58 protein-coding genes, 1 tRNA gene and 1 pseudogene (2 of these 60 cut by a window edge) are annotated in these 55,651 nt (G+C 62.0%); 47 read left to right on the forward strand and 13 right to left on the reverse strand.

Annotation, left to right across the window (positions count from 1 at the left end; translation table 11 throughout):
* Together IEW81_RS11510 and IEW81_RS11515 are read left to right on the forward strand one after the other, a co-directional pair.
* Window positions 1-329 carry the 3' portion of a M16 family metallopeptidase gene (locus IEW81_RS11510; RefSeq protein WP_097061472.1) on the forward strand. Its footprint begins 1,033 nt before the window's first position, so only the last 329 of its 1,362 coding nucleotides appear in the window; its start codon lies beyond the left edge, outside the window; the stop codon is at window positions 327-329.
* Between the two features lie 17 nt (window positions 330-346).
* The gene (locus IEW81_RS11515; protein ID WP_097061203.1) at window positions 347-949 is read left to right on the forward strand and encodes a histidine phosphatase family protein; all 603 of its coding nucleotides are present in this window, start codon (window positions 347-349) and stop codon (window positions 947-949) included.
* On the opposite strand, the gene IEW81_RS11520 is transcribed toward IEW81_RS11515, so the two are convergent.
* Window positions 946-1,407, reverse strand: coding sequence for a GNAT family N-acetyltransferase (locus tag IEW81_RS11520; RefSeq protein ID WP_097061202.1), 462 nt, complete (start codon window positions 1,405-1,407; stop codon window positions 946-948). The two genes, IEW81_RS11515 and IEW81_RS11520, sit on opposite strands and share 4 nt — an antisense overlap.
* A gap of 63 nt (window positions 1,408-1,470) precedes the next feature.
* Between IEW81_RS11520 and dapB the strand changes: the two are divergent.
* Both dapB and IEW81_RS11530 read left to right on the forward strand, forming a co-directional pair.
* Window positions 1,471-2,278: pseudogene (gene dapB / locus IEW81_RS11525) on the forward strand (4-hydroxy-tetrahydrodipicolinate reductase); the annotation flags it as partial.
* The gene (locus tag IEW81_RS11530; RefSeq protein WP_097061200.1) at window positions 2,235-2,681 is read left to right on the forward strand and encodes a hypothetical protein; all 447 of its coding nucleotides are present in this window, start codon (window positions 2,235-2,237) and stop codon (window positions 2,679-2,681) included. The pseudogene dapB and the gene IEW81_RS11530, both read left to right, overlap by 44 nt.
* Window positions 2,682-2,710: 29 nt before the next feature.
* Here IEW81_RS11530 and IEW81_RS11535 read toward each other — a convergent pair whose 3' ends face one another.
* The 4 genes from IEW81_RS11535 to IEW81_RS11550 are packed head-to-tail and all read right to left on the reverse strand — an operon-like array spanning window position 2,711 to window position 5,017.
* Window positions 2,711-3,601, reverse strand: a complete 891-nt coding sequence (locus IEW81_RS11535) for a TIGR01777 family oxidoreductase (protein WP_097061199.1) — start codon at window positions 3,599-3,601, stop codon at window positions 2,711-2,713.
* Between the two features lie 11 nt (window positions 3,602-3,612).
* Window positions 3,613-4,038: an OsmC family peroxiredoxin gene (locus IEW81_RS11540; RefSeq protein ID WP_097061198.1), complete on the reverse strand. Its 426-nt coding sequence runs from the start codon at window positions 4,036-4,038 to the stop codon at window positions 3,613-3,615.
* Between the two features lie 38 nt (window positions 4,039-4,076).
* Window positions 4,077-4,592 carry a DUF4395 domain-containing protein gene (locus tag IEW81_RS11545; protein WP_097061197.1) on the reverse strand — a complete coding sequence of 172 codons (516 nt, stop codon included), beginning with the start codon at window positions 4,590-4,592 and terminating at the stop codon, window positions 4,077-4,079.
* Window positions 4,589-5,017, reverse strand: coding sequence for a TlpA family protein disulfide reductase (locus IEW81_RS11550; protein WP_097061196.1), 429 nt, complete (start codon window positions 5,015-5,017; stop codon window positions 4,589-4,591). Before IEW81_RS11550 ends, IEW81_RS11545 begins: the two co-directional genes overlap by 4 nt.
* A 108-nt stretch (window positions 5,018-5,125) precedes the next feature.
* Here IEW81_RS11550 and IEW81_RS11555 point away from each other — a divergent pair, with 108 nt between their 5' ends.
* The 18 genes from IEW81_RS11555 (at window position 5,126) to dapF (ending at window position 23,751) form a co-directional block, all read left to right on the forward strand.
* Window positions 5,126-5,935, forward strand: a complete 810-nt coding sequence (locus IEW81_RS11555; RefSeq protein WP_097061195.1) for a thymidylate synthase — start codon at window positions 5,126-5,128, stop codon at window positions 5,933-5,935.
* On the forward strand, window positions 5,932-6,462 hold the full coding sequence (locus IEW81_RS11560; protein ID WP_097061194.1) for a dihydrofolate reductase: 531 nt from the start codon (window positions 5,932-5,934) through the stop codon (window positions 6,460-6,462). Before IEW81_RS11555 ends, IEW81_RS11560 begins: the two co-directional genes overlap by 4 nt.
* Before the next feature lie 9 nt (window positions 6,463-6,471).
* Window positions 6,472-7,446 (forward strand): 4-hydroxy-tetrahydrodipicolinate synthase, encoded by a 975-nt coding sequence (gene dapA, locus IEW81_RS11565; RefSeq protein WP_097061193.1) that lies wholly within the window; start codon window positions 6,472-6,474, stop codon window positions 7,444-7,446.
* Between the two features lie 61 nt (window positions 7,447-7,507).
* Window positions 7,508-9,184 (forward strand): ribonuclease J, encoded by a 1,677-nt coding sequence (locus IEW81_RS11570; protein WP_097061192.1) that lies wholly within the window; start codon window positions 7,508-7,510, stop codon window positions 9,182-9,184.
* A 318-nt stretch (window positions 9,185-9,502) separates the two neighbouring features.
* A complete protein-coding gene (locus IEW81_RS11575; protein ID WP_179691876.1) occupies window positions 9,503-10,168 on the forward strand; it encodes a hypothetical protein in 666 nt (221 codons plus the stop codon).
* Window positions 10,169-10,316: 148 nt separating this feature from the next.
* Window positions 10,317-11,294 carry an efflux RND transporter periplasmic adaptor subunit gene (locus IEW81_RS11580; RefSeq protein WP_229671377.1) on the forward strand — a complete coding sequence of 326 codons (978 nt, stop codon included), beginning with the start codon at window positions 10,317-10,319 and terminating at the stop codon, window positions 11,292-11,294.
* Window positions 11,291-12,013 carry an ABC transporter ATP-binding protein gene (locus IEW81_RS11585; RefSeq protein WP_097061190.1) on the forward strand — a complete coding sequence of 241 codons (723 nt, stop codon included), beginning with the start codon at window positions 11,291-11,293 and terminating at the stop codon, window positions 12,011-12,013. The genes IEW81_RS11580 and IEW81_RS11585 overlap by 4 nt, the downstream gene beginning before the upstream one ends.
* Window positions 12,010-13,221 (forward strand): ABC transporter permease, encoded by a 1,212-nt coding sequence (locus IEW81_RS11590; RefSeq protein ID WP_097061189.1) that lies wholly within the window; start codon window positions 12,010-12,012, stop codon window positions 13,219-13,221. The genes IEW81_RS11585 and IEW81_RS11590 overlap by 4 nt, the downstream gene beginning before the upstream one ends.
* Before the next feature lie 77 nt (window positions 13,222-13,298).
* Window positions 13,299-16,061: an FtsK/SpoIIIE family DNA translocase gene (locus tag IEW81_RS11595; RefSeq protein WP_097061188.1), complete on the forward strand. Its 2,763-nt coding sequence runs from the start codon at window positions 13,299-13,301 to the stop codon at window positions 16,059-16,061.
* Between the two features lie 7 nt (window positions 16,062-16,068).
* Window positions 16,069-16,710 (forward strand): CDP-diacylglycerol--glycerol-3-phosphate 3-phosphatidyltransferase, encoded by a 642-nt coding sequence (gene pgsA / locus IEW81_RS11600; RefSeq protein WP_097061187.1) that lies wholly within the window; start codon window positions 16,069-16,071, stop codon window positions 16,708-16,710.
* Window positions 16,707-17,225 carry a CinA family protein gene (locus IEW81_RS11605; protein WP_097061186.1) on the forward strand — a complete coding sequence of 173 codons (519 nt, stop codon included), beginning with the start codon at window positions 16,707-16,709 and terminating at the stop codon, window positions 17,223-17,225. The genes pgsA and IEW81_RS11605 overlap by 4 nt, the downstream gene beginning before the upstream one ends.
* A 110-nt stretch (window positions 17,226-17,335) precedes the next feature.
* On the forward strand, window positions 17,336-17,644 hold the full coding sequence (locus IEW81_RS11610) for a helix-turn-helix domain-containing protein (protein WP_097061185.1): 309 nt from the start codon (window positions 17,336-17,338) through the stop codon (window positions 17,642-17,644).
* 103 nt (window positions 17,645-17,747) lie between these two features.
* Window positions 17,748-17,972, forward strand: a complete 225-nt coding sequence (locus tag IEW81_RS11615; protein WP_097061184.1) for a DUF3046 domain-containing protein — start codon at window positions 17,748-17,750, stop codon at window positions 17,970-17,972.
* A 283-nt stretch (window positions 17,973-18,255) separates the two neighbouring features.
* Complete coding sequence (recA, locus tag IEW81_RS11620; RefSeq protein WP_097061183.1) at window positions 18,256-19,425, forward strand: recombinase RecA; 1,170 nt, start codon at window positions 18,256-18,258, stop codon at window positions 19,423-19,425.
* Between the two features lie 2 nt (window positions 19,426-19,427).
* Window positions 19,428-20,243 (forward strand): regulatory protein RecX, encoded by an 816-nt coding sequence (locus IEW81_RS14540; RefSeq protein WP_229671378.1) that lies wholly within the window; start codon window positions 19,428-19,430, stop codon window positions 20,241-20,243.
* A 166-nt stretch (window positions 20,244-20,409) separates the two neighbouring features.
* Complete coding sequence (gene miaB, locus IEW81_RS11630) at window positions 20,410-21,951, forward strand: tRNA (N6-isopentenyl adenosine(37)-C2)-methylthiotransferase MiaB (protein WP_097061182.1); 1,542 nt, start codon at window positions 20,410-20,412, stop codon at window positions 21,949-21,951.
* A gap of 3 nt (window positions 21,952-21,954) precedes the next feature.
* Window positions 21,955-22,872: a tRNA (adenosine(37)-N6)-dimethylallyltransferase MiaA gene (gene miaA, locus IEW81_RS11635; RefSeq protein WP_097061181.1), complete on the forward strand. Its 918-nt coding sequence runs from the start codon at window positions 21,955-21,957 to the stop codon at window positions 22,870-22,872.
* A 3-nt stretch (window positions 22,873-22,875) separates the two neighbouring features.
* Complete coding sequence (gene dapF, locus IEW81_RS11640; RefSeq protein ID WP_097061180.1) at window positions 22,876-23,751, forward strand: diaminopimelate epimerase; 876 nt, start codon at window positions 22,876-22,878, stop codon at window positions 23,749-23,751.
* A gap of 22 nt (window positions 23,752-23,773) precedes the next feature.
* Here dapF and IEW81_RS11645 read toward each other — a convergent pair whose 3' ends face one another.
* Window positions 23,774-24,382, reverse strand: a complete 609-nt coding sequence (locus IEW81_RS11645) for a class I SAM-dependent methyltransferase (RefSeq protein WP_097061179.1) — start codon at window positions 24,380-24,382, stop codon at window positions 23,774-23,776.
* Window positions 24,383-24,424: 42 nt separating this feature from the next.
* On the opposite strand from IEW81_RS11645, the gene hflX reads away from it, so the two are divergent.
* The 3 genes from hflX (at window position 24,425) to metE (ending at window position 29,315) form a co-directional block, all read left to right on the forward strand.
* A complete protein-coding gene (gene hflX / locus IEW81_RS11650; protein WP_097061178.1) occupies window positions 24,425-25,942 on the forward strand; it encodes a GTPase HflX in 1,518 nt (505 codons plus the stop codon).
* Between the two features lie 134 nt (window positions 25,943-26,076).
* A complete protein-coding gene (locus tag IEW81_RS11655) occupies window positions 26,077-27,003 on the forward strand; it encodes a methylenetetrahydrofolate reductase (RefSeq protein WP_097061177.1) in 927 nt (308 codons plus the stop codon).
* Window positions 27,000-29,315, forward strand: coding sequence for a 5-methyltetrahydropteroyltriglutamate--homocysteine S-methyltransferase (gene metE, locus IEW81_RS11660; protein WP_097061176.1), 2,316 nt, complete (start codon window positions 27,000-27,002; stop codon window positions 29,313-29,315). The genes IEW81_RS11655 and metE overlap by 4 nt, the downstream gene beginning before the upstream one ends.
* 376 nt (window positions 29,316-29,691) lie before the next feature.
* On the opposite strand, the gene lexA is transcribed toward metE, so the two are convergent.
* A complete protein-coding gene (gene lexA / locus IEW81_RS11665; protein ID WP_097061175.1) occupies window positions 29,692-30,384 on the reverse strand; it encodes a transcriptional repressor LexA in 693 nt (230 codons plus the stop codon).
* Window positions 30,385-30,660: 276 nt separating this feature from the next.
* Here lexA and IEW81_RS11670 point away from each other — a divergent pair, with 276 nt between their 5' ends.
* From IEW81_RS11670 to IEW81_RS11705, 8 genes are all read left to right on the forward strand, one after another.
* Window positions 30,661-31,047 carry a LysM peptidoglycan-binding domain-containing protein gene (locus IEW81_RS11670; protein WP_097061174.1) on the forward strand — a complete coding sequence of 129 codons (387 nt, stop codon included), beginning with the start codon at window positions 30,661-30,663 and terminating at the stop codon, window positions 31,045-31,047.
* 48 nt (window positions 31,048-31,095) lie between these two features.
* A complete protein-coding gene (locus IEW81_RS11675) occupies window positions 31,096-32,211 on the forward strand; it encodes a histidinol-phosphate transaminase (protein WP_097061173.1) in 1,116 nt (371 codons plus the stop codon).
* Window positions 32,208-32,813 (forward strand): imidazoleglycerol-phosphate dehydratase HisB, encoded by a 606-nt coding sequence (gene hisB / locus IEW81_RS11680; RefSeq protein ID WP_097061172.1) that lies wholly within the window; start codon window positions 32,208-32,210, stop codon window positions 32,811-32,813. The genes IEW81_RS11675 and hisB overlap by 4 nt, the downstream gene beginning before the upstream one ends.
* Window positions 32,770-33,447: an imidazole glycerol phosphate synthase subunit HisH gene (gene hisH, locus IEW81_RS11685; protein WP_097061171.1), complete on the forward strand. Its 678-nt coding sequence runs from the start codon at window positions 32,770-32,772 to the stop codon at window positions 33,445-33,447. The genes hisB and hisH overlap by 44 nt, the downstream gene beginning before the upstream one ends.
* Window positions 33,444-34,193 carry a bifunctional 1-(5-phosphoribosyl)-5-((5-phosphoribosylamino)methylideneamino)imidazole-4-carboxamide isomerase/phosphoribosylanthranilate isomerase PriA gene (gene priA / locus IEW81_RS11690; protein WP_097061170.1) on the forward strand — a complete coding sequence of 250 codons (750 nt, stop codon included), beginning with the start codon at window positions 33,444-33,446 and terminating at the stop codon, window positions 34,191-34,193. Before hisH ends, priA begins: the two co-directional genes overlap by 4 nt.
* A 4-nt stretch (window positions 34,194-34,197) precedes the next feature.
* Window positions 34,198-34,947 carry an SseB family protein gene (locus tag IEW81_RS11695; RefSeq protein WP_097061169.1) on the forward strand — a complete coding sequence of 250 codons (750 nt, stop codon included), beginning with the start codon at window positions 34,198-34,200 and terminating at the stop codon, window positions 34,945-34,947.
* Between the two features lie 209 nt (window positions 34,948-35,156).
* Window positions 35,157-35,432: a hypothetical protein gene (locus tag IEW81_RS11700; protein ID WP_143544700.1), complete on the forward strand. Its 276-nt coding sequence runs from the start codon at window positions 35,157-35,159 to the stop codon at window positions 35,430-35,432.
* A 43-nt stretch (window positions 35,433-35,475) separates the two neighbouring features.
* Window positions 35,476-35,549 (forward strand) — tRNA-Pro (locus IEW81_RS11705).
* A gap of 337 nt (window positions 35,550-35,886) precedes the next feature.
* Here IEW81_RS11705 and IEW81_RS11710 read toward each other — a convergent pair.
* Together IEW81_RS11710 and IEW81_RS11715 are read right to left on the reverse strand one after the other, a co-directional pair.
* The gene (locus IEW81_RS11710) at window positions 35,887-37,794 is read right to left on the reverse strand and encodes a UvrD-helicase domain-containing protein (RefSeq protein ID WP_097061167.1); all 1,908 of its coding nucleotides are present in this window, start codon (window positions 37,792-37,794) and stop codon (window positions 35,887-35,889) included.
* Window positions 37,791-39,734 carry an ATP-dependent nuclease gene (locus IEW81_RS11715; protein WP_097061166.1) on the reverse strand — a complete coding sequence of 648 codons (1,944 nt, stop codon included), beginning with the start codon at window positions 39,732-39,734 and terminating at the stop codon, window positions 37,791-37,793. The genes IEW81_RS11710 and IEW81_RS11715 overlap by 4 nt, the downstream gene beginning before the upstream one ends.
* Before the next feature lie 211 nt (window positions 39,735-39,945).
* On the opposite strand from IEW81_RS11715, the gene IEW81_RS11720 reads away from it, so the two are divergent.
* Together IEW81_RS11720 and IEW81_RS11725 are read left to right on the forward strand one after the other, a co-directional pair.
* Window positions 39,946-40,251 (forward strand): hypothetical protein, encoded by a 306-nt coding sequence (locus IEW81_RS11720; RefSeq protein ID WP_097061165.1) that lies wholly within the window; start codon window positions 39,946-39,948, stop codon window positions 40,249-40,251.
* Window positions 40,252-40,275: 24 nt separating this feature from the next.
* The gene (locus IEW81_RS11725) at window positions 40,276-41,088 is read left to right on the forward strand and encodes a hypothetical protein (RefSeq protein ID WP_143544699.1); all 813 of its coding nucleotides are present in this window, start codon (window positions 40,276-40,278) and stop codon (window positions 41,086-41,088) included.
* A gap of 467 nt (window positions 41,089-41,555) precedes the next feature.
* Here IEW81_RS11725 and IEW81_RS11730 read toward each other — a convergent pair whose 3' ends face one another.
* Window positions 41,556-42,443: a TIGR02391 family protein gene (locus tag IEW81_RS11730; protein WP_097061163.1), complete on the reverse strand. Its 888-nt coding sequence runs from the start codon at window positions 42,441-42,443 to the stop codon at window positions 41,556-41,558.
* An 18-nt stretch (window positions 42,444-42,461) separates the two neighbouring features.
* Between IEW81_RS11730 and IEW81_RS11735 the strand changes: the two genes are divergently transcribed.
* The 5 genes from IEW81_RS11735 to IEW81_RS11755 all read left to right on the forward strand — a co-directional run bounded on the left by IEW81_RS11735 (window position 42,462) and on the right by IEW81_RS11755 (window position 48,280).
* Complete coding sequence (locus IEW81_RS11735; protein WP_097061162.1) at window positions 42,462-43,805, forward strand: HEPN/Toprim-associated domain-containing protein; 1,344 nt, start codon at window positions 42,462-42,464, stop codon at window positions 43,803-43,805.
* Window positions 43,806-44,158: 353 nt separating this feature from the next.
* Window positions 44,159-45,478 (forward strand): PIN domain-containing protein, encoded by a 1,320-nt coding sequence (locus tag IEW81_RS11740; RefSeq protein WP_097061161.1) that lies wholly within the window; start codon window positions 44,159-44,161, stop codon window positions 45,476-45,478.
* A 408-nt stretch (window positions 45,479-45,886) separates the two neighbouring features.
* On the forward strand, window positions 45,887-46,087 hold the full coding sequence (locus IEW81_RS11745) for a helix-turn-helix transcriptional regulator (protein WP_218840036.1): 201 nt from the start codon (window positions 45,887-45,889) through the stop codon (window positions 46,085-46,087).
* Entirely contained in the window at window positions 46,087-47,289 is a 1,203-nt protein-coding gene (locus tag IEW81_RS11750) for a tyrosine-type recombinase/integrase (protein WP_097061159.1), read from the forward strand. The genes IEW81_RS11745 and IEW81_RS11750 overlap by 1 nt, the downstream gene beginning before the upstream one ends.
* Before the next feature lie 70 nt (window positions 47,290-47,359).
* Window positions 47,360-48,280 carry an HIRAN domain-containing protein gene (locus IEW81_RS11755; RefSeq protein WP_218840035.1) on the forward strand — a complete coding sequence of 307 codons (921 nt, stop codon included), beginning with the start codon at window positions 47,360-47,362 and terminating at the stop codon, window positions 48,278-48,280.
* A 317-nt stretch (window positions 48,281-48,597) separates the two neighbouring features.
* On the opposite strand, the gene IEW81_RS11760 is transcribed toward IEW81_RS11755, so the two are convergent.
* Window positions 48,598-48,792 (reverse strand): hypothetical protein, encoded by a 195-nt coding sequence (locus IEW81_RS11760; RefSeq protein WP_097061469.1) that lies wholly within the window; start codon window positions 48,790-48,792, stop codon window positions 48,598-48,600.
* 873 nt (window positions 48,793-49,665) lie between these two features.
* Between IEW81_RS11760 and IEW81_RS11765 the strand changes: the two genes are divergently transcribed.
* From IEW81_RS11765 to IEW81_RS11775, 3 genes are all read left to right on the forward strand, one after another.
* Window positions 49,666-50,190 (forward strand): hypothetical protein, encoded by a 525-nt coding sequence (locus IEW81_RS11765; protein ID WP_097061156.1) that lies wholly within the window; start codon window positions 49,666-49,668, stop codon window positions 50,188-50,190.
* A gap of 102 nt (window positions 50,191-50,292) precedes the next feature.
* On the forward strand, window positions 50,293-50,676 hold the full coding sequence (locus IEW81_RS11770) for a hypothetical protein (protein ID WP_143544698.1): 384 nt from the start codon (window positions 50,293-50,295) through the stop codon (window positions 50,674-50,676).
* Between the two features lie 37 nt (window positions 50,677-50,713).
* A complete protein-coding gene (locus tag IEW81_RS11775) occupies window positions 50,714-51,031 on the forward strand; it encodes a hypothetical protein (protein WP_097061154.1) in 318 nt (105 codons plus the stop codon).
* A 34-nt stretch (window positions 51,032-51,065) separates the two neighbouring features.
* On the opposite strand, the gene IEW81_RS11780 is transcribed toward IEW81_RS11775, so the two are convergent.
* Window positions 51,066-52,001 (reverse strand): site-specific integrase, encoded by a 936-nt coding sequence (locus IEW81_RS11780; protein ID WP_179691874.1) that lies wholly within the window; start codon window positions 51,999-52,001, stop codon window positions 51,066-51,068.
* A 758-nt stretch (window positions 52,002-52,759) separates the two neighbouring features.
* Between IEW81_RS11780 and IEW81_RS14785 the strand changes: the two genes are divergently transcribed.
* The 4 genes from IEW81_RS14785 to IEW81_RS14820 all read left to right on the forward strand — a co-directional run bounded on the left by IEW81_RS14785 (window position 52,760) and on the right by IEW81_RS14820 (window position 54,699).
* The gene (locus tag IEW81_RS14785; protein WP_143544696.1) at window positions 52,760-53,158 is read left to right on the forward strand and encodes a Helicase associated domain protein; all 399 of its coding nucleotides are present in this window, start codon (window positions 52,760-52,762) and stop codon (window positions 53,156-53,158) included.
* 45 nt (window positions 53,159-53,203) lie between these two features.
* The gene (locus IEW81_RS11790) at window positions 53,204-53,359 is read left to right on the forward strand and encodes a hypothetical protein (RefSeq protein ID WP_179691873.1); all 156 of its coding nucleotides are present in this window, start codon (window positions 53,204-53,206) and stop codon (window positions 53,357-53,359) included.
* A 74-nt stretch (window positions 53,360-53,433) separates the two neighbouring features.
* Complete coding sequence (locus IEW81_RS11795) at window positions 53,434-53,703, forward strand: hypothetical protein (protein WP_218840033.1); 270 nt, start codon at window positions 53,434-53,436, stop codon at window positions 53,701-53,703.
* Window positions 53,704-54,030: 327 nt separating this feature from the next.
* The gene (locus tag IEW81_RS14820) at window positions 54,031-54,699 is read left to right on the forward strand and encodes a Helicase associated domain protein (protein WP_505952475.1); all 669 of its coding nucleotides are present in this window, start codon (window positions 54,031-54,033) and stop codon (window positions 54,697-54,699) included.
* Window positions 54,700-54,821: 122 nt separating this feature from the next.
* Here the strand turns inward: IEW81_RS14820 and IEW81_RS11800 are convergent, their stop codons facing one another.
* A protein-coding gene (locus tag IEW81_RS11800; RefSeq protein ID WP_097061151.1) for a type II toxin-antitoxin system HipA family toxin crosses the window boundary here: on the reverse strand, window positions 54,822-55,651 show its 3' portion. It continues 424 nt past the right edge of the window; only the last 830 of its 1,254 coding nucleotides appear in the window; the start codon falls outside the window, past its right edge — the gene reads right to left on this strand; its stop codon occupies window positions 54,822-54,824.

Genomic DNA, 55,651 nt, shown 5'->3' on the forward strand with positions numbered 1-55,651 from the left:
TGATGGTCACGGAGTTCGAGCGCCTCGCTGAGGATGGGGTCACCAGCGACGAGATGGGCCGCGCTATCGGCCAGTTGAGCGGGGCATCCGCTCTGGCCCTCGAAGATTCAGATACCCGGATGTCGCGACTGGGCCGCAGCGAGCTCACGCTCGGTGAATTCGTCGACCTGGACGAGTCGCTCAGGCGGCTGTCCCTGGTGACCGCTGGCGCCGTGCAGCAGCTCGCGGCAGAGCTGGCGGCGCGGCCCATGTCGGTTGCCGCGGTCGGCACGCTGGATGACGAGGCCCTATCGGGAGTTCGCGCCTTACAGTTCACCGCCAGCACGTAGGAAACCAGGTATCACTCATGGCCCATTACATCTACCTCGTTCGCCACGGCGAGCAGCAGGATGCCGAGCACGGATTGCCGGACGGTCCGCTTTCCGGCAAAGGCACTCGCCAGGCTCGAGCGATCGCCGAGCGACTCGGCGGTGTGCCCTTCACCCGCGCGTGGCACTCGCCTCTGCAACGCGCGGAGGAGACCGCGAAGATCATGACGGAGAGGATGCCGGCCCTCGAGTCCCAGCCGAGCGCACTGCTCATGGATTGCATCCCTTCCGGACCCACCAACGACATGCCGCACTCGTTCGAGTCGTTCTTCCGGTCCGTCACACCGGCAGAGATCGAGGCAGGCGAGGCCCAGATGTCAGACGCGGTTTCCGAGTTCCTGGCCCCGGCCCGCGACGACCAGCACGACCTGCTGATCACTCACAATTTCGTCATTGCCTGGTTCGTGCGTGAGGTCTTCGGTGCCCCAACCTGGCGCTGGCTCGGCATCAACCAGGCCAATTGCGGGCTGACGATCATCCGGGTCCGAAGTGCGAAGCCGCCGGTTCTCGTCACGCACAACGATCTCGGTCACCTTCCGGTGGAACTCCGCACCGGCATGCCCGACCTGCAGTCCTTCTAGGTCGACAACGACTTCGAGTACCAGTTTGTGGCATTGGGATTGTCGTTGTACGGCTCGATATCGGCGAACCCACTCGATCGGTAGAGGCCACCGGCGGCCGCGAGGCTCGAATTCGTGTCGAGCACAAGTTCGGTTGCGCCCAGCCCGATGGCCCGTCGTTCGAGCTCGACCAGCAGTGCCCGCCCGCGACCCTGGCCCTGGGCCAGCGGCTGAAGCCAGAGGTGCTTGACCTCGAATCGCCCCTGGCCCAGCGAGCGGATGCCCCCGCAACCGACCGGCGTGCCATCCCGTTCCACGACCAGGAACGCGCCGTGAGGTGGTGTGAAGTCGTCCGGCGCAGGGAAGGTGGTCACGTAGCCATCGGCCTGTGGGAAGCTGAGCACCCGGTACGCGAAGTATTCGGCGAGCAGGTTGTGTGCGGTGGCATCCGAAACCGCTGTGTCGACGAAGGTGTGCATGGTTTCGAGCGTAGAACCTTCCGTCGTCGATCGCCCTCTGGGCCAGCTTGGTAGATTGTGACGATGACAACCACAGTCGCCGTCGTCGGCGCCACGGGCAAAATGGGCAGGCTCGCCACTCGCATCATCGAAGAGTCCGACGAATTCGAACTGGTAGCGACGATTGGGCGATCGGGTGACCTGAGCGAGATGCTCGGCGCGGATATCGTCATGGATGTGACGATCCCGGCCGTCTCACAGGGGGTCGTCGACTATGCCGTCGCCCATGGGATCAACGTGCTCGTGGGCACGTCCGGTTGGTCGAGCGAGCGTATCGCCGTGCTGGAGCGCACGGTCGCAGCAACGCCGGACCGTGGAGTGATCATCGTCCCGAATTTCTCCATCGGTTCGGTGCTGGCCACTTCTTTTGCGGCCATGGCCTCACGTTTCTTCGACTCGATAGAGATCATCGAGGCCCACCATGCCTCCAAGATCGATTCGCCCTCGGGTACGGCCGTACGAACGGCCGAACTGATGGGAGCGGCTCGGGGGGAACTCGGGCCGGTTGTCGCCCCGCACGTAGACCAGCGTGCACGCGGCCAGCAGGTGTCGAGCATCCCGATCCACAGCCTGAGAATGCAGGGGATCGTCGCAAAGCAGGAGGTGATCTTCGGTGGCAACGGCGAGGTGCTCACCATCAGCCACGACACCCTCGCCCCGAGCGCGTATGAGGCGGGGATACTGCTCGGCCTGCGTGCGGCTCGCGCAGCCCGGGGGGTTGTCGTCGGTCTCGATAAGCTCATCGACCTCGGGCTCGACTCCGGACGCGCCGCGCGCAGCACGAGCGTATGAAGGCCCGCATCGCGACCATCGTGATGGCGGCGCTGCTGGTGCTCTACCTGGTCTTCGTCACCAACTACGCGATCCTGCTGATCACCTCTGTCCAGCCACTCGCGAAGGTGATGGGGTTCGCGTTGATCGTGCTCCCGTTTATCGGGGGATGGGTGTTGGTGGCTGACCTCCTGTTCGTGGTCAGGGGTGAGCGGCTCCTGGCGAAGCTCCGCAGTGAGGGCGGGCTGCCCGTTGACAACCTCCCGCGGCTGCCGAGTGGTCGGGCCGATCCGATTGCGGCAGACGCCGAATTTCCGGTTTACCAGGCCGAAGTCGAGGCAGCTCCCGAATCCTGGCGGGCGTGGCTACGGCTCGGGCTGGCCTATGACGCCAGTGGCGACCGCCGCAGGGCACGCTGGGCGACCAGGCGAGCTATCTCACTCCACCGATCCGCCGACGCCTGAGCCCAGCCCAGCCCAGCCCAGCCTGAGCCTCAGCTGAGCGAATCAACCAGCTCACGCAGCGCAACCTGAACCGTCTCGTGGCGGAACTCGAAACCATCATCGAGCAGCCTCTGCGGAACGACCTTCTCACTGTTCAGGAGCAGGTCGTTACCCGCATCGCCCAGCACGTCGAGGGCGAATTTCGGCACTGCCAACTTGTGCCAGCGGTGCATCGCGTCGGCGAGGCCGTCCGTAATCTCCCGTGATGTCGCCGGGGTCGGTCCGGCGAGGTTGACAACGCCATCGAGATCAGAGGTGAGCAGGTGCCGAATTGCGGCCGCCTCATCGTGCAGCGAGATCCAGGGCCAATTCTGTTCCCCGTTGCCGAAGGTAGTCGCCAGGCCCAGCCTGGTGAGGGGGATGAGCGGGGTGAACGCGCCGCCGTTGCCGACGACCACACCGGTGCGCAACATCACCACCCTGGTCGGCTTGGGGGTGAGCCTGGCCGCCTGCTCCCACGCCTCGACGACGTCACTCAGAAACCCCGCTCCCTTCGGCGATGATTCGGTAAGCGCTACACCCGGCTGGTCACCGAAATATCCGACGGCAGAGCCATTGAGAAAGATGGAGGGCGGGGTGGGTGAGCGCTCGATGGCCTCGGCGATGGTCTGCGTGCCGTTGACGCGCGAGTAAAGGATCTGGCGTTTATAGCTCGCCGTCCAGGGGATCCGGCCCGTTGTCGCCCCGGCGAGGTTGATGACGGCATCGGCCGAGTCGATGGCTCGTGGATCTACTGTCAGCTCCGAGGGCATCCAGAGGTACTCTGTGCTCGATTCAGGAGCCGACCTTACGAGTCTGGTGATGGTGTGACCATCGACCTCGAGCTGTCGTACGAGTTCGGTCCCGATGAATCCGGATGCTCCGGCAATGAGTATTCGCATGTCGGCGCCGCTCAGGCGAGGCTTGCTTCGAGGGTGATGGGGATGCCACTCAGGGCTCGTGACACTGGGCAGTTCTGTTTCACGTCTTCCGCCAGCTTCTGGAAGTCGGCATCGCTGATCCCCGCAACTTTCGCGCTGACCAGGAGGTGGCTGCCCGTGATTCCCTGGGTCGGGTCGAATGTGACAGCCGCGGTGACCTGAAGGCTCTCAGCAGGCGTGCCGTTGCTCGCGAGGCCGTTGGTGAACGCCATCGAGAAGCACGCGGAGTGGGCCGCACCGAGCAGTTCTTCTGGATTGGTTTTACCTGACGCGCCAGCCGAACGGGCTGCCCAGCTGACGGGGAATTCGGCAACGTCGGATGAGTCGAGGGATGTCGTCCCCGTGCCGCTCATGAGGTCGCCAAACCACAGGGTGGTTGCTTCGCTTGTTACGGGCATTGCTGAACCTTTCGTCACATCCAGACTATGCGCGCAGGTCAGGCGGCGGCACCCCTTGCGTTCCTGACCCTGAGAATCAGCACGTAGAACTGGCATCCGAGGCAGAACGCGAAGACGGAGTTCAGGAAGGCGGCGATGAAAGCCGCACTCGCTGCGATGACGAGGGCGAACGGCACTCCTGCCAGGTGCAGGATGATGCCGGCCAGGGTAATCACGAATCCGACGCCCTGCGCGAAGGTGGGCGCGGCGGCGTCTTCGAGTTCTCGAGGCGGGTCGAGCCGGGGCCTCACCAGGACACGGAAGAGAGCGCCGTAGGGGTGGCGTTGAACTCCCGCACCGGCTCCCCAGGCGAATAGGGCACTGATCGCGACGAACAGGATGAAGCCAGGGGTGGCAGCACGCTGCCCCAGGGTGCCCACTGACGGGGCGGCGAGGGACAGCGCGATCACGACCAGCAGAAGCACTGCAGTGATCCCGGCGCCGAATCGCGGGCTTCGCGGGTCGATCGACGTCGAACCTGTCCGGGATCGGAGCGTCGCGGGGCTCGTCGTCATGCTGTCACCAGGATGCCGTCGATCTCAGCTACGACAGCTTCGCGCTTCAGCGCGCCACCGATGCGTGCCCGAACCACCCCGTCCCGGTCCAGGATGAACGTGGTCGGGGTCTGCGCGATATGGAACTGCGACGCGAGCTCCGGTCGCTGGCTGAGGTCGATCTCGACGTGGTCAACTCCGTTCCGTTGACCGGCGATGGAACTGAGCACGACATGGGTCGCCCTGCAGGCAGCGCAGAGCGGGCTGGAGAATTGCAGGAGGGTGACGCCGGACGCCAAGAGATCTGCGCCGAGCACCTGTGCCGAGACGACAGTCTCGCTTGTGGAGTGACGGACCCGTCCCTGGGCCCTGCGCCATACGAGACCTGCAGCTGTGGCGACGGTGACGAGACCGATAAGGATCGCTGCGATCAGGAGAGGATTCATAATGTCAACGCTAAGCCTGCGCTATGTGCTGATCCTGAGTGTTGCCGACTGTTACGCGGTGGCAGCCGGTGCGGTGCACTGCCGGTGCGGCGCAGTACCATCGAGGCGATGAACTCAACGATCGCTACCCCGTACGAAGACCTGCTGCGTGACACCCTCGCCACTGGCGTGCATAAAGGGGATCGCACCGGCACAGGCACCCGAAGCGTGTTCGGCCGCCAGCTTCGCTACAACCTCGCTGACGGGTTCCCACTCATCACCACCAAGCGCGTGCACTTCAAGTCGATCGCCTACGAGCTGTTGTGGTTCCTGCGTGGCGAGAGCAATGTGGGTTGGCTGCGCGAAAACGGGGTGACGATCTGGGACGAGTGGGCGGATGCTGCGGGCGAACTGGGCCCGGTCTATGGCGTGCAGTGGCGCTCCTGGCCCACCCCCAGCGGCGAGCAGATCGATCAGATCTCCGACGTGATCGAGGCGATCCGGTCGAATCCGGATTCCCGCAGGCTCATCGTTTCGGCGTGGAATCCGGCCGACATCCCCGACATGGCCCTGGCGCCCTGTCACGCGCTGTTCCAGTTCTACGTCGCTGACGGCAAGCTGTCGTGCCAGTTGTACCAGCGCAGCGCCGACCTCTTTCTGGGCGTACCGTTCAACATCGCGAGCTACGCGCTGCTCACCCATCTCGTGGCAGCGCAGGTGGGGCTCGAGGTCGGCGATTTCGTGTGGACCGGCGGGGATTGTCACATCTACGACAATCATGTCGACCAGGTGACAGAGCAGCTCAGCCGTGATCCTTTCCCGCTGCCGACGCTGGAGATCACGACCCAGCGCGACAGCATCTTCGACTACGAATTCGGTGATGTCGCCATCGACAACTATCAGCACCACCCGGCGATTCGCGGCGCTGTAGCGGTATGACCGGATCGAACGTGCCGGAACTGGCCATGATCTGGGCGCAGGCGCGCGGCGGAATCATCGGCAGTAACGGCTCCATGCCCTGGCATGTGCCGGAGGATCTCGCGCACTTCAAGGCACTCACCGACGGCAGCCCGGTGCTTATGGGCCGCAAGACCTGGGATTCGCTTCCTCCACGGTTCCGCCCGCTCGAGGGTCGACGCAACATCGTGATCACTCGTGATCATGAATGGCGGGCCGACGGCGCTGAGGTAGTCCACTCGGCACAGGGTGCTGTCGACCTGGCGACGGTGGGAGATCCCCGCACGGTCTGGATCACCGGTGGCGCGACGCTCTACTCCCAGCTGCTGGGGTCAGCCGATCGGCTGGAAGTGACGGAGATCGACGCAGATATCCCGGGCGATACAGTCGCGCCAACCCTCTCCCCGGAGTGGACGGTAGTCGCCGCCGATCCGGTCGATGGCTGGCACCTGTCACGCAAAGGGCTCGACTACCGTTTCCTGACCTACCGACGAACCGACACCCGATAGCCTGTACATGTGGCTATAGACAACCCGTTCGGACAGGTGCTCGTCGCTCTCATCACGCCGTTCACGGCGGAGGGGGAGGTCGACTGGCCCAACGTCGAGCAGCACATCGACGACGTGATCAGGGCCGGTGTTGACGGCATCGTCATCTCGGGAACGACGGGTGAGACATCCACCCTCACCGACGCCGAGAAGCTGAGACTCGTCGAGGTGGCGAAGAGTGTCGCAGCCGGGCGCGCGAAGATCGTCATGGGTGGCGGTTCCAACGAGACGGCCCACGCGATCGAGCTGCACAAGTCGAGCGCGAAGGCCGGGGCTGACGCCGTCATGATCGTGACCCCGTACTACAACAAGCCCACCCAGGCCGGTGTGCTCACTCACTTCAGGATGATCGCCGACGCCACAGACCTGCCGGTCATCCTCTACGACATTCCCGGCCGCTCGGGCATCCCGATCAGGTACGAAACGATCATCCGTGCAGCGAAGCACCCCAACATCCGGGCCGTCAAAGATGCGAAGGGCGACTTCAGCGAGGTCAGCCGTGTGCTCAACAACACAGACCTGCTGTACTTCTCCGGCGACGACGCGAACGTGCTGCCTCATCTGGCGATTGGTGCAACCGGCCTGATCGGTGTCACTGCCAACATCGCCGCGACTCCGTACCGCCAGATCGTGGATGCCGTCAACGCCGGCGATCTCGCGACAGCCACGGCCGCACACAAGCTGCTCGAGCCTCTCGTGCGTGCGGTGATGACTCACGTTCCCGGCACGGTTGCGGCCAAGTACATCCTGCACGGCCTCGGGCGCATTTCAAGCCCTCGCGTGCGACTGCCACTGGTCGGCCCGGAAGACGGTGAGGCCGCCATCATCGAGGACGACCTCAACCTCGTTCGCGACATCCCCGGGCTCGATTTCAACAACTTCCGGCCCGATCGCAATGCTGCAGCCGGTGGGGCGTTACCCAGGGTCGCCGGGGCCACGCGCTAACCCCAGCGCCGAAGAATTACCCAAGGGGCTAGAGGCCCCACCACTCTCACGCAAGGTTCCGATGCCAGTCTCCATCTACACTCCTCCAGCACTTCCCCAGGGCACTCTGCGGGTTACACCCATCGGTGGTCTCGGCGAGATCGGTCGCAACATGACCACCTATGAGTTCGACGGCAAGCTGCTGATCATCGACTGCGGCGTGCTGTTTCCCGAAGAGAACCAGCCGGGCGTCGATCTGATCTTGCCCGATTTCAGCCCGATCAGGGATCGCCTCGACGATGTGCTCGGCATCGTGCTGACCCACGGCCACGAAGACCACATCGGTGCCGTCCCCTACTTACTCAGAATGCGCCAGGACATCCCGCTTATCGGCAGCACCCTGACCCTCGCCCTCATCGAGGCGAAGCTCAAGGAGCACAGGATCAAGCCGTACACGCTTACCGTGCGTGAGGGCCAGCACGAGAAGCTCGGCCCGTTCGAGCTGGAGTTCATCGCGGTCAACCATTCCATCCCCGATGCTCTCGCGGTCGCTGTCACGACGCCGGCCGGTGTCGTGCTGCACACCGGCGACTTCAAGATGGATCAGCTCCCGCTCGATGATCGCATCACCGACCTCCGTGCGTTCGCGCGTCTCGGCGAGGCGGGTGTCGACCTGTTCCTGCCCGATTCGACCAACGCCGACGTGCCCGGATTCACCCCGAACGAGCGCGACATCGGGCCGGTCCTCGAAGCCGTCATCGCGAAAGCCCCGCGCCGCGTCATCGTCGCGAGCTTCTCGAGCCACGTGCACCGCGTGCAGCAGGTCCTGGATGCCGCGGCGGCCAACGATCGCAAGGTCGTGCTGATGGGTCGCTCCATGGTGCGCAACATGGGTATCGCGGCGGACCTCGGCTTCCTGAAGGTGCCGGACGGCGTACTCATGGATGCCAAGAAGGCCGCAGACCTGCCAGACAATCGGCTGGTCTACATGTCCACGGGAAGCCAGGGCGAGCCCATGGCTGTGCTGGCGCGCATGGCCAACATGGAGCACCAGATCGAGGTCGGCAAGGGCGACACGGTCATCCTCGCTTCCTCCCTGATCCCCGGCAATGAGAACGCTGTGTATCGCGTCATCAACGGGCTCACCAAGCTCGGTGCGAACGTCGTGCATAAGGCCAACGCCAAGGTCCACGTATCGGGGCACGCGGCCGCGGGTGAGCTGCTCTACTGCTACAACATCCTCAAGCCGAAGAATGTGCTTCCCGTGCACGGCGAATACCGGCATCTCGTGGCCAACGCCAACCTCGCCATCCAGACCGGGGTACCCGAGAAGAACACGATCATCGCCGAGGACGGCACCGTCATCGACCTGCGTGATGGTGTTGCTTCCGTCGTCGGCCAGCTCGACCTCGGCTATGTGTACGTCGACGGCTCGAGCGTGGGAGAGATCACCGACGCCGACCTCAAGGATCGCCGCATCCTCGCCGAAGAGGGGTTCATTTCCATCTTCGTCGCGATCGACCCCCAGACCGGCAAGGTCATTGTCGGCCCGGAGATCCAGTCCCGGGGGTTCGCCGAAGACGAGAAGGTCTTCAATGCCGTCATCCCGCAGGTACTGAAGGCGCTGACGGATGCCGCGGAGAACGGAACCCGCGACACCCATGCCTTCGCGCAGGTCGTTCGCCGTACTGTCGGCCGCTGGGTAAACACGCAGCACCGCCGTCGCCCGATGATCGTGCCGGTGGTTATCGAGGCGTAGCAGGCCCCCGGGCCGGTCGCGGGGTTGTGTCCTGTGAAGATCGGACCGGATCCCCGCGCACACGGTTCGTCGATCTCTACTATCGCGCCGGAACGGCAGAGGTGCGCCGGCAACATGATCCGCACGGTGCGGAGGGCCAACTCCGCTCGCCGTATCGCGGAATGGGGTTGGTCGGTGATGGGTGTGGCTCCTGGCATCAGCGATGGTTTCTGGAGAGTGCGTGGTGCTGGCGGGAACAGATATTGCCATGCCGTTACGGATCGATAACAACCTGGGGTTTGGGGTTCACGACGAAGCGAAATACGGTGAGATTACGTCGTGAAAAGATTCGGAACGATAACCGTGTTCGGCCTGATCGTTGCACTCAGGGGATGCGGGTCAGTGCCTGAAACCTCCGCGCGTGACACGAGTACGCCGACGCTCGCGCCCGCTGCGACGGCGGCTCCCTCACCTGCCCCGACCTCCGTTGCTGGGATTCGACCAACTCTCGACGACCTGACGCTCTCGTTCGACGGGCTTGGGCCTCTTCGGTTGGGTGACGATCCCAGAACCTACGATCCCGATGTCTCGATAGTCGAGCGAGAAGACGATGCCTGCGGTGTTCCCGGCTTCGTGCGCTGGAATGCGGCATACCCCGACCGGCCTCTCAGCGATACGTCTCCCGGCAATACGATGAGGGCCTTTTCGGTGGGCTGGGCGGAGGATGTGGGGGTACAGGCGATCCAGGCGTTGTCACCGCGAATCAAGACGTCCGCTGGCATCACGGTGGGAAGCTCGTTCGAGTCGCTGGAGCTCGCTTATCCAGGTCTTGAACCGTATTCGACGGGGTCCGGTCGGGATCGTTATTCGGTCGCGGGATCCCCCGGCACGCTGTATTTCGATGTGGGAAACGGGCAGTCTGAACACACCGCCGCTGTGGTGGACTCGATGCTGGTCGTCGAGACGTCGGTGGGAGCCGGAGTTCCTTCCAATGAGGGTTGCTGACCGCAAAGGCAGGGCAGCCATTCAGCCAACCGGGTCCCCGCAAAACGTTGGGTAGCGGTATTCCCCTGACGGATGATTCGCTTGGGTCCGGTAGTGAGTACCGTTATGCCAGGCAAGCTCAGCGGCTGGGGTCGCAGACAGTGGGGTCGTGAACGTGGGCGTTGCACGCAAATGGGTGTTTCCGATCATCCGGATACTGATTTTTCTGGCCATCGCAGGCGCGCTTGTGAAGATCGCCTTCTTCGGTGATAGCCAGCCTGTCAGCGATGCCGCCTCGCCGGCGGGACAGATCGTGGAACCGCAGGTTCCCGTCACGATCGGCACCATCAAGAACGACGTGACTCTGCGGGGCACCGTCGCCGCCGATGACGCCGTCGAGATCAAGGCGACGCTGGCCGGGCAGGTTCGCGCGGTGATGGTCAGCCAGGGTCAATATGTGGATACCGGCACCGAGATTCTGACCCTGCGGGCCGATGTGATGAACCCCGACGGCACCTCCTACGTCGACTACGAAACGGTCGTGTCACCCACAGCCGGTGTGCTCTCGAGCTTCACCGCGCTGGCGGGGCAGACCTTCGCGGTGGGAGATGACGTAGGCAAGGTCGCGCCACCCACCTTTCACGTCAGCGGGCCCATCGCTCCCGAGCAGCAGTATCGCTTGTTGAACCAACCGACCGAAGCGCAGGTCACCATCACCGGTGGGCCGGCGCCGTTCAGTTGCACCGGTCTGACGATCGCGGCTCCCGTCGCCGGAGCCGACCCTGGTGCTGCACCGGGGAGCCCGACAGTGCGGTGCGCCGTCCCGGTCGACATGACGGTCTTTGCCGGGCTCTCGGCCGAGTTGACACTCGCCGGGGGCGTTGCCACTGATGTGCTGACGATTCCGACGACAGCTGTCGAGGGGTCGTCCCAGACCGGCAATGTCTTCTTCGTGCTACCGGATGGCGCGACTGAGTCGCGGCCGATCACGCTGGGGATCAACGACGGGGTGAACGTCGAGGTACTGGGAGGGCTGGCGGAGGGTGACATGATCCTCCAATTCATACCGGGAGCCGCCGCCCCTGTTGACGGCCCGCTGCCCGGGCAGTGCATCGACGACGGCAAGGGCAACACGGTCTGCGGATGAGCCTGCTCAGCCTGAGCGGCGTCACGAGGTCTGTCGACCTCCCCGATGCGCCGCCCCTCCACATCCTGAGAGGCGTCGATCTCGAGGTTTCCGTCGGGGATCACGTCAGCATCGTCGGTCGTTCGGGGTCGGGAAAATCCACCCTGCTGAACCTGCTGGGCCTGCTCGACAACCCCACCGAGGGCGAAATCCGATTCGATGACAAGCGCATCTCTGCGATGTCTGGGAACGAACGCGACAGGTGCCGTGGCCGAAATGTCGGCTTTATCTTCCAACAGTTCAACCTCCTCAGCGGCCGCACGGCTCTCGAGAATGTCATGACGCCGCTGCTGTATGCCTCAGGCCAACAGTTCTGGCGCCGAAAACAGCTTGCGCTCGACATGCTCGGCCGGGTGGGGCTCGACAGCCGCGCGCAGAGCATGCCCGAGAAGTTGTCGGGTGGCGAGCAGCAGCGCGTAGCCATTGCCAGGGCGCTGGTACGCGGGCCGCGGCTCATCCTGGCCGACGAACCGACAGGCGCGCTCGATGTGGAGACCGGCGCGACGGTCATGGCACTCCTCGATGAGGTTGCTGAGGCATCGGGAGCGGCGCTCATCACCATCACTCATGACGTGAATGTCGCGGCCCTCGCGCGACGTCACTACCGTCTCGATCAGGGCGTGCTGGCGCCGGTGGATGTGAAGCGGGTGCTGGCGCTCCAGCCAGGAGCGACACCGTGAGCGGGCTGGTAGGGGCATTTTCCGAGGCCTGGGCTGAGTTGCGCATCCACAAGACCAGGGTGCTGCTGAGCCTCATCGGCGTCGCGGTCGCCGTCACCGCCATCACGAGCGTCGTCGGACTCGGCGCGATAGCCCAGCAGGCGACGACCGAGAGCTACGAGCGCAGTTCGGGTCGCCCCGCGAGCCTCTTCATCAGTGCGTACAACCCGACCTCCGGCGAAGCTCCGGATGCCGACACGATCACCGAGGCATTCGACACCGCGGTGGAACGATACTCGGTCCGCTGGTCGACGCGGTCCGCATACACGCAGGTTTTCGTCCAGTTCATCGATGGCGTCACCCCCGTCGATGCGACGATCGTGGATGCCGACTTCGGCACCATGCATCGCGTAAAGCTCGCCGAGGGCGCGTGGTTCGTCGATTCCGACGCCGATCGCCTCGCTCCTGCTCTGATCGTCAACGAGGTGATCTGGAATCGGATGGGCTCCCCGGACCTGGCAACCCACCCCACGGTCACCCTCGATGGGCCGACTTCCATGACGGCCGTGATCGTCGGGGTCACTCCCTCAGCATCGTTCGAGACCTACCCGCTGATGTTTATGCTCACCGACGCCTATAGCCGGATCTCGACGCCCGAGCAGCGCGCGAACCTGTTCCCGCAATACGAGATGTGGGTACCACCCGAAATCTCAGACCAACTCACGCCGCTCATCAAAAGGGACATCGCGGGAGAACTTGGCGACGGCTGGCAGGTCGACGTGAATCGCCAGGACTACCTTGCCTTCAGCGGCGAAGATCCGCTGCTACCCCTGAAACTCATCGTCGGGGGAGTGGCGGTGCTGGTCTTGCTGCTGGGTGCGCTCGGGCTCGTGAACATCTCACTCGTGACGGTGCGGCAACGGGTTCGCGAGATCGGTATCCGGCGCAGTTTCGGGGCGACAGCGGGTCGGGTCTTCTTCGCCGTCATGATGGAGAGTGTCGTGGCGACGCTTGCCGCTGGGGTGATCGGGGTGTTTCTCGCCGTACTGATCGTCAAGAGCCCGATGGTCACCGACTTCATCGGGCAGGGCGTCACAGACCTGCCCGCCTTCCCGCTCGAGGCGGCGGTGATCGGGCTTGGCGCTGCAACTCTGGTCGGGGCTCTCGCCGGACTGCTGCCGGCGATTGTGGCCGTGCGCGTCAAGGTGATCGACGCAATCCGTTTCTGACCCTCGATGACCGGCACAGGGCGGACACGCTGCCCGCATCCCGCGTCCCGTCGCCCCTCGAAGGTACCGTTGGTTCCATGGCAACGAGCACCAGGTCGACGTCGCGCGCCCGCGCGACCCCGGCGCGTTCCCGCGCCACCCAGGTAACCAAGCGACTCCCGCGGGCGAAGAAGCAGCAGGTCGTAGTCGAACAGGATGGCCCGCTCGTCAAGGCCTGGCTCGGCCTCGCCCACGCGGTGGGCGGCGCGTTCCGCGTGCTCGGCTCAGAGACACTCGCCAAAGATGAACGTCGTGATGGTGTGCCGTTCCTGGTGTTCCTGCTGGCCGTGGCGGGGGCAGTGGTCGAGTGGTTCAATCCGACCGATTCGGTAGCTCTCGCACTGGATGCGTACACATTCGGTGGCATTTTCGGTCGCGTGGCGTTCGCGCTCCCCGTCATCATGCTGCTGTTCTCCGTCTGGCTCTTCCGCCATCCGTCGAGCGTCCACGACAACGGTCGAATAGGCATTGGAGTGACCCTTCTCGTCGTCACTGTCAGCGGGCTCTGCCACATCTACGGAGGCTCGCCGCAGCCGACCGGGGGGATGGAAGCGCTCGCGCAGGCGGGCGGTGTGGTGGGTTGGGTCCTTGCTCAGCCCCTGCTCGGTCTGGGAACCGCGTTTCTCGCGACACCGATCGTCGCGCTGCTCCTGGTGCTCTCGCTCTTCATCATCACCAAGACCCCGCCCAATCGCATCGGGTCACGTGCGCGCGATCTCTACTCCTACCTTTTCGGGGCGCAACTGCCTGACGAGAGCGAACGGGCCGCGTCGAAGGTCGGCAAAAATGACTCGGTCGAGTTCGGCTCCTTGACCGATCTCGGACTGGATGAGGATCCGGCATCCATCCCATGGTGGCGTCGGAACAAGTCGAGCCGGTCAGAAGAACCCGCGGCGTTTGACAGCCCGGTGGTCTCCCGTGACCAGGTCACCGAGGTGGTCGACCGCACGGGCCCTGCCGACGGTGTGGACGTGATGGACGAGTTGCTTCGGGCAGAAGATGCCATCAAACGATTCACCGGCGAGGTCGAGCACGGCTCTATGAGCCTTCGTGATGACGATGGTGCCGCGTCCAACCCCGAGCGGCTGCCAGGCTTCACGACGACAGCGCGTGAAAAGGGTGTGGCCGGGGAGTTCGATGACGAGCGTCCCGCTGCGCCATCGGCTCCGTCAGCCGTGGCGCCGACCCGGCCGATCGCGGCATACAGGTTGCCGGCACCGGCCATGCTCACGCCGGGCACCCCGCCCAAATCCCGATCGGCTGCCAACGATGAGGTCGTCGCCTCGATCACCGAGGTGCTGAACCAGTTTCAGGTCGACGCGAGGGTCACCGGATTCAGCCGCGGCCCATCGGTGACCCGTTACGAGCTCGAACTCGGCCCCGGGGTCAAGGTGGAGCGCGTGACCGCGCTCGCGCGCAACATCAGCTACGCCGTGGCCAGTAACGAGGTCAATATCCTCTCGCCTATCCCCGGCAAGAGCGCCATCGGCGTTGAAATCCCGAATAAGGATCGCGAGATCGTGTCGCTGGGTGATGTGCTGCGCTCCAACGCGAGCACCAAGAGCGTGCACCCGATGACCATCGGGCTCGGCAAGGATGTCGAGGGTGGCTTCGTCGTCGCGAACCTCGCCAAGATGCCCCACCTTCTCGTCGCAGGCTCCACGGGTTCCGGCAAGTCGAGCTTCGTGAACTCGATGATCACGTCGATCCTGATGCGTGCGAAACCGGCCGAGGTCAGGATGGTGCTGATCGACCCGAAGCGCGTGGAACTCTCCATCTACGCGGGCGTACCCCACCTCATCACACCCATCATCACCAACCCGAAGAAGGCCGCCGAAGCTCTCGCGTGGGTCGTCAAGGAGATGGATATGCGCTACGACGACCTCGCGTCGTTCGGGTTCAGGCACATAGACGACTTCAACCGTGCAGTCGTAGCGGGCGAGATCGTGTTGCCTGTGGGCAGTGAGCGCAAGCTGTCGCCGTACCCATACCTTCTCGTCGTCGTCGACGAGCTGGCCGACCTCATGATGGTTGCGCCTCGCGACGTAGAGGACTCCATCGTGCGCATCACCCAACTGGCCCGGGCATCCGGAATCCACCTGGTGCTGGCCACCCAGCGACCCTCTGTCGACGTCGTGACCGGTCTCATCAAGGCGAACGTGCCGTCCCGGCTCGCCTTCGCGGTGTCGAGCATGACCGACAGCCGCGTCATCCTCGACCAGCCAGGCGCAGACAAGCTCATCGGCCAGGGTGACGCACTCTTCCTGCCCATGGGTACCTCCAAGGCGATTCGCGTGCAGGGCGCCTGGGTCACCGAGTCCGAGGTCGCGGCCATCGTCCAGCACGTTATCGCCCAGGCGAGGCCCGAGTACCGCGAAGACGTGGCAGTCTCTGTCGTGAAGAAGAACATTGATGCAGACATCGGTGACGACCTCGAGTTGCTCCTTGCGGCGACCGAGCTCATCGTCAGCACGCAGTTCGGTTCGACGTCGATGCTCCAGCGCAAGCTCAGGGTAGGGTTCGCGAAGGCCGGGCGGCTCATGGACCTGCTCGAATCGCGGGAGATCGTCGGGCCATCCGAGGGGTCCAAAGCCAGGGACGTCCTTGTCACCGCGGAGCAATTGCCGTCAGTTCTCGCGCGGCTTCGTGGCGACGATGTCCCATCAGCCTCACCGGCGCCGCGACCCGACGTCTCACTGTCCGCACTCCAGTCTGACGCAGTCGCCGATTCATTGGCGGGGTACGATGTGGTCAACGGCGAGTCTGACGAGGATGCCTGGAGCCTGACCGATCGAGAGTGATCCACACGTGACTGACCTGCCGCAGAATCCCAGGGAGGGCTTCTTCGCCGGCCGCATCCTGCGCAGCGGTGACGGGCCGGCCAGTGTCGCAAACATCGCGAATATCGTCACGGTCGCGCGCATCCTGCTCGCACCCCTGTTCATCTGGATGTTGCTCGCCGACGGTGGAGATTACGGTGTCGTTCGCTATCTGGCGGCCGCACTCTTCGTGTTCGCCATCGTCACCGACACCGTGGACGGTCGGCTCGCCCGCGGACGCAACCTCATCACCGACCTCGGCATCATCCTCGATCCCATCGCTGACAAGATCCTGATCGGCGGTGCGCTCGTGGCGCTGTCGATTCTCGGCGAATTGCCGTGGTGGGTCACCGTGGCGGTCCTCGTGCGCGAGTTCGGCATCACGATCTTCCGGTTCGCCGTGCTGTCCACAGTCGTCATCCCGGCGTCACGAGGCGGCAAACTGAAGACCGTCGTGCAGGCAGTCGCGATCGCGCTTTTCCTCGTCGCTCCATGGATATTCCTGGGCCCCTGGGCGGGCTGGGTGAGCTGGATCGTCATGGGCGTCGCGATCGCGCTCACCCTCTACACCGGTGTCGAATACCTCTGGCAGGCCTGGCGTCACCGCAATACGGCGGCGGCGCGGTCATGACCTCGACCCAGGCTCAGGATGTTGCAAGCCTCAGTGCGCGGATCATCGGGCTGCTCACCGCACGACACCACACCATTGCTGTGGCGGAATCGCTCACCGGTGGCCTGCTCGTCGCCGAGCTCATCCGCACTCCGGGGGCTTCGGCCGTGGTGTCCGGTGGGGTGGTCGCATACAACACGGAGCTCAAGCACACGGTGCTGGGGGTGAACGCCGAGGTCCTCGCGCTCCATGGCGCAGTCCACCCGGATGTAGCCGCGCAGATGGCTGTCGGTGTGCGTGAGCACCTCGCCGTCGCCGGGCAGCCGGCACACATCGGCATTTCGACGACAGGTGTGGCTGGACCCGACCCCCAGGATGGCCGACCGGTCGGTACGGTCTACCTCGGGTTCGCGATCGGGTCGGACGTACGCACAAGACACCTGCAACTTTCGGGGAGCCGAGAAGCCATCCGCGAGGCGGTCGTCTACGAATCACTCTTAGAACTCGAAGCACTTCTCGCTCACTCGCGGGAATAGCACTCGTTTCGATCTCGTTATAGCAAGAGAATTCACAAGTACCGTACAGATTCGAGTAGCTAGAGTACACGTAAGCTAGCAATCACGATCGGTCAGAAAAGGAGGCTCCAATGATTTTGGTTCGTCAAGAAATCGGTGACGTTCTCCGAGACTTCCGTCTGCAGAAGGGCCGCACCCTTCGTCAGGTCGCAAGCAAAGCGAGTGTCGCACTCGGTTACCTGAGCGAGGTGGAGCGTGGTCAGAAAGAGGCCAGTTCTGAGATCCTCGCGTCGGTTGCCGATGCACTCGATACGCCCATCTCGGTCATCATGCGTGAAGTGGGTGACCGATTGGCCATCATCGAAGGCCTCAACCCGATTCCGGACACTCTTCCGGATGATCTGGTTGCAGAGTTCGATGCCGACCTCGTCTCGCGTTGATCGCCTGATAGCTGTTTAGAGCGGATGCCCTGGCCAATACGGCCGGGGCATTCCAACGTTCGGCGTGGTTTTGTCGCTCCCCGCGTATTCCTGGAGGTATTGGTTGAGGCTCAGTGAGTTCTGGCTTGCCGTCTCTGATGAGTTCGGTGAGGCATACGGACGCATCCTGACCCACGATCTCGTCATGGGCGAGATTGGCGGGCTGACGGCCGATCAGGCGATCAGAGCCGGAACGAATACCCGCGAGATCTGGCTGGCGCTCTGCAGGGCGATGGATGTTCCGCCAGCTCGCTGGCACGGCGTTGGCCAGCGCGAGCCAAAAAAGTAGCCCCAACACGCCGTTCAGAAATATCGAACATGTGTTCGTATCTTGCTAGTCTCCTCCATAACGTCTAATCGAAGACGGTTATTGTGCACAGCAGCTCGGACTTCGACAGTCAATGTCGGTTGGCGAGCGTAACGTGACCGGTAGTTGTTTCGACCTGAGACACCAGCCTTTGTCGGGAGGCTGCAGCCCTTGCTCCATCGGGCTTCAGCAAAACGACAGCCTATGGGCAGCAACCAACTATGCAGTGTCAGCTGTGTAGTTCCACAGATGCAGGGAGACCCTAATGCCATCAGCAGCAGATCGCGAAAAATCACTCGAGACCGCGCTTGCGCAGATCGATCGCCAGTTCGGTAAAGGTTCGGTTATGCGACTGGGCAGTGACGACAGGGCTCCTGTCGAGGTGATCCCCACCGGCTCCATAGCGCTGGATGTCGCTCTCGGCATAGGTGGGCTTCCCCGAGGCCGCATCGTCGAGATTTACGGCCCAGAATCCTCGGGTAAGACCACACTCACTCTTCACGCCATCGCGAATGCCCAGCGCGCGGGTGGTATCGCCGCCTTCATCGATGCCGAGCATGCTCTCGACCCCGAGTATGCGGCCAAGCTCGGCGTCGACATCGATTCCCTTCTCGTCTCTCAGCCCGACACCGGTGAGCAGGCGCTGGAGATCGCAGACATGCTGGTGCGATCGGGTTCCATCGACCTCATCGTGATCGACTCGGTTGCAGCGCTCGTTCCCCGTGCCGAGATCGAGGGCGAGATGGGGGACACCCACGTCGGCCTCCAGGCGCGTCTGATGTCGCAGGCCCTTCGAAAGTTGACAGGTGGACTCAGCCAGACCAACACCACCATGATCTTCATCAACCAGTTGCGCGAAAAGATCGGTGTGTTCTTCGGCAGCCCGGAAACGACAGCCGGTGGTAAGGCTCTCAAGTTCTACGCATCAGTTCGACTCGACATCCGCCGTATCGAGACGCTGAAGGATGGTACGGAGGCGGTCGGTAACCGCACGCGGGTGAAGGTCGTCAAGAACAAAATGGCTCCGCCGTTCAAGCAGGCCGAGTTCGATATTCTCTACGGCATCGGTATCTCGCGAGAAGGCAGTCTCATCGACTTCGGCGTCGAGCACGAGATAGTTCGCAAGTCTGGCGCCTGGTACACCTACGGCGGCGATCAGCTCGGCCAGGGCAAGGAGAACTCGCGTAAGTTCCTGCTCGAAAACCCCAAGATCGCTAAAGAGATCGAACAGCGCATCATGGTCAAGCTTGGCGTCGGTGCCGAGGCCAAGGCCCAGCAGGCCAGGGAAGCGAAGGCCATCATCGACGCGGCAGTTGCCGCAGACGCTGCAGAAACCAAGGCCGGAGCCAATGGTTCCGGTCCCGTGCTGCCGGTGGCTGCGACGGCACCGACCAAGGCTTCTGCTGCCAAGCTCAAGATGGCAGTAGGCCAGTAGCAGTGAGCGCTGCTGACGGCGAGCGAATCGCACCAGTCACCTATCTCTTCGGCGTAAAACCGTCGACTGAGACGGAGGAGTATGCTGCGATTTCTTCGCCGTCGGCGGCCCTGTCCGCACAAGCTCCGACGCCTGAATCAGGGCCACGGTTCGTCGACCTCGGTGAGACCTCTGACGAACTCGCAGAATCGCGCCCGCCGCACAGGGGCTCGAGCGACGCAGGCCCGTCGCTCAGTGCAGGCCCGTCGATCAGTGATGAGAAGCCGGTGAACCGCAGGGCATCTGGTTCGGCCTCGGCAGAACCTGCGCCCAGAGCGGGATCAGGCCGGGATAAATCCAAGGGCTCCTTCGACAGGATCAGCAACGTCAGCATGTATGCGCTCGCTCGGCGTGGCATGTCGTCCCGCGAGATGCGTGACTACCTGCTGGGTCGTGAATTCGAATCCTCAGAAGTGGACATCGAAATCGAGCGGTTGGAAAAGGTCGCCTTACTGGACGACCATGCTCTGGCCGAGACACTCATCCGAACGCTTCAGGCACGGAAAGGGCTCGGGCGGTCGGCTTTGACGGCGGAACTTCGCCGCCGAAACGTCGACCCAATTGCTGTCGAGTCCGCCCTTGCGGTGCTCGATGATGACGACGAGCTGGAGCGGGCTGTGGTGATCGCGATGAAGCGAGCCGGTCAGCTTCGATCCCTCGATGCCACGACGGCGAAGCGGCGGTTGGGCGACTTTCTTATGCGGCGGGGATATTCCGGTTCGGTCGTATCGAAGGCCGTGCAGGCGGCGTTGGCTCCCACCGGTCCGACTTTCCGCTGACGCCGGAGAACCCATACGTCGGAGAACCAACACGTCGGCGAACGTTTACGTTGGCGGACTCCTGCGGCGGTGGGCTCATTTTGTCGGCCCGTGCCGTGGTGTGCGCCCCTCTTATAGAGGGATCAGCCGTCGATGCTCGAGTTGTGTCAGGCTTAAGATTGACTACATGACTGAGCAGGCATTGGCACCCCGCACCTACGAGGTGCGAACATACGGCTGCCAGATGAATGTGCATGACTCCGAACGGCTGAGTGGGTCACTCGATGCGGCCGGCTACGCCCGGGCCACAGACGGCCAGGCCGACGTGGTCGTCATCAACACGTGCGCCGTGAGAGAAAACGCCGATAACAAGCTTTACGGCAACCTCGGCATGCTTGCGAGTGTCAAGCGGCAGCATGAGGGCATGCAGATCGCAGTAGGTGGATGCCTGGCCCAGAAAGACAAATCAACCATCCTCAAAAAAGCCCCGTGGGTCGATGTCGTCTTCGGCACGCACAACATGGGATCGTTGCCAGCGCTGCTGGAGCGTGCGCGACACAACGGAGAAGCGCAACTCGAGATTCTCGAATCGCTGGAGGTCTTCCCGTCGACACTCCCCACCCGGCGAGAATCGACTCACAGCGCCTGGGTGTCCATCTCGGTCGGATGCAACAACACGTGCACCTTTTGCATTGTCCCGGCGCTGCGTGGCAAGGAGAAAGACCGCAGGCCTGGCGACGTGCTGGCCGAGATCCAGGCCATAGTCGACGATGGGGCCATCGAGGTCACGCTGCTTGGCCAGAACGTCAACTCGTACGGCGTCGAGTTCGGTGATCGTGCAGCGTTCGGCAAGCTGCTCCGTGCCGCCGGGCGTATCGACGGTCTCGAGCGCATTCGATTCACCAGCCCCCACCCCGCAGCCTTCACCGACGACGTGATCGATGCCATGGCCGAGACGCCGACGGTCATGCCGCAGCTTCACATGCCGCTGCAATCGGGCTCAGACCGGATTCTCAAAGCAATGCGACGCTCATATCGGTCAGAAAAGTTCCTGGGGATCCTCGACAGGGTGAGGGAGAAGATCCCGCACGCGGCCATCAGTACCGACATCATCGTCGGGTTCCCCGGAGAGACCGAAGAAGATTTCCAGGAGACGATCCGGGTCGTCGAAGAGGCAAGGTTCGCCTCGGCCTACACGTTCCAGTATTCGATCCGTGAAGGAACGCCTGCGGCGACGATGGAGGACCAGGTTCCGAAAGCGATCGTTCAGGAGCGGTTCGAGCGGCTGGCCGCGCTGCAGGATCACATCAGTCGCGAAGAGAACCAGAAGCAGGTCGGGCGTCGGGTCGAGGTGCTTGTGACGGCAACGGAAGGCCGCAAGCAGAGCGAGACCCACAGGCTGTCCGGGCGTGCCGAAGACTCGAGGCTCGTGCACTTCGAGGTGCCATCGGGCAGCATCATCCCCAGGCCGGGTGACGTTGTTTCCGTCGAGATCACGCAGGCCTCCACGTTCCATCTGGTCGCAGACTCGATCGGCGGCGCCCCGTTAGCAGTGCGACGCACGACTGCCGGCGACGCGTGGGATCGAGCCGAGGCCGCATCCTGCGCTGTCCCGGCGACAACGAGCGCTGAGCCTGGCCGAGTGTCGCTGGGGTTACCGTCGCTGAGGGTTGGCCCCTCCGCCCTCGACAGCGGTCGAATCTATGACGACGCAGACGGGCTGCGCTAGAACGTGCCGCAGCTTGTGGTCATCGTCGGAGCGACGGGCACGGGCAAGTCCGAGCTGTCGCTGCGACTCGCATCGGAGCTTGCGAGGGAGGGCCGCACCGCCGAGATCGTCAATGCCGATGCCATGCAGCTATACCGGGGCATGGATATCGGCACGGCGAAATTGGCGCTCTCCGATCGACGCGGCATTGCACACCACATGCTCGACGTGCTCCACGCCACGGAGGAAGCCAGCGTCGCGGACTACCAGGAGAATGCGCGAGCGCATATCGAGGCTATCGAAGCGCGTGGCGCGACGCCGATCCTCGTCGGCGGGTCCGGGTTGTACGTCTCGAGCGTGATCCAGGATTTCCGCTTCCCCGGTACTGACCCCGTGATCAGGGAGCGACTCGAGGCAGAGTTGATCCGGGTAGGCCCCGGGATGCTGCACACTCGACTGAGACAACTCGACGAGGGCGCGGCGACAGCGATCGGTGCCCACAACGGTCGAAGGCTGGTGCGGGCCCTCGAAGTGATCGAGATGACAGGGCAGCCCTTCGGTTCGGGACTTCCCGAAAACGCGGATCCATGGCGGGACGCCACGATCCTCGCCCTGAGAGCTCCCAGGGACGAGCTTGTCGCGCGCCTCGACGCCAGGGTCGACTCGATGTGGGCAGACGGGATCCTCGACGAGGCCGGAGCGCTGCGATCGACCGGGCTGGGTGTCACGGCGGCGCGGGCGATCGGTTATGCGCAGGCCCTGGCCCAGCTCGACGGCCTCCTGACGCGGGCCGAGGCCATCGACCAGACGGCGTCGCTGACCCGGCGTTACGCCCGCCGACAGGTGAGCTGGTTTCGCCGGTACGGCAGTGCGCACTGGCTCGACTATGACGACCCGGCCAGGCACTCGACGGCCCTGTCGCTCGTGATGGGGGAGAATTGACCCATGGCGACACTGCACTTCACCAAAGGCCACGGCACGGGTAACGATTTCGTGTTGTTCGCTGACCCGGAGGGCAACACCAACCTCACCGACGCCCAGGTCGCCGCGATCTGCGATCGCCATTTCGGCGTCGGCGCCGACGGAATCCTTCGGGCTGTGCTTTCTCGCAACCTGCCGGAAGGCGAGTCGGCCCTCGCGGAAGATCCTGATGCCGAGTGGTTCATGGACTACCGCAACGCGGACGGCTCGATTGCTGAGATGTGTGGCAACGGCATCCGGGTGTTCAGTCGCTTCCTGATCGACAATGCCCTCGCCCGGCTCGAGCCCGGTGAGACCCTGCCCATCGGCACCAGAAGTGGCGTACGAGACGTGCAGCGGAACGCCACAGGTTTCCAGGCCGACCTCGGGCGCTGGCGTCTCGACGGAGGTGAGCCACTCGTGCGAGCGAAAGAGTTGTCAGTGGCACGCCCCGGGCTCGGCATCAACGTCGGCAACCCCCATATCGTGGTGGCGCTGGCGAGCATCGATGAGCTGGAATCGGCCGACCTGACCTACATCCCGGTGCTCGATCCGGAACCAGCCGACGGCGCGAACATCGAGTTCGTCGTGGCTGGCGAACCGATGGTGAAGGATGGCGTCGGTCACATCCGGATGCGTGTGCACGAGCGCGGCAGCGGCGAGACCCTGTCGTGCGGAACCGGTGCTGTAGCCGCAGCTCTCGCAACTCGTCACTGGGCCGGTACGGGAGCGCCCCACCAGTGGAGAGTGGATATTGCTGGCGGAACGGTGGGCGTGCGCATGTTCCCCACCGAAGACGGCGAGCACGTGTCGCTGAGCGGTCCGGCCGAACTCGTGTTCGTGGGTGAGCTCGAGGTCTGATCTCGAGCTCGCTGGTCAGGCCTTAATGACGTCGGGCCCGCAGCACCCGGTAGCCCTTATTCGTCGTGGCGCGTACGAAGCTGAAATCGTCGGGAAAGTTCGACTGCAGCCAGCGGTGAAGGGAATCGGATCCGAGGTTTCTCTGCACGACCAGCCATGCGTCGCACTCGGTTTCGAGCCGAGGCAGCCAGTGTCCGAGCATCCCGTGCAGCTCGTTCTTGCCGACCCGGATCGGCGGATTCGACCAAATGGTCATGAATCTGACGTCATCGGGAACATTCTCAGGGGTAACTGCTTTAATGTTCTTCATGGACATTTTTTCCGCGTTCGCCCGCACGAGATCCAGTGCGCGCTCGTTGACGTCCACGGCCCACACCGTCGCATGAGGTGATTCAAGCGCGAGAGTCAGGGCGACAGGGCCCCAGCCACACCCGAGATCGAGCAGGTTGCCACCCGGTGGTGGCGCGGGAACGCTGGAGAGCAAAACCTGCGTTCCTGTGTCGATGCGTTCGGGGCTGAAAACGCCGTTGGCTGTGACCAACTCCACGTCCCGACCCCCAAGCCGTGCGCGAATCGTACGGGATTTGAGCTCGCTTCCCGGTGTAGGGGAGAAGTAATGCTCACTGGCCATGCAGAGAAACTTACCGAAGACTACGAAAGTAGGGTTAACCCAATGATTGAATCTCAGAGAAACGAGACCGAGGGCAATGGCGCCGACGCGGTCGAACGAGTGCTTGCAGCCGGGGCACACACGGCCGGATACACGCTGTTCGGCTCGGGCAACGCGCAGGCGCTCCAGTCAGACAACCACTACGAAGGCGACCGGGACGGCGACCAGTTCGATCGCGAAGACCGCCAGGCGCTGCGACGTGTTTCCGGATTGTCGACCGAGCTCCAGGATGTCACGGAGGTCGAGTACCGCCAGCTTCGCATCGAGAACGTGGTGCTGATCGGTATCTACAACCAAGGAAACCTCCAGGAGGCGGAGAACTCGCTGCGCGAGCTGTTTGCGCTGGCGGAGACCGCCGGCGCCGTGGTGCTCGACGGCCTGCTGCAGAAGCGCGCGAATCCCGACCCCAGCACCTTCTTCGGCAAAGGGAAAGCGCAGGAACTGCGTGGTGTCGTCGCCGCCACCGGCGCTGACACCGTGATCGCTGACACTGAGTTGGCGCCCAGCCAGCGTCGAGCCCTCGAGGACATCGTGGGCGTGAAGGTCATCGACCGCACCGCTGTCATCCTCGACATCTTCAGCCAGCACGCGAGCAGCCGTGAGGGTAAGGCACAGGTCGAACTCGCGCAGCTCGAGTACCTCCTCCCGCGCCTTCGCGGATGGGGTGAGTCGATGTCGCGCCAGGCCGGTGGCCAGGTAGGTGGAGCCGGGGCCGGTATGGGCAGCCGTGGGCCGGGTGAGACGAAGATCGAACTCGACCGTCGCCGCATCCACACCCGTATGTCGCGACTGCGCAAGCAGATCAAGGGCTTCGGTCCGGCCCGTGAGGCGAAGCGTGCGAACCGAAACAGGTTCGAAGTTCCGAGCGTCGCGATCACTGGCTACACCAACGCGGGCAAATCCAGCCTGCTGAACAGGATCACCCGAGCCGGCGTGCTGGTCGAAAACGCCCTTTTCGCCACCCTCGATGCGACCGTGCGGAAGTCGACCACCACAGACGGACGCCTCTACACCCTGAGTGACACGGTTGGATTCGTCAGGAATCTCCCACCGCAGCTCGTCGAGGCGTTCCGTTCCACCCTCGAGGAGGTCGGGCAGTCGGACGTGATCGTGCACGTCGTGGATGCATCGCACCCCGACCCTGGCGCACAGCTGGCGACGGTTCGCGGCGTGATCGGCGATGTCGGAGCCAGGGATATTCCGGAGATCGTGGTCTTCAACAAGAGCGATCTTGCCGACGACGACCAGCGACTGCTGATCAGGGGGCTCGAACCGACAGGGATCTTCGTGTCGGCGCGGACAGGCGAGGGTGTGGATGAACTGCTCGCGCGGATCGCCGAGCTGCTGCCCGCCCCCGAGGTCGAACTCACCATGCTCGTGCCTTACGACCGCGGCGATGTCATCTCGCGGCTTCACGTGCAGGGTCGCGTTCTCAGCACCGATTACGAGGAGGGCGGCACCCTCGTGAAGGCCCTGGTGCACCCCGCCAGGGTGGCCGAGCTGCAGGAGTTCATCGCCTGATCGCTCGTCGTAACACGACGACATTGCGCGGCCGTGGTGCCTAGACTGTTAACGGTTCGGGCACCACGCCCGGCGCGAGCGACAGCCGAGCCCGGCACCCGCCCACTCGGAGCAACATGACCGGAGGGGATTGAGTGCCTACATTTTCTTTCGAGCTCTACCCGCCCCGCTCGGCACGGTCAGAGGCTGCGCTTTACGCGAGCCTGCCCGACCTGGTGGCTGCCGGTCCGGAATTCATCTCAGTCACCTACGGTGCGAACGGCTCTTCACGCGAGCCGTCGCTCGATGTGCTGGGGCATATCCTCCAGGGCACGAACGTGCAGGCGATGGCCCATCTGACCTGTGTCGGGTCTTCCTACGCGCAGGCGAGTGAACTGATCCGCCAGTTCCTCGACGCTGGCGTGACCAGCTTCCTGGCGCTGAGAGGAGACCCGCCCGAGGGGTCGGTCGAGGCCGACAGCTTCCTCGGCGACCTCGGCAGCGCCGGCGAGCTGGTGCAGCTCATCCATCGGGTGCAGTCTGAGCGGGAGCAGTTCGCCTTCCTCGAGGTGCCAGGATTCCCCGCAGCACGTCGCATCACTAGGGGCCGCAAGGTCACGATTGCCGTGGCCGCCTTTCCCAATGGCCACCCGCGGTCGCGATCCATCTCCCAGGATTTGGATACCCTCCTCGCGAAGGAGGCAGCCGGAGCGAACCTGGCCATCACCCAACTGGTCTTCCACGCCGATGACTTCCTCGGGTTCGTCGACAAGGCGCGCGAGGCTGGCGTGACCATGCGCATACTGCCGGGAATCATGCCCGTGCTGAGCCCCCAGCGTCTGAAGCGCATCATCGAACTGACGGGGGAAGCTACGCCGGTGGAGCTCGAGCGCCGACTCCTCGCCGCATCAGACGAAGCGGAACACCACCGCATCGGGATCGACCACGCAGTGGCACTCGGCCAGGAGGTCATCGCTGGCGGAGCAACCGGACTTCACCTGTATACATTCAACCAGCACGAGCCCGTGCTCGCGGTTCTCCGCGGCGCAGGGCTGCTCGATCGACAGAAGGAACACGTATGACTACATCCCCCGCATTCCCCATCGGCACTATCCTCGGCTACCCGAGGATCGGACGTCGTCGCGAGCTCAAGAAGGCCGTCGAGTCGTTCTGGGCAGGAAAAATCTCTGTCGAGGAGTTGGAGGCGACCGCGGCCGAGCTTCGCAGGGTCACTCGCGAGCGGCTGCTCTCGCTCGGCCTCGGCCGCGCCGACTCATCCATCCCCGAGGCATTCTCTTACTACGACCAGGTGCTCGACGCTGCAGTCACGGTCGGGGCGATCCCCACGAGATTCGAACGCCTCGTCAAGGAGGACGGCACCATCGACCTCGCCGGATACTTCACCATCGCCCGCGGTGAGGGCGCAGACACCCCGGCCGAGATGACGAAGTGGTTCGACAGCAACTATCACTACCTCGTGCCCGAGATCGGCCCCGAGACGAAGCTGCACCTTGCATCGGATCGCCTCGTTCGCGAGGTCGCCGAAGCCACCGCCAGCGGCTTCCGCACGCGCCCCGTGATCGTCGGCCCTGTCACGCTCCTGCTTCTCAGCAAGCCCTCTGAGGGTGCTCCTGACGGCTTCCAGCCGCTCGACCGCCTCGACGACCTTCTTCCCGTCTATGCGGAGTTGCTCGCTGCGCTCACCGCTGTCGGTGCGGAATGGGTGCAACTGGATGAGCCTGCACTGGTGAGCGAGAGCATCGAGGTTGATCGTGCGGTCGTCCTGGCGGCGACGAAGCGCGCATACGACCTGCTCGGGGGTGCGGTGATCCGCCCCAGCGTCTTCGTGTCGGCGCCCTATGGATCCCTTGATGACGCTCTCCCTGTGCTCGTCGACACGCCGGTCGAAGCGATCGGCATCGACCTCGTGAAGGGTGATCTGCCCAGCGGCATCTCCACGACCAAGGTGCTCGTCGGTGGAGTCGTCGATGGCCACAACATCTGGCGCGGCGACCTCGAGGCTGCTCTTTCATCGCTCGAGTCACTGCGCGGCCTGTCCCCGAACGTGACTGTTTCCAGCTCCATCAGCCTGTTCCACACTCCGCATGACGTGGAGGATGAACCCCTGCTCGACGACCAGTTGAAGTCGTGGCTGGCCTTTGCCGACCAGAAGGTCGGGCAGGTTGCCACCCTCGCGAAGGGGCTGGTCGAGGGCAAGAGCGCGATCCGGGCAGAACTCGATGCGGCATCCGCTGCCCTGGCCGACAGGCATCAGGCCGCAGGTGTGCGCGATGGTGCAGTGCGTGCCCGTACCGGGAGCCTGACCGAGGCCGATTTCTCTCGCGGCGAGTACGGCGCGCGACTGTCTGCCCAGGATGCCGCACTGCAGCTGCCTTTCCTGCCGACGACCACGATCGGCTCGTTCCCGCAGACGGGTGACATCCGCAGGCAGCGCGCCGCCCTCGTGTCGGGTGCGATCACGGATGATGTGTACAAGCAGGCCATGCGAGACGAGATCAGGCGAGTCGTAGACCTGCAGGAAGAGATCGGCCTCGACGTGATCGTGCACGGTGAGCCCGAGCGAAACGACATGGTGCAGTATTTCGCCGAAAACCTCGACGGGTTCGCTGTAACCCAGAACGGTTGGGTGCAGTCGTATGGTTCGCGGTGTACACGCCCGTCGATTCTGTGGGGCGACGTCTCACGACCGGCACCGATCACTGTCGAATGGTCGACCTACACGCAGTCGCTCACAGAGAAGCCGGTCAAAGGCATGCTGACCGGACCGGTGACGATCCTCGCCTGGTCGTTTGTGCGTGATGACCAACCGTTGCGCGAGACGGCCAACCAGGTCGCCCTCGCCCTGCGCGATGAGATCAAAGATCTCGAGAGCGCCGGGATCGGAATTATCCAGGTGGATGAGCCCGCCCTGCGTGAACTCCTGCCGCTGAAGAAGAAAGACCATGACGATTATCTCGACTGGTCTGTCGGGTCGTTCCGCCTCGCGACGGCCGGGGTGGCCGACCGCACCCAGATCCACACGCACCTCTGCTATTCGGAATTCGGCGTGGTGATCGATGCCATCAACAGGTTGGATGCGGACGTCACCTCCATCGAGGCGGCTCGTTCGAAGATGGAGGTCGTCCCGGACATCCAGTCCAGCGGATTCGGTCGCGGAATTGGGCCCGGGGTCTACGACATCCACTCACCGCGGGTCCCTTCGGTCGATGAGGTGAGCGAGCTCATCGAGATCGCACTCGGCTCAATCCCTGAGCGCCAGGTCTGGATTAACCCGGACTGCGGCCTCAAAACCCGAGGATACGACGAGACTGTCGAATCGTTGAAGAACATACTCACCGCGACGCGGGCCGCACGGTCACGGTCCCGGGCATAGCCAGACGGGGCGTCGCGGGCTGTGCGAACGAGGGCGTGGAGCGCAATTCACGCCGACTGCCGCGCTGACGTCGAGGGACCATCTAACCCGTCGGTGACAGGCACGGTTACCGCAATGGCGGTTCCGTGCCTGTCTTCCGCGTGCACGTAGGAGTCGCAGCGGTGTGGCGGCTAATGCAATGGGACGGCGCCTGGTTCATCAGTGCCACCAATGGTGTGGACGATCGACGCAGGGGCCGTGTCTGAGCCCTCCATGTCACGGGCGTCAGCAGGGTGGTGCTGGATGCGCTCTCAAGTGTGACAGGACTCGTTGTCCCGATGAGCCTGGCGTGGGCCGAGAGTTGTCGACTACGCACTGCGCGTCGAGCTGCTGCTATCTAGAGCGAACGCAGCACCGTCACGACTTTGCCGAGCACCTGGGCGTGATCGCCCAGAATCGGCTCGAAATTCGAGTTACGGGGGAGCAGCCAGGTGTGGCCATCCCGTTGGCGGAAGACCTTCACCGTCGCTTCGTCGTCGAGCATCGCCGCGACGATATCGCCGTTCTCTGCTGTGTTCTGCTGGCGCACGACAACCCAGTCACCGTCGCAGATAGCGGCATCGATCATTGACTCGCCGACGACCTTGAGCATGAACAATTCGCCCTTGCCGGTCAGCTGGCGGGGGAGGGGGAACACTTCGTCGATGTGCTGCTCCGCGGTGATCGGGATTCCGGCGGCGATTCGGCCGACGAGCGGAACCATGACGGCGTCACCGATAGAGACAGAGTTCTCGGGAGCAACGTCCCCACCCTCAAGTGAGGGGAGGTCGATCAGCACTTCCATCGCCCGCGGACGATTAGGGTCGCGGCGAAGGTACCCGCTCAACTCGAGCTGGTTGAGCTGGTGGGTGACACTAGACAGCGACGCGAGCCCGACAGCGTCACCGATCTCGCGCATGCTCGGCGGGTATCCGCGGCCCGAGACCGAGCGCTGGATGACGTCGAGGATGGCGAGCTGCTTGTCGCTCAGGCTCTTCCGCCGGCGAGTGCCGCCGCTGCTTTTCTCGGAGCTGCGTGTGTCGGCGCTCATCGTCTCTCCTTTTCGGGGACCTGCCGACTGAATGTCGGTGGCTCATTCGAAACTGTATCCGCTGTGACCCCTAAAACAAACACCTGTTCTAGTGTTTTGCCTCAAATATCAGTGACATATTCGAATATTTACTTGATATGGGTCGAATTCGAATGTATGTTCGGAATAGATCTTCTAGCACAGCATGGCCCGACAGCTCACCAGCAGCAGATCAAGCGCTTCGTATCCGGCACTCCCGGCCGAGTGCCGGATACGAAATTTTGTAAGGAGTACACGATGAGCACCACAGGCGTAATCGGCACGGGCTTTCACGGCACAGGTTTCTACAACGCATCTTCGAAGAATGCGGCGCCACGGCTTCGCATCACCCAGCGCGGTCGTTCGCTCCTGGTGGCTGTTGTTGCCGCCCCACTTGTGATCGCGGCGATGGTCTTCGCTCTGAACGGCGGTGAGGCTACTGCGTCGCTGGGTGGCTCAGACATGCCTTTCCAATACGTGACGGTGTCGTCGGGAGAGACCCTGTGGCAGCTTGCTGGGGAGCTTGCACCCACGGCCGATCCTCGCCAGGTCATCGACCAGATCGTGCAGCTCAACCAGTTGACGTCCTCAGACGTGTTCGCCGGCCAGGAGCTTGCTATCCCCGGAGAGTACGCACACCAGTAAGCAGTGCGCCCAGAGGTAAGGGTGCTCGAGGGGTCATAGGCTTGACGGGTGACCAGCCTCTCCGACCTCCCGATCCGCGACGACCTGCGGGGGCTTAGCGCATACGGCGCTCCCCAGGAGAACGTCCCGATCCAATTGAACGTCAACGAGAACACGCATGCGATTCCCGAAGATGTTGCAACTGACATCGTCAGGGCCTTGGCTGTTGCCGTGATGGGTGTGAACCGGTACCCGGACCGAGAGTTCACAGAGCTGCGGGACGCTTTGGCGACCTATCTCGGGCACGGCCTCACGCGAGACAACATCTGGGCAGCGAACGGGTCGAACGAGGTGCTGCAGCAAACGCTGCAGGCCTTCGGTGGGCCGGGACGCAGCGTGCTCGGCTTCCCTCCCACGTACTCGATGCATTCGATCATCGCCAACGCCACCGGCACCCGCTGGGTGACGGCGGAACGTGACTCCGGATACGCGATCTCGCCCGAGACGGTGGTCGCCGCAATCCAGCGGGAGCAGCCCGACGTAGTGTTCCTGTGTTCGCCCAACAATCCCACGGGAACCGCGCTCGGGATCGAGACCATCGCCGCTGCGTATGACGCGTTCCCGGGCATCCTGCTCGTGGATGAGGCGTATGCGGAGTTCGCCGAAGGGGACACGGCGTTGAGCCTGCTCGAGGGACGGCCGAGGCTGCTGGTCTCCCGCACGATGAGCAAAGCCTTCGCATTCGCGGGTGCCCGGCTCGGGTATTTGGCGGCCGATCCGGCGGTCACCGACGCTCTCAGGCTCGTGAGACTTCCGTATCACCTGTCTGCTCTCACCCAGGCTGCATCGGTCGCCGCCCTCTCGCACGCCCCCGCGATGCTCGCCATGGTCGACGACATCAAAGCCCAGCGCGACAGAATCATCGCGGCGCTCCCCGGCCTCGGCTACACCCCGTTGCCGAGCGAGTCGAACTTCGTGATGTTCGGGGGAGTCGCCGACCCGAACGCGACGTTCGAGGCACTGTTCGAGCAGGGCGTCCTTATTCGGGACGTCGGAATTCCGCACCATCTGAGGGTGTCCGCCGGGACCGAACAGGAGACCGGGATCTTCCTCGATGCGCTGACCAGCCTCGTGGGGCACTCGACGCAGCTGCCATCCGGCTCGATCGGTAAGATCAAAGAATGACTGCACACCGCACGGCCAGCCTGAGCAGGTCGACGAGTGAATCCAGTATCGAGCTGAGCATCGATCTCGACGGCACCGGCACATCGTCCATCAACTCCGGCGTGCCGTTTTTCGATCACATGCTGACCGCGCTGTCGAAGCACTCCCTCATCGATCTGGATGTCACAGCCACCGGCGACACGCACATCGACGTGCACCACTCGGTCGAAGACATCGGCATCACCTTTGGTATCGCACTGAAGCAGGCGCTCGGCGACAAGGCGGGCATCTCGCGCTTCGGCGACGCGCTCGTGCCGCTCGATGAAGCCCTCGTGCAGGCTGTCGTCGACGTATCAGGGCGCCCCTACCTCGTGCACACCGGTGAGCCTGTCGGTTTCGAGCATCACCTGATCGGCGGACACTTCACGGGCTCGATGGTGCGGCACGTGTTCGAGGCGATTGCGTTCAACGCCGGCCTGACGGTGCACATCACGGTGCTCGGCGGGCGCGACCCCCACCACATTGCCGAAGCCGAGTTCAAAGCGTTTGCGCGGGCGCTGCGCATCGCTATCGAGCCGGATGCCCGTGTCAGCGGCATCCCGTCAACCAAGGGTGCGCTCTGAGGTGATCAATCCTTCCGTCGTCATCCTCGACTATGGCTCCGGTAACGTCCATTCGGCTGCCAAGGCGCTCGAACTGGCCGGAGCCCGGGTCGTCCTGAGCGCGGACCGCTCGGTGGCAGAAGCCGCTGATGGGCTCGTGGTGCCCGGCGTCGGAGCCTTCGAGGCCGTAGCGCGCCAGCTCGCCTCCGTGCGAGGCGGTGCCATTGTCGAGAAGCGGCTCACCGGCAGCCGACCTGTTCTGGGCATCTGTGTGGGGATGCAGGTGCTGTTCGAGCACGGTGTCGAACGCGGCAACGACACCCCCGGTCTCGGTGAGTGGCCCGGGGTGGTGACAGAGCTGGATGCCCCGATCCTGCCTCATATGGGCTGGAACACCGTCGAGACGCCCGAAGACACGCACCTGTTCGCCGGAATCCGGGACGAACGCTTCTACTTCGTGCACTCCTATGCCGCCCAGGAGTGGACGCTCGAAGTGCACGACCCGTTCCCGCAACCCAAGATCACCTGGGCCCGTCACGGCGGCCGATTCATCGCCGCTGTGGAGAACGGCCCGCTGACCGCAACCCAGTTTCACCCGGAGAAATCCGGGGACGCCGGAATCCGACTTCTGAAGAATTGGCTGGAAACCCTATGAGTGAGTTCGCAAAGAGCCCGGAGCTGATTCTGCTGCCGGCTGTCGATGTCGCTGGAGGTAAGGCCGTGCGACTGACCCAGGGTGAGGCCGGCAGTGAGACCAGCTATGGCAGCCCAGTCGATGCGGCACAGGAGTGGGTCGACCAGGGCGCCGAATGGATCCACCTCGTCGATCTCGATGCCGCGTTCGGTCGCGGCGACAACCACGCGGTGATCCGCAAGGTCATCAAGAACACGCCACGCACTGTCAACATCGAGTTGTCGGGTGGCATCAGGGACGACGCGAGTCTCGAAGCGGCCCTCGCGACGGGCGCCAAGCGCATCAACCTCGGTACGGCGGCTCTCGAGAACCCGGAGTGGGCCGCCCATGTCATCGCAGAATACGGTGAGGCTATCGCTGTCGGCCTGGATGTGCGGGGGACGACCCTCGCAGCTCGCGGTTGGACACAGGAGGGCGGCGACCTCTGGACGGTGTTCGACCGTCTCGAGGAGGCTGGCTGCTGCCGGTACGTGCTGACCGATGTGACGAAGGACGGAACCCTGAAGGGCCCGAACCTCGAGCTGCTTCGTGAGGTCGCCGACCGCACAGATCGCCCGGTGATCGCCTCCGGCGGCATCGCTACGCTGGACGATATCGTCGAGCTTCGTGCGCTCGTGCCTCACGGCGTCGAAGGTGCGATTGTGGGCAAGGCGCTCTACGCAAAGGCATTCACCCTCGCTCAGGCGATCGACGTCGCATCCAACTAGTCCCATGAGCGATTCGGCTGGTGTGCCGTGGGCTGGCCGAAGTTTTGGCCACAGCTCTGGTTCTGACGACGACGGTTCTGCGCCGGAGCTTCTCGTGGAGGCTATCCGTCGCTTTCGTGCCGGGGAGGTGGGGGAGGCCGATGTCGTGGATGCCCTTCGGGACTCGCGATTGCTGATCCCGCTGGTCGCCGTCGCGGGGGAGCTGGGCACCAACGATCACGGTCTCGCCATCGACAAGAGCCAGGAGCTGTCGATCGTGACGGTGATGGGCCCTGACGGCCGCAGTGTGCTGCCGGCGTTCACCTCCGTCGCGGCAATGACGGCGTGGAACCCGAAAGCGCGGCCCGTGCCAGCCACGGCGTTGCGGGTGGCGCTGGCGGCGGCGAGTGAGAACACGGATCTCGTCGTGCTCGACCCGACGAGCGTCACCGAGTTCGCCTTGCGACGTCCGGCTCTCTGGGCGCTCGTCCAAACGCAGCCATGGCTTCCCAGCTACCTCGATACCGAGGTGCTGTCGGCATTCATGGATGCCGCCGAGCTCGAGCCCGCGGTGGCAGCGGTGCAGCTCGCCCCCGGTGACCCGGGCGCGAGGCTGGCCGGGCCGGAGCTGATCGTGCAGTTGTCACTCCAGCCGGGGCTGGATCAGCGGGCCCTCGACGATGTGGTCATCCGCCTCCAACAGCGCTGGGCCGAGAACGCCCTCATCGCTGCGCGGGTGGATTCCCTCGCCCTCCAACTGGTCAGCCTGCGCTAGGGCGCTTAGCGGCCCACGGGCGCACGTCGCGCCATCGGAGGCACCTGGCTGCGGCACAGAGAAACCCGCAACGTTACTTGTAGTCGTGACGACTCCGATGGCGTGCAAGGCGATGAAGAGGGCTGTTCCCGCCACGTCGGCGAGCTGATCCATGGTGCAGGCGTGCGGTACGGGTGTCGAGCCGCCGCATCAGGAAGCCGGTGGTCGCGATGACAACCGACATCGTCAGCTACCCCGATAACCGTCTCATTCGGGATAATGACGTGCGTCGCAACCAGCATCAGGTTGATGACGATCCGGGTGTGCCTGCTGTATCGGGAGCAGTGTCGGCTGTGATGTTCTCGGTAGTGATGGAGCTGTCGATCAGAAAAATCCTGCCGACGAACTCGGGACGTGTCGCGCGCATCCCGGCCGGCCCCGAAGTTTACGTTGTGGACATTGTTTTTTATGGGCAGACCATCTCATCACCACCAGGCGCCGGATGAATTTCTCAGGGCGCCAGAACAGGCTAAGCTTCTCAAGTTGTCGCGGGCTGTAGCGCAGCTTGGTAGCGCACCTGACTGGGGGTCAGGGGGTCGCAGGTTCAAATCCTGTCAGCCCGACAATGTGCCCCGGATTTCTGCGGAAGTTCGGGGCTTTTTCTTTGGGCTTTTCAGGGGCGGACTAAAAAACCAACATAAAACCAACACTTTGAATTCCCGGTCCTGCGAAGTCGTGAGCTTTATCAAACTTCGCGATGATCTTGTCACGCACGCTATGAGCAATCACCCGATTTCAGCAGCGCCGGAATCCTTTCGCAGAGCGATTCCTTGGGCTCATAACCCAGAGGTCGCAGGTTCAAATCCTGTCACCGCAACCAGTAAGTAGAAAGGCCCCGCTTTGCGCGGGGCCTTTCTACTTACTGGTTGCGTCTCTGACTACATGTCCAGAGCGCTCAGGCTACGACGATGCAAAGGTCTGGGGGCTCGACTCGAGTACCCCGGCCTCATGAAGGAGCTCGTAGAACCTTCCCGTGTTGGTTCCCCCGGCGTAATTAGTCGCTCGGCTGATGATGAGGCGCTGTTTTGCGCGGGATAGCGCGACGAAGAATGCTGACGTTGTCTCTTGCGCTTCACGCGCGTAGGACCACCACTGATTGTCGTCTAGTCCCAAGACGAAGACGGTGTGGTACTCCAAGCCTTTGCTGCGGTGAATCGTCATTAGTGAGACCGCGTCTTCGGCGGAAATTGCGATGAGGAGTTCCTGCCAACTCGAGGTTGCGCCTACTACCGCGTCAGCACGCTCGGCAAGGCCAGCCATTACTTCACTAAGCGTCTCGGAGCCAAACTGCCCCGAGAACTGGGACTCGAGTGCCGATCTCCCGAGTGTGTCGATGGAGCGATCAAAGAAGACCTGACCCGAGACTGAGCCGAGAGGGTTTGCGGCCATCCAGGCACGCATGTCCGATGTCGCCGATGAAAGTAGATCCGCCGCCCGCCGAATTGCGATGTCTTCATGGCTTGGGGCGATGACTGGCACCAACGTATCGAGTGTCTCGGTCCACAGCGCCCCGTTGCCATTCGGCTCAATTGACAAGCGAAGAAATGCAAGAGCGAGGACTGTTGCTTCGTGCTTCAGTATGTCCTGCAACGCAATTCGCGCGTACCGGGCGTCGTCATTTCGAAGTGCGATTCCATGCGCCGACAGAGCAGTTGTCAGATCCGATTCAAAGGCCACAATCTTCTGTTTGGCGAGGAGGGAGAAGTCGCTTGCTTTACGACCAGACGCGATGATGTCGGACTTGATCCACGCGGCGATTTGCATGGCTTGCGTTCGCTCGTCCTGGAAACTCCAGATTGTCGCTGCCACGCCCGCGTCCGCTCGAGCTTGTGAAATCGCGGCAGGTATGCCTGGCTCAATCTCGCTCGCGACTCGGTGCTGAAGGTGAACCAGATCGGGTGACGATCGGAAGTTACTCAAGAGGTCATGGTGGGAGGCATTGAACACGCTCTCGAATCGGACCATTGCGTCATCCACAGCGCCGGCGAAACGCATGATCCTCTGCTTTCGATCCCCGACCGCTGTGACGCGTGTCGCTTGTCCGGCAAAGAGCGACTCAAGGAACGTGATCTGCGCGCCCGTCGTGTCTTGAAACTCGTCGATGAACACAAAGGGGTAAGTGGTTCGGAGTGCTCGAGCGATGGAGGGATTTCGCCGAACGAGCACCTCTGCTAAACGATTGAGCATCGTGAAATCGACTCGGGGGCGTTGCGGTGATTCCACATGTCTGTCCCACCAGGCCTGGATTGGATAGTCGGCGGAATCTTGGTCGAAGCCGTTTATTGGGAGCGGGAAGACGCCTAAATTGTCCATGAGGAAGCGACCTCCGAGCCCAAAGAAGGCCATCTGTCGATCCGACGGCGCAGCGGCCTGCAGCTCTGCCAAGACGTTCCCGATCTCGGTAGCGGTCCAGAATGTCAGGTCATAGCCATTCGGCTGCATTCTCCATGCGGGCGGGAGCGCGGTTCCGAAACGGTCGACTAAGCCCTTTGTGAACGCGTCGAAGGTCAGGGATACGAAGCGTCCGTTGTGCTGGGGAACCCGTTCCTCAACGCGTCTCGCGAGATTCTTCGCAGCGTCCCGTTTGAAAGAGATAGCGAGAATGCTCGATGGCTGAGAGCATTCCCCAGTCTGGAGGAGGTACGCGGCCTTCTGCGCGAGAAACTCGGTCTTACCCGACCCGGGACCAGCCGCAACATAGACGTTGCCTGGTGCGCGGAGGGCATCCATGGCTGCCTGCTCGAGGCGAGCGACTCCGGTCGGTGTCCACAGCTCGGGCGAGACTAAACGCAATGTTGACCCGGTCATGGTTGCACTGCGCTACGAACTCTTTCGACGAGCTCCAGGAGCGACGGGGGCGCTTGATCGAAGTCGGCATGAGGGATCCTGCTCATGGCCTTGATGTGCGTACCGGGCTTGGAACGGTTCGTAAACAGGTAGCGGTACCAACGGAGATCATCAAGTTTGCGTTCTCTGTCGTCATCAGCAACTGGGCGCCAGTGCCAGTCGGTGTTCGAGGCCTGACCGGAGCCGAGCACCGCGTCAAAAGGGTCTGCCGTGCCCGGGCCGCGCTCTCCCGGTTCGAGCACCTTGTAGGCGTCGGGGAACTTGTTGAGAAGCGACATATCAAGGTCCAACGCAACCGAGAAGAAGACACCCAAACGTTTCAAGGCCTCAATGATCGCGACAAGCTGGATGATGTCGCTATTCAGTTCGTCGGTGATGTCATCAGACGACGACAGGTCGGGGAGGTTCACAAGAGCGTCGACTTGCAGCGCTTCGAGATTCTTGACCGCGGTGCGTAGGCGGCCCGCACCGCCTCCGGCTCGTCCGAGGTCGAGGTCGAGCAGTGTTGCGTGCGGTATGCCCAGATCGTTAAGGAGTCGCCAAAAATGGTGGGTGTGGCGCCCACCCAGTGGGACCATGGCGATGAAGGCTGGATCAAAATCGACTCCAATCGCACGCGCGATGATGGGAAGGACGATTTCTTCTGAAGCACCTTCGCCCAAGACGACATACTTTGCGAAATAGATCTCAGGGTGAGCTTGGACCGCTTCTCGAAGGTACGTCGCGGCGTCGTCAGCGGCGACCGGAAGAGTCAGCGCGCGAACTCTTGCCGAGCCGCCGTCAGTCCGAAAGTGGCGAACCTTTGCTGGGTCGACCCGCGTAAGGGCGGCGGCTGAATGACTCGAGATAACAACCTGCCCTCGAGCTGACTGACCTAGCTCAAGCAGTTCTTGAACGATGCGCGATAGATAGAACGGAGCGAGACTATTCTCTGGTTCTTCGACCAAAACGATTGTGAGCGCTGGAAGGTATGCGCTTTCTGCATCGAACGGCAGCTGTGATCCGGGCGCTCCTACACTCGCTTCCAGCTCGAGCGCTGACGAAACCAATGACAGGTGTAACAAGGACCGTTGCCCATCGGAGAGCGCAGTTGCCGGCCTCGATGCAGTGGTGTGGTCAGGGGAGAACGTGAGTTCCGTGTTGCGTAAGAACTGCTCAAAGTCCGGCGCGATTGGCCTGAATCTCGGTTGCGAGTGAACTCCCGAGCCATGCAGGGACGCCCATCGACGGGTTAGTGCATTCTCGATCTCCTGCAGAGGCGGCTCCGCGTGAAATGCCGCGTCTAGATCCGTCGACGCGGCAGATACTTTCTCCCGCAACGCCTCCGACCACCTGGCCGCGTTCCAGAGCCGTCCGCGAAGGAAAGATGCGAATTGCCTTGCACCGTCTCGAGCTGCCGGCACGTAGATCACCTGGACGCGTGATCGTTCGGAAGCTAGTAGGACATGAGAATGAGTGGCATCAAAGGGTCCGCGTAGCACGGAAACTGCGAGTATCCGCGTTTCAATCGCTCCATCAACTGTCCCGTCTTGCGTCCAGGTCGATTGCAACACCACGCGGCACTTCAGGTGTCCGTCTTCTTCGGCGGCCATCCGACGAAAGAATTCCGGCACGCCAACAGCTTGAGCGTCACTATCAAGCTCCCGAAATGAGAGCATCACCTCGAGTTGGAGCTCACGCGTTGTGGCCTCCTCGTCACCTTCAGCGACATGGAAGTCGTCCACGCGCACCGTCCGCTCGTCATTGGTGACCCCAAAGACGCGCTGTAGTGCGCGGCAGGCGGACGTTTTTCCGGTCCCGTTGGTGCCGATCAGGGCAGTGAGATCTGTCGCTAGCGCGATTGTCACGGGCTCGGGACCAAACGCTTGAAAATTACGCAGAGTGACCGACTCAATACGCATTGACCCCCCAAACGTGATTAGAACTCTGTACGAGCGAAGTCTGACATCCCGACAGTACTGAGTGGATCACATTTGGCTCGTAAAAGTTTCTAGAAGGCCGATCCGATGGCTTTTCAGTCTCGACTGAGTCCCCGACTGAACTGCACTGCGGGCCGACGTACTCACACGAGAAGGCGCACGCGATCTTGTCGCATTGGGTACGCTCGGCGTCATGTCGGAAATCGCGGGATCAGCTCCATCGCGGCCAAGGATTCGCTGGTGGCTAGCTGGTCTTCTGACTGTTGAGGGCCTCGCCGTTATTGCCGCGGGATACGTTTTCGCTCGAGGCTTCATTGTCACCGATGCGATCGATCAGAACTACGCCTCAGGCGTAGCAGTCAATATCGGAACTTCTCTCCTGCTCGCTGCGGCTCTCGTGCTGTTTGAGCGCGCACTGGTAACGACGGCGGAACGAGCCGCGGAGAGGGCCGCCGGTCCGATTCGCGCGGAGGCCGCAGCGGCCCGAGCCGAAAGCTAGTCGGTGCGACAGGAGAACGCTCAGTTGACCGAACGCACGGCAGTCCTCGAGAGCCGACTTCTCGATCTGGATGAACAACTTCGAGCCCGCGCGAACGCGGAGACGCAAGATCGGGCCCGCAGTTTTGCAGCCTTGACCGACACGATTGACCGTCGCACAATCTTGGATGTTATGGACGCGGCGAGTGGCATAAACGCGCTCGACCGCCACTCTTGGACCGGAAGGAGCGGACGAATAACCGTACCTGCGGGCGAGGGGTTTGACGCTCCGCGCATTGCGATCGAGTACGCGATGTTCGACGAGGACAACTGGAACAGCGAGGACGTGCCGCTCCTTCGTCTGAGCGTCATAGGGATGGAGGACGAAAGCGTCGTCTGGGACGAGGATGATGATGCCGTCCAGGTCTTTGCGGAGATTCGGCAGATGATGATTCGTCGCGGAGAGGCGAGACGAACTGGTCCTCTTTCGCCGATGGCGTTTTTCAAAAACTTTAGTGAAGCCACACAGGAAGCGACCTGGAGTCGAAGCGGAAGCCCCGAGGGGTGGGTGACCGATACCCCCGTGCTCGAAATGGTGGAAGAAGACTGGATGATCACGAATAATGGAATCGAAGTCCGTGACCTCGGGATCGTGATCAGGCGAGATCAATACCCGCATAATGTGCCAGGGCAAGAACGGACCGGATACAGCGTGGGCAGTGCGCCGGATCACCTAGACAGCTCGACTTGGGAGTGCTGCGGAAAGGGGACGTTCTTATTTCACCGGCCCGGTCTCAAACGCGCTTTGGGGAAACTATTCATCCGAATCACCATTCTGAGTTTCGCAAAGTACTTTTGAGCTCCGTTTGATGGACGGTGCGCGTGCGCCGTGCTCATATTCACGAGTCCTGAGGTCCGAAAGTATGTTCGAGTATCAAAAGGATAAACCTGTCTCCCGCGATACGCCAAGAGGTACCTGTTGGGCACGAACAAGCGCTGCGCCGACGCCATCGATAAGCGAATGTCCGTCAACACCGACGCGATCATGCGTGACCGACAGCCGGCAAGCTTGACCAAGAGTGAGCTAAAACTCGACCGGCTGCCTTTGAAGCGCACGCCCGTTCCCATCGCTGCTCGGGCCTGGATCCACTACGACACGATCGCGCTCCGACTGCTCTTTGGTGGGCGTTCGTGCCCGAGTTGCGCTTCCGCGGGGCGCTTTTTGGCGATGCGATCATCTTGGGGCAGCCCGACTCGGACGGCAATAGCACGGACGTTCCCACGGCGATGGGTGCACTGATTCGGATGTGGCTCGGGTAGTGGCCGCTACGCGCGCGCGTCGTCACTGTCCGCTGCGGCGGCGGCTCGGTTGGCGACTTCTCTGTCGATGACTCGGAGAAGTAGATCGGCCAGGTGCACGATGTCTGCAGCTTCATCCGGGTCGCTGTACTCGACCGTGCGGTGAGAGCTCGGGTTCTTGAATGCTGTCACAGCCCCGAGGAACAGTTGAAGAAATCCTTCCTGCTCCGCGGGGGTTTCTGCAGAGATGACGAAAGAGCCCGTGCCGAGCCGAAGAGCGTCGGTGACAAGCTGTCGGCCGTACTTGTCGGGTCCGAATCCCGCCGCTTCACGGAGCGCAACCTCGACTTCCTTCATTGCGGCGAAGACTGCTACTTCGTAGTTGCCTCGCTCGAAGTTGTTGAGGGCGGCGTCACGCAGACGTGGATGCAGTCCCTGGCTCAGTTTGCGTCGGGCTTCGACATGGAGCGACGTTCCTGCTTCTAGTGCGGAACGACCGGCGTTGCTAATCGTCCATTCAGATCCCGCACCTGAGCTCCACGCAGCTGGGCCAAGCAATCCGCCGGCGATGAGCCAACTCATGCCTTCGCTGATCACGGAGGGAATCAGGGAACCTAGCTGGTGCAACGGCCGGCCGGCCACCCTGGGCTGGCTGGAATTGACGCTTGCATGCGCGTGTGCGGCCATATTCGGCGCACTCCATGACTCTTTGCCCGACTCGTGCATCGCGCGAAGGATCTCCATCCCGAGTGCCGGCGTGTCTAGATCCACCAACTGCCCTATGGTGAACGCCTTCTGGGCTATGTCGACGCGCACTGCGCGCACCTCGTCCGCGATCTCGTCCATTCGACCATTGTGGGCCACAGGTCGAGCTGCAGCCTCCAGTGCGGAACCCGCGTCGCTCACCGTTGTCATGTTCGCTAGGGTCGGCGAATGGGTTCATGGTGGAATATCGAGATCGGTGGGCGGGCCGCACCCATTTGGGGCAAGAATTACGTTGGTGACGACCTGATGCTGCTGTTCAACGATGATGACTTTCATGTGAGCGCAGCAAAACTGGAAGCGCTGGAAGACGATGAGCCCTCGAGCATCGACACCGATGATCCATCTGCGTCCCGGCGCACGGACTTGATGGGGTATTCATCAAACGCAGGCGCCCTTCGCCAGCGCCTGCAGCTTCAGGGGTTCTCGACGCAATGGGTGCGTCGACTCACCGCCGCCTACTTCGACGATCAAGAGGACGAGTGGCGGGACGAGGGGGGAAACCTTCGGGGGTTGTTTCCCAATGGCGACGCCATTGCGGCGGCACTGGCCACGCGGTCGGGCATGAGGGCGGGCGCGGGCATCCCTCCGGATCGCCGAACTCAACCCAGGGAAGCCTTCTTACATGAAAAATGGGGCGAGCTGCATGAAGCCTTCGACGACCCGAGGTTCGCGCTAGCACTCTCACTGAGCAACGCTCGAAGCGCCACCCGAGTAGAACTCGACCTCACGGACCTTGTGTTGGGAGGGTGGATGGAAGCTTCCGAGACCCCACATCGCGAGGCGCGCCTACGAATGGCAGCCGCTGTCGGGGCAGACGGACCCGTGATCGTGATCACCGAGGGAGCGAGCGACGCCCGGCGCCTCCAGCGTTCGATCGAAATCTCATCGCCGCATGTGGCCCACGTCTTCACATTTCTCGACTTCGACCTCCGCCCCCCAGGCGGTACTGATCGAGTCGTGTCTCTGACCAAAGGCATGGCCGCCGCCGGCGTCATGAACCGTGTCATCGCCGTCCTGGATAACGACACTGCGGGTAGGGACGCCAAAGCTCAGCTCGCTGGCCTTCAACTCCCGCTGCAGGTCGTCGTTATCTGTCTGCCTGAGGTGTCATACGCGAAAAACTATCCGACGCTTGGGCCGACGGGCGACGGCGTCGAGAACGTCAACGGCCGAGCAGTCTCCATGGAGTTCATGTTCGGTGAGAAAGTGCTCCGTGACAACACAGGCTCCCTGGCTCCCGTTCGCTGGCACGCATTCAACGAGCGCATCGGTGAATATCAGGGACATCTCGCACCCGGCCACAAGACCGACGTCAACAACAAGATTGACGCGGCGCTTTCGTCAACAGCGGAGCGCGCTCTCCCGAGCCAAATCGCCGAAGGTTGCGCGCGGCTCGCCGCCGCGCTCATCGGGGCAGCCACTCCGGCACCGCGGATACCCGCGTCGGAAGAATCGGTCCTCAGCGCCACATGGCGACGTAACCCTTTCGCCGAAATGCAATTAGGGGATTGATCATGGACCGTGGCCCAAGCCATTTGGCCATTCTCCCGTTTTTGGCCATCATGAGTCTGCGACTACTCAGTTGACTGCATTTTAATCAGGTTTGGCGGGTCGGAACCGTTTCGGTGCTGACTGGACGTCGTCGGGGTGCTGTTCAGCGCGCGACAAAACATCTTCACGGTTTTCGTGGGGCAGCCTGACTTGGAAGGCAGCAGCACCGACGTTCCCCCAAGCGATCGGCGCTCTTTATCCGGCAGTAGCTCCGGTAATCGGCTTGGCGCGGCCGCATCGTCACATTGCGTCGGGTCGTCCGCGGCTTCTGCCCGCAGAACCACTCAAACGTCTGAATAGACCATCATGGACTCATGATCACCGTCGTCCCGGACTCCAACTCACTCTTCGGGTCCGGGTGGATCTGTTCCGTCCAGGGAGAGAGACTTGCCGATCTCGCCGCAGCGGGCTCATGCCGAGTGGCGCTGCCTGAAGTCGTTCTCGACGAACTCGAGCGGCACGACCGCGAGTCGCTGCGATCAAAGAAAGATAAAGCGAGGGCAGCGCTTAGCGACGTGAGTTCCGCAATCGATCTGGACGAGATCGCGGGAGCTTTCGATAAGCTCCTCGACAAGATCAGCACGAACCGTGGCGCATTGCTCGCGCGTGAAGGTATTACTTCCGCGCCGGTCCCGAAAGACGTCACTCTCTCGCTCGTTGAGCGTGATCTTCGACGGCAGCGTCCCTTCATGGAGACCGACAGCGGCAGGAAGAAGTCCTTCGGTTTCCGCGACGCCGTGATCTGGGAGACGCTCCTGGCAATTCTTGAGTCAGACGACACAGCGGGCTTGGTGTATTTCGTCACACAGGATGCGGGATTCTTAGACAGAGATGCGAGCAATCCGGAGCTTCACCACGACCTGCAGCGGGACCTAGACCAACGCACCATTGACCGTGCTCGTGTCGTAGTTGTCGACTCCCTCTCCGACGTGGTGGAGGCCATCAACACAGCCGTTGCCGAGGACAACGCGCTCGAGGCGGAAGCCGAGGCGGCGACAGCCAAGGTCGCCGTGGCGACCGACGAGGGGGCAGCGCGAGCGGCCGCGACTGTGGCGTCGACTGATGCCGAGGCAGAGCGTGTCGAATTGCTCAAGGAAAAGCAGTCACGGGCCTTCCTGCTTCGTGCGCGCGCTTCAGAGGTCGCGCGTCATGCCGAACTCGTCCGGGTGGCGAGCGACACGCTCGAGTCGCTTGTCAGTGAAGAGATCTCAGAGCAGATGGTCTACGGCGGGGAATACGACTATCCGGCCTTCGTGAACTTTCAAGTGCCAGCGATGGAAAGCGCCACTATCGATGCGATTGACCTCGAGACGGAGTTCGTCTTCGAGGAGACCACTGCAGAGACCGTCACAGGAAGAGCTGATGTCATCGTGTCAATCGAAGGTGCGACCTACAAGAGCGATTACTTCAGCGCAAATCACGACGATCTGGATCTGATCGGCGATCTGAATGATCACTATTTCTCGACCTCGACTTCTGCCCACGTGTCCGCGGTGATCACGATCGACGTCAGTGACGGTCACGGAGAGTTCACGGGCGTAAGCATTGTGCTTGTGGACCGGCCGGACAAGCTGGAACGTGAGCCGCAGGTTGACCCTGAGCATCACGGGCAATCTGACCAGGTTTGGGGCTAGCTATCGGCTGCGATTTCTAACTCGTTTTCCCTCCACCGATTCTCCCTTCATCGACGGGAGGGGGTGATGGTGTCGGCGGAACGTATTTGATCGGCTCCATCCCTCGTTCTCCAACCCGACGAATGATCTGCCGTCGCGCCCTAGAGTGCAGAGATGCCCACCCGATGTTGCCCGCAGCTGCGTTAGTGAAGCAACCCAGCAGTCTCCCTATCTCACGCCAAAGTTCGCTGAACCTAAAACCGTGATGAGACGCGATCCTCAGGTGGTCGTGTCATGGAGAATCGGGGCATTCTCGAGTTCTGACTACCGAAGTGACGACAACCCACTAGATCCGCTTCGGTCGACCTCTTGATAAGAATGTCCCCGATTCCGGAGAGATTCCGAGTTCTGCCGCGCACATACCCTTTCGTGAACATCTCAACCCTCCACGCGCCACTTGAGCGCCTCTTCTCCGTAGACACCCTCGCCGACTACCTGGGCGTCAGCCCTAAAACCCTTTATGACTGGCGTCTGAAGCGCACCGGTCCGCCGGCTATCAAGGTCGGGAATCAGCTTCGTTGGCGCCCTGCCGCTGTCGAGGCCTGGCTCGACGCTCGGGCTCAGCGCTGATGGGCCGCCAGGCGCACGCCGTTGGCACCTATGGCAAGGTCACGACCGCCAAGGAGGGCAGCAAGTATGTGGCCAAGACCCGCCTGCGCGACTTAGATGGAGTTACCCGCCCCATCGAGGCCTCCGGCTCCAGTATCTCTGGCGCTGAGAATGCGCTGCGCGAGCGAATCGCGGAGCGCATCATCCCCGTCGGGGACGCTGCTCTGACGGGGGAGACGAAGCTCAGGGATCTCGCTACTTTCTGGCTTGACGAGGTTCGGGCAGAGCGGCGCCTGAATCAGACGACGGTAGAACTGTACGAGAGGGACACGAAGAACCTCGTTCTTCCGCTGCTCGGTGAGTTCCGGCTCCGTGAGCTCACGGTCGGCAGGGTGGATTCGGCGTTGAAGAGGTTGTCCCGCGATGGGATTTCCAAGGGCAAGCATGGCCGGGTGGTCCTGTCCCTGATGATGGGGTTGGCGACCAGACATGATGCGGTGTTATCCAACCCCGTTCGTGACGCTGGTCGGCTCCCTAAGTCGGATCTGACTCCGCGGGCTCTCACCGTCGATGAACTGCATGCTCTTCGCACCGCGATCGCTGAATGGCGGACGGGGGAGTCTGTTCTTGGTCCGCGCCCGGATGGGCAGCTTGCGACCATCATCGAGGTGCTCCTCGGGACATCGATGCGCATCGGTGAGGTACTGGCCTTGAGGGTCTGCGATGTCGATGTGACGACAACCCCTGCGGTAGTCGTCATCGCCGGGACGTTGGTGAACACCAAGAAGGATGGGCTCTTTCGTCAGGATCATCCAAAGAAAGCACGCCAGTCTCGTATGGTCGCCATCCCTGAGTTTGCTGCGGAGGCGTTGAGGCGACAGTTGGCATCGATGGGGGAGATGGCGCCCACGACATTGCTGTTTCGATCCCGGGAGGGCACAGCGTTGTGGCCGAATAATGTCAGGCGGCAGTGGAGGACTGTGCGTGATGGCTCCCCTCACCTCCGGGGGTTGGATCTGTCGTTGGTGACACCACACACCTTCCGCAGAACTGTTGCCACGACGCTTGCTCGCGGTTCCGGTTCTGCGCTCGCGGCCGAGATGCTCGGCCATGCGAGCGAGGAAGTGACAAAGCTGCACTACATCGAACATCACCCGATGGTGAATCCGCTGACGGCGTCGGTGCTGGAGAGTCTAGCGCCGAGGAGGGCAGAGGAGTTCTAGACCGGGCGGACTCCAAGTTTGAACCAAGTGATTCGCGTTGGGAGATCGGCGCTTTTGGGTCTGGAGGCCGTTGCTGAAGGAAAAACCTAGATACGTTCATCGTCTAGATTCAATTCATCAAGGAGGCATTGTGGCAGGATTCCTGACCCGCTTGTTGGGCGGCGCAGAACCATCGGCCGGCCCCCAGCGCGAAGTCACGATCGGTGCGGGCTGGTCCGACATCGAGGTGGAGGGCGAGGCATATCGTCGGGCCGAGGTCTCCCGAGTCTTTATGGGCATCGGTCTCCCGGAAGGGGGCGTAACGATGCAGCAAGCTCATCTTGTGCCAGAACCCGGAAATCAATACGACCGCAACGCTGTGAAAGTTGTGATTCGCGGTGAACACGTTGGTTACGTTCCGGCGGACTATGCCGCGCGAGTGGCTGCTGCCTGTCGAGGACTCGGTCGGGGTGCAGTCGCTGTTGCCCCCGCCAGGGTCTGGGCTCGCGTAGATGATGGTACCTGGAGGGTTCGCGTCACCATCGCCTTCCAGGGCACATCAGAGGACGAGCAGGATTACGCGGGGCAGCGCCGGGAGATCGAAGCACGAGAGGCTCAGAAGGCCGCCGCAAGTGCCCAGAAAGTTTCTGATCGCCAGGCCCGCGATGCCGTCAAGGCCGCGCGTCGTGAGGCCGGCACGGTGAGAGGTGAGTATTGGGCCAACTGGAAACCATCAATTGCGGAGTTGAAGCGTCAACAGCGGCTCGAGGAGGCGCGTGACTTCCTTGTCGAGTGCCGGGCGGCGGCAAGTCGTGAAGCCGCATTGATAGATGTCCCTGCGGATCCGTGGCTAACTGAACAGCTTGCCGCTGTGACGCGGCGGTTGGGCGATCGCGTTGGTGAGCTTGCCATCCTTGAGGCATATGTCAGTGAGTGTGGCAATAGAGACGTTCCCGATTCGGTCGTAGCAAAACTTGCCAAAGCGAGGTTCGCGAACGGTGGGCGCGCTTGATGTAGGCGAGCGCTCAGCCTCGCGATTAGAGCACCGCTCGAAATATTCCACAGTTGATCTCTGTCACTCTCGGTTGAATGAATTCAAGAACGTTGACCTAAGACGAGGTCAACGGCATCAACGCTGCGCCGGCGGTTGCACAAAGGCGATCCCATCGCGAAGACCTTTGAAGCCAGTCGACGGTGTTCGACGGTTGCGGGTGGTCGGAGAGCTCCTCTGGGCCGGCCGCTGCCGACGTACCTGATACCGGCCACGGTCGAGCCGTAGGTGTAGACACTAAGGGCGCCAGAACCATGTCCGAAATTAACGCAACCTCGTCAACTCACTTCGCCGTTCGCCGTCGCTTCGATCCAATCGATCTCTTCGTCAGCCAACGGGGTCCCCGGCGTCGCGCACCCGCCAGCCGCGTTGATCGCGGCAGCCACGTCGGCGATCACCTCGTCGCCGTTGTTAGTCACGAGCCACTTACGCGAGTCGAGTCCCAGTACCGGCCACCACTCATCGATCGTCATGCCTGAGTTTCGCACGAGCCTGAACAATCGACACCGAGAATCGACGGGAAGCATCACGTCCAAGACCTCGACACCATCACAGAGCCCTCTAGTCAGCTCCATGACTGAAGGGTCGAGACAGCGCAGTCGACTTTAAGGGGTGAGACATGCGCGAACTATGATTTCGGTTTCGTCGGGTTAGGAGCATAATTGCCGCATGGAACTGGTGGTCGAATTTGCCGCAGCGAGCTTGGCAGTGCTCATCGTAGGCTCGATTGCGCTGGTGGTGAGAGTGCGCCGCAGACAGCCTCAAGTGCGCGACGAGACAGTCCGCGCTGGCGTCTCTGACCCGCAAGACCAGTTCACAGCGGCCAGCCGAGCAACTGGCGTGAACGCCTGGATGCGACCCAGCGGCGGAGGGTTCTAAACCTCAGCTACCTCGCCGCGACCTCGGTGAAGCTAAAGAACCCCCGGACTCGAACGTTTCATCTACGGCTGAAACTGGAGTGGGCGGGGGACCTCGCTTACCGTCTTGCGCGACATCATTTATTCGGGTTGAGGGCGATCCCGGAGATCCGCATACCTAGCACTTGCTCGGGAACAGGGGCCGCTTCAGAATTAGTGATGAGCTGGCCCGTTCCAGTTCGTTGTGCTCTTCGAGAAACCGGAACTCGAGCGTCTCGTGAGCGCTTTCCTTTATGCGAGATAGTGCATTGGGAAGAAACAAGGGCCCGACCACCAATAGGTATGGTGTGCCCGTCGGGTCCAACCTGGGACCCTCGGATCAAAGTCTCTACTGGCAAGGCAGCAGGGGTTTAGTGGGCCTCACGTTAGAGGCCTCTGCCGCGCACAGACCTTCTGACACCACATCGCGCGGTGTCAGAAAGCGATCTGATGCCGAAACTCACTGCCCTGCACGAGCGGTATGCCGAACTGCAACGCAGGACAACCCGACTGAGCTCGGAAGAGAAACTGTCGCTGCTGTACTTCGCGATCGAGGAAGAGCAACAGGCCGCGATTAGGACGGCATCGAGCCGGCCGCTCCGTGCCATCTCCTGGATCCGGGCGGTTCTCGCAGTCGATGCTTTCGTCCAGGAGAATCGCCGAATCCCGGTACGCAACTCCCGGGCAGCCCGGATGGCCTCAAACTCAGTCGAGCAGGCACTTGCGGATTGGCTGCGGTATCAGCGCCGGCCCCGCACCAGGGATCTGCACTGCGAGTACCAGCGGCTCAGGTTGGAAAGTATCGAGGGGTTCGACTGGAGCCCATTGGACTCGGCGCGAGAACTGAAGGCCGCGGAGTTTCAGGCGTTCGTTGACTTCATGGGGAGGCGTCCCCGGCATCGAAGCTCTGACCCGCGTGAGAGATCTCTTGCTGCGTTTTCTGCCCGCCAAACGCAGGCTCACCGCCGCGAGTGAGCTCCCGAAGGAAAAGACGCGCTCCCGGGTGCTTCAAAGGTGAGGAACGAGGATCGTACATAAAACGTAGGTTTCCGATTCGACGATGAACCGGAGACGATGATGAACGACACAGCCCCCGAACAGCCCAGCCCCGAAGACAATGCAGATGAACTCGTGCAGATCACGATGTTGGTCACAATGCGAGTAACCGATGTCGAGAAAGCCCGCCAAGCAGCAATCGAATCAGTCGAGAATAGAAACGAGCTCGACGACGAGGAAAAAAGTATCCGGCTCGAAGATTTCGCCATAACGAAGCTCGATGCCATAGCTTTCGAACTCTTCGCGGACATCCAGCAAGAGCCAGAAGTGCCGTACTTCAAGGTGAAGTCGATGACCATGTTTGTGGACACGGACGGAATGGAGCGGTTTATGCAGCCCGCAGGGGCACACGCGCGGAGCCAGGCCTCGGGATGCTTTAAAGGTGAGGAATACCGATCGTCTTGAATGCGTAGGGTCTCGATTCCACCAGGAATTGGAGACGATGTTGAACGAGACAGCCCCGGAATCTTTAGACGAAGCAGATGACGCAGCTCAACTGGTGCAAATCACGTGGGTGATCCGCATGCGAGTTACCAACGTCGACGCCGCACGCCGAGAAGCAATTGACGCGGTTATGAATACTGGCGGGCTAGACGACGATGAAAGGGTGGAGTGGCTCGAAGACGTCCTAAACCACATCGATGTCATCGCCTTCGAACTTTTTGACGCGATCACTCAGCAAGAACCGCAGTTACCGTATTTCGAGGCTGAGGGATCGAGCATGTGGGTGGATTTGGTGGAATCGAAAAGGGCGAGATAGTTCGGGAGCCTTTCGAGCAGCCGGAGCGATTGGATCATTTCCGTGTGGGTGTGCCTCCAGCGTTGACCTTATTACTGGTGAGGTCCATAAGCTTTGCAGCCTTGGCGCGGCCATCCGACACACTAGGTTCCGTGTGTCTTAGCTTCGACTTGCGTCGAGCTTTTGGCTTCTTCGAAGCATGCGGCTCTCGAGCGACCTGACGGTCTTTCGTATCGGCACTTCGTTTCCCACTAATGGTCACTCGTCGTCCGGCGTTGAGCGAGAGAACGATATGGCTGCGGTAGTACTGCATGACCATCATTGGGCTCTTGTGTCCTGTCTGCCTCATCACTTCCTCGACCGTCGCACCATTGTCGAGAGCCGTGGTCACAAAACCCGCGCGTAAGGAGTGTGTCCCATACTCGCTTGCGGGATATCCCAACGGCACGGAATACCGCTGTACCGCCCGGTTCACGTCGGCTACAGGAATCCCCTTTTTTTTGATCTTGTTGTGTATCAGGCTGGGAAATACTGGAGCGTCAGGGGATAACGCCTGAAACTTCAAGGCCTTCTTGCAGAGATGTTTAGTTGCTCTCGCCGGATCAAACTTTTGTAGGAGCTTGTCGAGATCTGTGCGTTCTAAGGCGTAGGCATCTGAAAGAACCATCCACCGTGCCAGTGCGCACGGCGCGCAATAGCGCGGAGCGTCGGACCGAAAAACGCCGCCAACACGTCCGACTCCTATCTGATCGGTCTTTGATCGAGGGAGCGTAATTACAACTCCATCGATTCCGAAGTCGATATCGCGCCTCTCGAAGCCGGAAATCTCCCCGCGACGGTATCCTCCACTGAATCCCACAAGAACTATCGCGGCATCCCGAAAGATTTTCAGTGAAGCACGTCCGGCAGTGAAATTCATCGAATTCAGGACGCGGACGATGTCGTCGACTGTAAATGCTTTTCGCTTCTTCCCCGGAGGATTGGTGTGCATAGCGTTCCTGAGTGCGCTAGTGACGCACCGGGACCGACCTGGAACACGATAGATATTCAGCGCGTGATAGTGATCTATCGCAGACACGAAGCGGGTGAGAGTGTTGTACGCGTATGGGGCACTTTTCCCGCGCGGGCATTGGGTCGATTTGCCGCGGATATATTCCGCCACGATTGTCGGAGTGGCAGGCATTGATTCGACACCATTTTCGGCGCACCATCTCGAGAACGATCCGAAATCGTATGCGTATCCCCTACGAGTGATGGGACTTTTGCGTGCCGCAACAGCTTGGGCTTCTCTCAGCTCCTCAGACCGGGGGCGAGGTTCATCATCCCACCCGTCGAATGAAGATCCAACATCTTGCATAGTCATGTTCTGTCCTCTCGCAGATCAGCTTGCGGAAAGACTTCCCGACAAACCGACATAGAACGAATAGCGCGTTGGACAGCACCCGCGTGGGCGGCTGACATCGCGTTTCAAACTGGGCGAACGTTGCCGCGGACCATTCGACAACATTGACCGCGCAATAAAGGCGGTTGAGTACACTTTTGCCGCACTCATGGTGGGCATGAGTGCGGCATCTCCGGGGTTTGTAACCTTCCGCTCTTTTCCGCCGTATTTCCAGACTGTTGGTCGACAAAATTTGCGCGTATTTTGGGAACCACGCCCAAGCACCTTTGCGTGCACGGTGAGGAACAAGAACACACCCACCTCCCTAGATTTCTCGGGTGCGAGGATCGAGCCAAGTCGAGCGTTGGATGGCGAACTTCGAGGCACTGGCTCAGTTCGTTTCTACGAACTTTCGTTTTCCTGCCAGCTCGCAATGGCCGTCAACACACGATGAGCTGCGACTGGCGGGGTGGCTTCGGGAGCAACGCCGCCATCAACTGCGCCTCGCACCCGAGAGGGTGACCCTTCTCGAGTCCCTGAATAACTTCGAATGGCGCCCACACGACGACGCCTGGGATCGCCAACTCCAACGATGGATCGACTTCGTCAACGAGCACCAGCGTGAGCCGATGTACGCAGCTCCAGACATAGCCGAAACGAGAATCGCAGCGTGGGCGATTCGCCAGCGATACCTCCGCCGGCTTCGTCGTCTTCCTAAGCATCGTCTCGATCGACTGGCCGAGACTCCAAGCTGGCATTGGCTGTGAGATGCCACTGATGCGCGCTGATTCGCTTGGTCATATGCTCGCCACATGACGAACGATCCGGAGAAGGAGCAGGACGCCGACTTCGATTTCGCCCCCGGGGATCTTCCGGACTCCGATCCCGATGTCGTGCAGGGCATGAAGGCCCTCGCGGAGCTTCGCAAGCTAGAGGAACGTCGGAGGACGACGTTTAGAATCATCTAGCGTGGCCGGACGCTCTCACAGGGAGCACAGTCATCGGTTCAAACAAACGCTACGCCGCACAGATCGACGCGCGCATGAGTGTCCGCGTTGACGAGATGACGATGCGCGGGGTCCCGCAGACCCTCACCGACCGTGAGCTGGAACTCGAGGTTCAGCCTCTGACCCGAACGCCGGTCCCCGTGCGGGCACGGGCGTGGGTTCGCTACGCCAGCGGTGCGATTAAACTCGACGTCGACATTGTTGCTTGGACTCCCCGGGCGGTGGCGGTCAGATGGAAGACACCGGCGGGGGAGGAGCACCGGGCGTGGGTATGGGCATCGGCGGTGGAGCGGGGAGACTCGTAGCCTGCCATAACTCGCATGCCAGTTCTGCTGAGAGTGCCGCTCGGGATCAATTTCGTTGGCGCCCGCATCGTAAGCAACCTCATTCGATTCACCGGCTCTGTGTGTGTTTACGACTTTCGGTGAGCATCAGGTCGGCCCGAACCGATGAGTCGTCCCAGCGTGCAACCGAGGCAACTTAGCCAAGGAACTCCTGTGGAGACAGCTTAGGAAGGCTGATCCGCTTCCCCGGGAACAGAAATGCCAAGGTTCAGGGCATCAGCCGACAGCAGTCGATCAGAATGCGGCGTCAATTCGAGCGATCCTTTCGTTCGCTAGTAACGTCACGTCGTGGTTGCACAGAACTGGCAGGACATGATGAGCGATTTGGAACTTTTTGCGTCGGCGACTGGAGAGTTACCGACCAATAACCCTGGGCTCACTCCTGACCAGGTGGTTCCACGAATTGCGAGGCTAGCCAATTTTCTTCACGGCCAAAGGAATAATCGCGCAAATTTGACCGATCATCAGGTGTCTAGGTTGGAAGCTCTCCCAACCTTTAGTTGGACACCGCTCGCAGATGCTTGGGCTGCGAATGTTTCTGATTTTGGTGCTTTCTTTGAAGCGGAGGAGCGAAGGCCCTCTAGCCATTCGAAAGAACCCAGAGAGCGACAATTAGGACAGTGGGGCATTGAGCAAAGGCGCCTGATAAGGGGCGTTTCGGGCCGGAATCGGCCAACAGCCGAGCGGATATCTCAGTTGGAGGCCATTGCTGGTTGGGACACGTCGGAACCTCGACCCCGGCCGCGGCCCAACGTTGAACGGTTGACGGATTTTGTATCTACTCACGGTCGTGATCCGAGACAGAAGCAGATTAGGAAAGCAGTTAGTGCCATGGAGCGAGAGGAACATTATCTCGCGATGTGGCTCTCGAAGCAGAGGACGTTAGCGAAGCGAGGTCAGCTCGACCCCGACTCTCGCGCTCAGATCGAGCTTGCGCTGGGACGTGAACTTGTTTAGCATCCCATGGTCTACGGTCACCTATGGGATGAACTTCAACCAACCTCAATCTCAGGCATGCGCATCAGGCTGCCCCTACATGTCCGATTAGACAGGTGCCGGCGCATTCGAGATGTCTGCTATCACTTGTCCCAGAAGATGGCGGGGTTGAGGATCGATTTTTCCCAGAGTGCGTCGCGTTCGCGCGCCGTGAGTTGAGCCTTGTCTGCTGCGTCTCGCCATTGAGTCTGCACGATCTCCACCTGATGATCAACGATGGCCTGAGCCTCCGGTTCAGATAGCTGGAAGACCGCGGCTGCGCTGATGCAGACTGCGAGCAGGGACCTGTTGTCTCCGTCGGCTGTGATGGCCATCGGGTGGGAGGCGACGGAGTCTCGCCGGCCGTGGGATGGTGTGATGTCGTATGCCGGAGTGAGGGTAAGTGCTGTTCCGTCCCAGAATGCTGCGGTGTTTCGGGCGTGATCGTCAGTGTTTCGGATGATGACGTTGAATACGATCCGCTCGAAGAGCTCTCGCAGCGTCGCTTTGGAATCGGTGAAGGACGATCGTATCTTGTCTGCCAGGGCGGGGTAGCTGGTCGCGCTCCGGGCAGTGTCGGGATTCACCCCGAGGACGGTGAGTGCTGAGACCTGCATGCGCCGGGTTCCGTCGCCGGGCCTGTCGAAGCGTTCCACTAAGAGAACATCGCGTCCGGCTGTGTGAAGGAGTTCTGTCCCCGCGGTTCGGATGCCGACTCGGCGGGCGAGGTCCATCGCGAGGGCTTCGTATTTGACCATGGGGTACTGGTCGGTCGAGCTAGGGAACTTCGCTATGAGGCTCTTCCGCTCATTCACTAATGCTGCTTTTGGCCGTGCTCCGCCGACTGAGCTGGCGAGGAAGAGCGCATCCGCCAACCCGGGAGATATCACCTCTCCCCGTTCAATGAGTTCTGCGGCGTCCATCAGTTCACCCA

The organism is Salinibacterium xinjiangense (genome assembly GCF_014645015.1).
Lineage (GTDB): Bacteria > Actinomycetota > Actinomycetes > Actinomycetales > Microbacteriaceae > Rhodoglobus > Rhodoglobus xinjiangensis.

Excerpts from the sequence above, each read along its gene's own strand:
- IEW81_RS11710 (WP_097061167.1), bottom strand. The coding sequence starts at position 37,794 with ATGACCGGGTCAACATTGCGTTTAGTCTCGCCCGAGCTGTGGACACCG.
- IEW81_RS11765 (WP_097061156.1), top strand. The coding sequence starts at position 49,666 with ATGCCGAAACTCACTGCCCTGCACGAGCGGTATGCCGAACTGCAACGC.
- IEW81_RS11735 (WP_097061162.1), top strand. The coding sequence starts at position 42,462 with ATGGGTTCATGGTGGAATATCGAGATCGGTGGGCGGGCCGCACCCATT.
- priA (WP_097061170.1), top strand. The coding sequence starts at position 33,444 with ATGAGTGAGTTCGCAAAGAGCCCGGAGCTGATTCTGCTGCCGGCTGTC.
- IEW81_RS11670 (WP_097061174.1), top strand. The coding sequence starts at position 30,661 with ATGAGCACCACAGGCGTAATCGGCACGGGCTTTCACGGCACAGGTTTC.
- IEW81_RS11555 (WP_097061195.1), top strand. The coding sequence starts at position 5,126 with ATGAACTCAACGATCGCTACCCCGTACGAAGACCTGCTGCGTGACACC.
- IEW81_RS11530 (WP_097061200.1), top strand. The coding sequence starts at position 2,235 with ATGAAGGCCCGCATCGCGACCATCGTGATGGCGGCGCTGCTGGTGCTC.
- IEW81_RS11585 (WP_097061190.1), top strand. The coding sequence starts at position 11,291 with ATGAGCCTGCTCAGCCTGAGCGGCGTCACGAGGTCTGTCGACCTCCCC.
- IEW81_RS11605 (WP_097061186.1), top strand. The coding sequence starts at position 16,707 with ATGACCTCGACCCAGGCTCAGGATGTTGCAAGCCTCAGTGCGCGGATC.
- IEW81_RS11560 (WP_097061194.1), top strand. The coding sequence starts at position 5,932 with ATGACCGGATCGAACGTGCCGGAACTGGCCATGATCTGGGCGCAGGCG.
- IEW81_RS11715 (WP_097061166.1), bottom strand. The coding sequence starts at position 39,734 with ATGCGTATTGAGTCGGTCACTCTGCGTAATTTTCAAGCGTTTGGTCCC.
- IEW81_RS11750 (WP_097061159.1), top strand. The coding sequence starts at position 46,087 with ATGGGCCGCCAGGCGCACGCCGTTGGCACCTATGGCAAGGTCACGACC.
- IEW81_RS11740 (WP_097061161.1), top strand. The coding sequence starts at position 44,159 with ATGATCACCGTCGTCCCGGACTCCAACTCACTCTTCGGGTCCGGGTGG.
- IEW81_RS11760 (WP_097061469.1), bottom strand. The coding sequence starts at position 48,792 with ATGACGATCGATGAGTGGTGGCCGGTACTGGGACTCGACTCGCGTAAG.
- IEW81_RS11515 (WP_097061203.1), top strand. The coding sequence starts at position 347 with ATGGCCCATTACATCTACCTCGTTCGCCACGGCGAGCAGCAGGATGCC.
- IEW81_RS11795 (WP_218840033.1), top strand. The coding sequence starts at position 53,434 with ATGAGTGTCCGCGTTGACGAGATGACGATGCGCGGGGTCCCGCAGACC.
- IEW81_RS11720 (WP_097061165.1), top strand. The coding sequence starts at position 39,946 with ATGTCGGAAATCGCGGGATCAGCTCCATCGCGGCCAAGGATTCGCTGG.
- IEW81_RS11780 (WP_179691874.1), bottom strand. The coding sequence starts at position 52,001 with ATGCACACCAATCCTCCGGGGAAGAAGCGAAAAGCATTTACAGTCGAC.
- recA (WP_097061183.1), top strand. The coding sequence starts at position 18,256 with ATGCCATCAGCAGCAGATCGCGAAAAATCACTCGAGACCGCGCTTGCG.
- IEW81_RS11775 (WP_097061154.1), top strand. The coding sequence starts at position 50,714 with ATGTTGAACGAGACAGCCCCGGAATCTTTAGACGAAGCAGATGACGCA.
- IEW81_RS11550 (WP_097061196.1), bottom strand. The coding sequence starts at position 5,017 with ATGAATCCTCTCCTGATCGCAGCGATCCTTATCGGTCTCGTCACCGTC.
- hflX (WP_097061178.1), top strand. The coding sequence starts at position 24,425 with ATGATTGAATCTCAGAGAAACGAGACCGAGGGCAATGGCGCCGACGCG.
- metE (WP_097061176.1), top strand. The coding sequence starts at position 27,000 with ATGACTACATCCCCCGCATTCCCCATCGGCACTATCCTCGGCTACCCG.
- IEW81_RS11770 (WP_143544698.1), top strand. The coding sequence starts at position 50,293 with ATGAACGACACAGCCCCCGAACAGCCCAGCCCCGAAGACAATGCAGAT.
- lexA (WP_097061175.1), bottom strand. The coding sequence starts at position 30,384 with ATGAGCGCCGACACACGCAGCTCCGAGAAAAGCAGCGGCGGCACTCGC.
- IEW81_RS11540 (WP_097061198.1), bottom strand. The coding sequence starts at position 4,038 with ATGCCCGTAACAAGCGAAGCAACCACCCTGTGGTTTGGCGACCTCATG.
- hisH (WP_097061171.1), top strand. The coding sequence starts at position 32,770 with ATGCCCGTGTCAGCGGCATCCCGTCAACCAAGGGTGCGCTCTGAGGTG.
- dapF (WP_097061180.1), top strand. The coding sequence starts at position 22,876 with ATGGCGACACTGCACTTCACCAAAGGCCACGGCACGGGTAACGATTTC.
- IEW81_RS11595 (WP_097061188.1), top strand. The coding sequence starts at position 13,299 with ATGGCAACGAGCACCAGGTCGACGTCGCGCGCCCGCGCGACCCCGGCG.
- IEW81_RS11790 (WP_179691873.1), top strand. The coding sequence starts at position 53,204 with ATGACGAACGATCCGGAGAAGGAGCAGGACGCCGACTTCGATTTCGCC.
- IEW81_RS11520 (WP_097061202.1), bottom strand. The coding sequence starts at position 1,407 with ATGCACACCTTCGTCGACACAGCGGTTTCGGATGCCACCGCACACAAC.
- miaB (WP_097061182.1), top strand. The coding sequence starts at position 20,410 with ATGACTGAGCAGGCATTGGCACCCCGCACCTACGAGGTGCGAACATAC.
- IEW81_RS11545 (WP_097061197.1), bottom strand. The coding sequence starts at position 4,592 with ATGACGACGAGCCCCGCGACGCTCCGATCCCGGACAGGTTCGACGTCG.
- IEW81_RS11610 (WP_097061185.1), top strand. The coding sequence starts at position 17,336 with ATGATTTTGGTTCGTCAAGAAATCGGTGACGTTCTCCGAGACTTCCGT.
- IEW81_RS11695 (WP_097061169.1), top strand. The coding sequence starts at position 34,198 with ATGAGCGATTCGGCTGGTGTGCCGTGGGCTGGCCGAAGTTTTGGCCAC.
- IEW81_RS14785 (WP_143544696.1), top strand. The coding sequence starts at position 52,760 with ATGGCGAACTTCGAGGCACTGGCTCAGTTCGTTTCTACGAACTTTCGT.
- IEW81_RS11730 (WP_097061163.1), bottom strand. The coding sequence starts at position 42,443 with ATGACAACGGTGAGCGACGCGGGTTCCGCACTGGAGGCTGCAGCTCGA.
- IEW81_RS11535 (WP_097061199.1), bottom strand. The coding sequence starts at position 3,601 with ATGCGAATACTCATTGCCGGAGCATCCGGATTCATCGGGACCGAACTC.
- hisB (WP_097061172.1), top strand. The coding sequence starts at position 32,208 with ATGACTGCACACCGCACGGCCAGCCTGAGCAGGTCGACGAGTGAATCC.
- IEW81_RS11700 (WP_143544700.1), top strand. The coding sequence starts at position 35,157 with ATGACAACCGACATCGTCAGCTACCCCGATAACCGTCTCATTCGGGAT.
- IEW81_RS11570 (WP_097061192.1), top strand. The coding sequence starts at position 7,508 with ATGCCAGTCTCCATCTACACTCCTCCAGCACTTCCCCAGGGCACTCTG.
- IEW81_RS11645 (WP_097061179.1), bottom strand. The coding sequence starts at position 24,382 with ATGGCCAGTGAGCATTACTTCTCCCCTACACCGGGAAGCGAGCTCAAA.